Source organism: Enterobacter cloacae complex sp. P43RS (assembly GCF_014930585.1).
In the GTDB taxonomy this organism is placed as follows: Bacteria; Pseudomonadota; Gammaproteobacteria; order Enterobacterales; family Enterobacteriaceae; genus Enterobacter; species Enterobacter bugandensis.
In genome coordinates this window covers 57,672-115,342 of the sequence record NZ_JADBRJ010000008.1, presented here as the reverse complement: position 1 = coordinate 115,342, position 57,671 = coordinate 57,672, and the positions used below count along the sequence as shown (strand labels likewise).

General features: G+C 57.7%; 47 protein-coding genes (2 of these 47 cut by a window edge). 14 read left to right on the top strand and 33 right to left on the bottom strand.

Annotated elements, in window-relative coordinates; genetic code table 11:
* The 3 genes from ada to IM294_RS16870 all read right to left on the bottom strand — a co-directional run.
* Positions 1-875, bottom strand: the 5' portion of a protein-coding gene (gene ada, locus IM294_RS16880; protein ID WP_126818259.1) for a bifunctional DNA-binding transcriptional regulator/O6-methylguanine-DNA methyltransferase Ada. It extends 184 nt beyond the left edge of the window; only the first 875 of its 1,059 coding nucleotides appear in the window; the start codon lies at positions 873-875; the stop codon falls past the left edge of the window.
* Between the two features lie 72 nt (positions 876-947).
* Positions 948-2,003, bottom strand: a complete 1,056-nt coding sequence (apbE, locus tag IM294_RS16875) for an FAD:protein FMN transferase ApbE (protein WP_045629880.1) — start codon at positions 2,001-2,003, stop codon at positions 948-950.
* A 114-nt stretch (positions 2,004-2,117) separates the two neighbouring features.
* Positions 2,118-3,230, bottom strand: a complete 1,113-nt coding sequence (locus tag IM294_RS16870) for a porin OmpC (RefSeq protein ID WP_028013899.1) — start codon at positions 3,228-3,230, stop codon at positions 2,118-2,120.
* 743 nt (positions 3,231-3,973) lie between these two features.
* Between IM294_RS16870 and rcsD the strand changes: the two genes are divergently transcribed.
* A complete protein-coding gene (gene rcsD / locus IM294_RS16865) occupies positions 3,974-6,646 on the top strand; it encodes a phosphotransferase RcsD (protein WP_048960697.1) in 2,673 nt (890 codons plus the stop codon).
* A gap of 16 nt (positions 6,647-6,662) precedes the next feature.
* Positions 6,663-7,313 carry a response regulator transcription factor RcsB gene (gene rcsB, locus IM294_RS16860; protein ID WP_006176468.1) on the top strand — a complete coding sequence of 217 codons (651 nt, stop codon included), beginning with the start codon at positions 6,663-6,665 and terminating at the stop codon, positions 7,311-7,313.
* A gap of 112 nt (positions 7,314-7,425) precedes the next feature.
* Here the strand turns inward: rcsB and rcsC are convergent, their stop codons facing one another.
* Positions 7,426-10,272 carry a two-component system sensor histidine kinase RcsC gene (rcsC, locus tag IM294_RS16855; protein ID WP_047367976.1) on the bottom strand — a complete coding sequence of 949 codons (2,847 nt, stop codon included), beginning with the start codon at positions 10,270-10,272 and terminating at the stop codon, positions 7,426-7,428.
* A 134-nt stretch (positions 10,273-10,406) separates the two neighbouring features.
* Positions 10,407-13,043, bottom strand: a complete 2,637-nt coding sequence (gene gyrA, locus IM294_RS16850) for a DNA topoisomerase (ATP-hydrolyzing) subunit A (RefSeq protein ID WP_028013903.1) — start codon at positions 13,041-13,043, stop codon at positions 10,407-10,409.
* A 146-nt stretch (positions 13,044-13,189) separates the two neighbouring features.
* On the opposite strand from gyrA, the gene ubiG reads away from it, so the two are divergent.
* The 4 genes from ubiG to yfaE all read left to right on the top strand — a co-directional run bounded on the left by ubiG (position 13,190) and on the right by yfaE (position 17,985).
* Positions 13,190-13,918: a bifunctional 2-polyprenyl-6-hydroxyphenol methylase/3-demethylubiquinol 3-O-methyltransferase UbiG gene (ubiG, locus tag IM294_RS16845; RefSeq protein WP_020690665.1), complete on the top strand. Its 729-nt coding sequence runs from the start codon at positions 13,190-13,192 to the stop codon at positions 13,916-13,918.
* Positions 13,919-14,265: 347 nt separating this feature from the next.
* Positions 14,266-16,551 carry a class 1a ribonucleoside-diphosphate reductase subunit alpha gene (nrdA, locus tag IM294_RS16840; RefSeq protein WP_028013905.1) on the top strand — a complete coding sequence of 762 codons (2,286 nt, stop codon included), beginning with the start codon at positions 14,266-14,268 and terminating at the stop codon, positions 16,549-16,551.
* A gap of 49 nt (positions 16,552-16,600) precedes the next feature.
* Complete coding sequence (gene nrdB / locus IM294_RS16835) at positions 16,601-17,731, top strand: class Ia ribonucleoside-diphosphate reductase subunit beta (RefSeq protein WP_041908962.1); 1,131 nt, start codon at positions 16,601-16,603, stop codon at positions 17,729-17,731.
* A complete protein-coding gene (gene yfaE / locus IM294_RS16830) occupies positions 17,731-17,985 on the top strand; it encodes a class I ribonucleotide reductase maintenance protein YfaE (RefSeq protein ID WP_010433414.1) in 255 nt (84 codons plus the stop codon). The genes nrdB and yfaE overlap by 1 nt, the downstream gene beginning before the upstream one ends.
* Before the next feature lie 23 nt (positions 17,986-18,008).
* Here the strand turns inward: yfaE and glpQ are convergent, their stop codons facing one another.
* Both glpQ and glpT read right to left on the bottom strand, forming a co-directional pair.
* Positions 18,009-19,061, bottom strand: coding sequence for a glycerophosphodiester phosphodiesterase (gene glpQ, locus IM294_RS16825; RefSeq protein WP_041908960.1), 1,053 nt, complete (start codon positions 19,059-19,061; stop codon positions 18,009-18,011).
* 11 nt (positions 19,062-19,072) lie between these two features.
* The gene (gene glpT / locus IM294_RS16820; RefSeq protein WP_028013908.1) at positions 19,073-20,425 is read right to left on the bottom strand and encodes a glycerol-3-phosphate transporter; all 1,353 of its coding nucleotides are present in this window, start codon (positions 20,423-20,425) and stop codon (positions 19,073-19,075) included.
* 250 nt (positions 20,426-20,675) lie between these two features.
* Here glpT and glpA point away from each other — a divergent pair, with 250 nt between their 5' ends.
* From glpA to glpC, 3 genes are read left to right on the top strand one after another with little or no spacing between them, the layout of a single operon-like run.
* Entirely contained in the window at positions 20,676-22,304 is a 1,629-nt protein-coding gene (glpA, locus tag IM294_RS16815; protein ID WP_028013909.1) for an anaerobic glycerol-3-phosphate dehydrogenase subunit A, read from the top strand.
* Positions 22,294-23,511 (top strand): glycerol-3-phosphate dehydrogenase subunit GlpB, encoded by a 1,218-nt coding sequence (glpB, locus tag IM294_RS16810; RefSeq protein WP_126818195.1) that lies wholly within the window; start codon positions 22,294-22,296, stop codon positions 23,509-23,511. The genes glpA and glpB overlap by 11 nt, the downstream gene beginning before the upstream one ends.
* The gene (glpC, locus tag IM294_RS16805; RefSeq protein WP_126818194.1) at positions 23,508-24,698 is read left to right on the top strand and encodes an anaerobic glycerol-3-phosphate dehydrogenase subunit GlpC; all 1,191 of its coding nucleotides are present in this window, start codon (positions 23,508-23,510) and stop codon (positions 24,696-24,698) included. Before glpB ends, glpC begins: the two co-directional genes overlap by 4 nt.
* A gap of 33 nt (positions 24,699-24,731) precedes the next feature.
* Here the strand turns inward: glpC and IM294_RS16800 are convergent, their stop codons facing one another.
* The 4 genes from IM294_RS16800 to tctD form a co-directional block, all read right to left on the bottom strand.
* Positions 24,732-25,931 carry a nicotinamide mononucleotide deamidase-related protein YfaY gene (locus IM294_RS16800; protein WP_126818193.1) on the bottom strand — a complete coding sequence of 400 codons (1,200 nt, stop codon included), beginning with the start codon at positions 25,929-25,931 and terminating at the stop codon, positions 24,732-24,734.
* 93 nt (positions 25,932-26,024) lie between these two features.
* On the bottom strand, positions 26,025-26,564 hold the full coding sequence (locus IM294_RS16795) for a YfaZ family outer membrane protein (RefSeq protein WP_047367983.1): 540 nt from the start codon (positions 26,562-26,564) through the stop codon (positions 26,025-26,027).
* A 128-nt stretch (positions 26,565-26,692) separates the two neighbouring features.
* On the bottom strand, positions 26,693-28,102 hold the full coding sequence (locus IM294_RS16790; RefSeq protein ID WP_126818192.1) for a sensor histidine kinase: 1,410 nt from the start codon (positions 28,100-28,102) through the stop codon (positions 26,693-26,695).
* Complete coding sequence (gene tctD, locus IM294_RS16785) at positions 28,089-28,763, bottom strand: transcriptional regulator TctD (RefSeq protein ID WP_028013915.1); 675 nt, start codon at positions 28,761-28,763, stop codon at positions 28,089-28,091. The genes IM294_RS16790 and tctD overlap by 14 nt, the downstream gene beginning before the upstream one ends.
* Positions 28,764-28,900: 137 nt before the next feature.
* Here tctD and IM294_RS16780 point away from each other — a divergent pair, with 137 nt between their 5' ends.
* From IM294_RS16780 to IM294_RS16770, 3 genes are read left to right on the top strand one after another with little or no spacing between them, the layout of a single operon-like run.
* Positions 28,901-29,881 carry a tripartite tricarboxylate transporter substrate binding protein gene (locus IM294_RS16780; protein WP_126818191.1) on the top strand — a complete coding sequence of 327 codons (981 nt, stop codon included), beginning with the start codon at positions 28,901-28,903 and terminating at the stop codon, positions 29,879-29,881.
* A gap of 11 nt (positions 29,882-29,892) precedes the next feature.
* On the top strand, positions 29,893-30,324 hold the full coding sequence (locus tag IM294_RS16775) for a tripartite tricarboxylate transporter TctB family protein (protein ID WP_126818190.1): 432 nt from the start codon (positions 29,893-29,895) through the stop codon (positions 30,322-30,324).
* A gap of 11 nt (positions 30,325-30,335) precedes the next feature.
* Positions 30,336-31,850, top strand: coding sequence for a tripartite tricarboxylate transporter permease (locus IM294_RS16770; protein ID WP_193360368.1), 1,515 nt, complete (start codon positions 30,336-30,338; stop codon positions 31,848-31,850).
* On the opposite strand, the gene menE is transcribed toward IM294_RS16770, so the two are convergent.
* From menE to IM294_RS16730, 8 genes are all read right to left on the bottom strand, one after another.
* Positions 31,851-33,212, bottom strand: coding sequence for an o-succinylbenzoate--CoA ligase (menE, locus tag IM294_RS16765; RefSeq protein WP_193360367.1), 1,362 nt, complete (start codon positions 33,210-33,212; stop codon positions 31,851-31,853).
* On the bottom strand, positions 33,209-34,174 hold the full coding sequence (gene menC, locus IM294_RS16760) for an o-succinylbenzoate synthase (RefSeq protein ID WP_126818187.1): 966 nt from the start codon (positions 34,172-34,174) through the stop codon (positions 33,209-33,211). The genes menE and menC overlap by 4 nt, the downstream gene beginning before the upstream one ends.
* Positions 34,174-35,031 (bottom strand): 1,4-dihydroxy-2-naphthoyl-CoA synthase, encoded by an 858-nt coding sequence (menB, locus tag IM294_RS16755; RefSeq protein ID WP_045351809.1) that lies wholly within the window; start codon positions 35,029-35,031, stop codon positions 34,174-34,176. The genes menC and menB overlap by 1 nt, the downstream gene beginning before the upstream one ends.
* A complete protein-coding gene (menH, locus tag IM294_RS16750; protein ID WP_126818186.1) occupies positions 35,028-35,804 on the bottom strand; it encodes a 2-succinyl-6-hydroxy-2,4-cyclohexadiene-1-carboxylate synthase in 777 nt (258 codons plus the stop codon). Before menH ends, menB begins: the two co-directional genes overlap by 4 nt.
* Positions 35,801-37,471, bottom strand: a complete 1,671-nt coding sequence (menD, locus tag IM294_RS16745; protein WP_126818185.1) for a 2-succinyl-5-enolpyruvyl-6-hydroxy-3-cyclohexene-1-carboxylic-acid synthase — start codon at positions 37,469-37,471, stop codon at positions 35,801-35,803. The genes menH and menD overlap by 4 nt, the downstream gene beginning before the upstream one ends.
* An 88-nt stretch (positions 37,472-37,559) precedes the next feature.
* Entirely contained in the window at positions 37,560-38,855 is a 1,296-nt protein-coding gene (gene menF / locus IM294_RS16740) for an isochorismate synthase MenF (protein ID WP_193360366.1), read from the bottom strand.
* An 85-nt stretch (positions 38,856-38,940) separates the two neighbouring features.
* Entirely contained in the window at positions 38,941-39,246 is a 306-nt protein-coding gene (gene elaB / locus IM294_RS16735; RefSeq protein ID WP_028013924.1) for a stress response protein ElaB, read from the bottom strand.
* 53 nt (positions 39,247-39,299) lie between these two features.
* Positions 39,300-39,761 carry a GNAT family N-acetyltransferase gene (locus IM294_RS16730; protein ID WP_045259696.1) on the bottom strand — a complete coding sequence of 154 codons (462 nt, stop codon included), beginning with the start codon at positions 39,759-39,761 and terminating at the stop codon, positions 39,300-39,302.
* A 71-nt stretch (positions 39,762-39,832) separates the two neighbouring features.
* On the opposite strand from IM294_RS16730, the gene rbn reads away from it, so the two are divergent.
* Together rbn and IM294_RS16720 are read left to right on the top strand one after the other, a co-directional pair.
* Complete coding sequence (rbn, locus tag IM294_RS16725) at positions 39,833-40,750, top strand: ribonuclease BN (RefSeq protein ID WP_126818184.1); 918 nt, start codon at positions 39,833-39,835, stop codon at positions 40,748-40,750.
* A gap of 64 nt (positions 40,751-40,814) precedes the next feature.
* Positions 40,815-41,819, top strand: coding sequence for a chemotaxis protein (locus IM294_RS16720; protein ID WP_028013927.1), 1,005 nt, complete (start codon positions 40,815-40,817; stop codon positions 41,817-41,819).
* Between the two features lie 91 nt (positions 41,820-41,910).
* On the opposite strand, the gene nuoN is transcribed toward IM294_RS16720, so the two are convergent.
* From nuoN to lrhA, 14 genes are all read right to left on the bottom strand, one after another.
* On the bottom strand, positions 41,911-43,368 hold the full coding sequence (nuoN, locus tag IM294_RS16715; RefSeq protein ID WP_028013929.1) for an NADH-quinone oxidoreductase subunit NuoN: 1,458 nt from the start codon (positions 43,366-43,368) through the stop codon (positions 41,911-41,913).
* A 6-nt stretch (positions 43,369-43,374) separates the two neighbouring features.
* A complete protein-coding gene (gene nuoM / locus IM294_RS16710; protein WP_008500214.1) occupies positions 43,375-44,904 on the bottom strand; it encodes an NADH-quinone oxidoreductase subunit M in 1,530 nt (509 codons plus the stop codon).
* 76 nt (positions 44,905-44,980) lie between these two features.
* Positions 44,981-46,822 carry an NADH-quinone oxidoreductase subunit L gene (gene nuoL, locus IM294_RS16705; RefSeq protein WP_023325763.1) on the bottom strand — a complete coding sequence of 614 codons (1,842 nt, stop codon included), beginning with the start codon at positions 46,820-46,822 and terminating at the stop codon, positions 44,981-44,983.
* Positions 46,819-47,121 carry an NADH-quinone oxidoreductase subunit NuoK gene (nuoK, locus tag IM294_RS16700; protein WP_003861496.1) on the bottom strand — a complete coding sequence of 101 codons (303 nt, stop codon included), beginning with the start codon at positions 47,119-47,121 and terminating at the stop codon, positions 46,819-46,821. The genes nuoL and nuoK overlap by 4 nt, the downstream gene beginning before the upstream one ends.
* The gene (gene nuoJ / locus IM294_RS16695) at positions 47,118-47,672 is read right to left on the bottom strand and encodes an NADH-quinone oxidoreductase subunit J (RefSeq protein ID WP_008500212.1); all 555 of its coding nucleotides are present in this window, start codon (positions 47,670-47,672) and stop codon (positions 47,118-47,120) included. The genes nuoK and nuoJ overlap by 4 nt, the downstream gene beginning before the upstream one ends.
* Before the next feature lie 10 nt (positions 47,673-47,682).
* The gene (gene nuoI, locus IM294_RS16690) at positions 47,683-48,225 is read right to left on the bottom strand and encodes an NADH-quinone oxidoreductase subunit NuoI (RefSeq protein ID WP_003861491.1); all 543 of its coding nucleotides are present in this window, start codon (positions 48,223-48,225) and stop codon (positions 47,683-47,685) included.
* Positions 48,226-48,238: 13 nt separating this feature from the next.
* A complete protein-coding gene (gene nuoH / locus IM294_RS16685) occupies positions 48,239-49,216 on the bottom strand; it encodes an NADH-quinone oxidoreductase subunit NuoH (RefSeq protein ID WP_008500211.1) in 978 nt (325 codons plus the stop codon).
* Positions 49,213-51,936, bottom strand: a complete 2,724-nt coding sequence (gene nuoG / locus IM294_RS16680) for an NADH-quinone oxidoreductase subunit NuoG (RefSeq protein WP_126818183.1) — start codon at positions 51,934-51,936, stop codon at positions 49,213-49,215. Before nuoG ends, nuoH begins: the two co-directional genes overlap by 4 nt.
* A gap of 55 nt (positions 51,937-51,991) precedes the next feature.
* Entirely contained in the window at positions 51,992-53,329 is a 1,338-nt protein-coding gene (gene nuoF, locus IM294_RS16675; protein ID WP_006811381.1) for an NADH-quinone oxidoreductase subunit NuoF, read from the bottom strand.
* Complete coding sequence (gene nuoE / locus IM294_RS16670) at positions 53,326-53,826, bottom strand: NADH-quinone oxidoreductase subunit NuoE (protein ID WP_006176513.1); 501 nt, start codon at positions 53,824-53,826, stop codon at positions 53,326-53,328. The genes nuoF and nuoE overlap by 4 nt, the downstream gene beginning before the upstream one ends.
* A gap of 2 nt (positions 53,827-53,828) precedes the next feature.
* The gene (nuoC, locus tag IM294_RS16665; RefSeq protein WP_028013933.1) at positions 53,829-55,631 is read right to left on the bottom strand and encodes an NADH-quinone oxidoreductase subunit C/D; all 1,803 of its coding nucleotides are present in this window, start codon (positions 55,629-55,631) and stop codon (positions 53,829-53,831) included.
* A gap of 89 nt (positions 55,632-55,720) precedes the next feature.
* Positions 55,721-56,395 (bottom strand): NADH-quinone oxidoreductase subunit NuoB, encoded by a 675-nt coding sequence (nuoB, locus tag IM294_RS16660; protein ID WP_003861482.1) that lies wholly within the window; start codon positions 56,393-56,395, stop codon positions 55,721-55,723.
* Positions 56,396-56,410: 15 nt separating this feature from the next.
* On the bottom strand, positions 56,411-56,851 hold the full coding sequence (gene nuoA, locus IM294_RS16655) for an NADH-quinone oxidoreductase subunit NuoA (RefSeq protein WP_014171000.1): 441 nt from the start codon (positions 56,849-56,851) through the stop codon (positions 56,411-56,413).
* 630 nt (positions 56,852-57,481) lie between these two features.
* Positions 57,482-57,671 carry the 3' end of a transcriptional regulator LrhA gene (gene lrhA, locus IM294_RS16650; RefSeq protein WP_028013934.1) on the bottom strand. The gene runs 749 nt beyond the window's last position, so the window shows 190 of its 939 coding nt (coding positions 750-939); its start codon lies beyond the right edge, outside the window; its stop codon occupies positions 57,482-57,484.

Here is a 57,671-nt window from a genome sequence, read left to right as displayed (position 1 = left end):
GCCACCTGCTGATAGCTGGCCGTTTCCCCGCAGGGGATGTCACGAAGGGCCTGCCAGACCCGCTGCTGGAACGCGGTGCCGCGTATATCCAGCGGCAGCGCCAGCGGCACCGTGTGGTTATCAATACTGGCAATGACCTGGCTGATACGCTGGGCAAAGGCATCTTCCTGCGGGGCATGCTCCGCGTTTGGAAACAGCGTCGCAAATTCTTCTGCCAGTTTGGTATCGTTGTCGCCCAGCAGTATCGCGCAAATCCCCCGCTCGCTTTCCGCAACCAGGCAGCGTCCCAGCGAACAGTCGCCGATGGCGTAACGCACCGCCACCTCGCCTTTGCGGTACTGCTTCGCCGTCATGCCCAGCGCATCGTTGGCTTTGCGGTAATAGCTGCTGCTGTCGGGAAACCCTGCCGCCAGCACGGCATCGGTAATTTTGTTTCCCTGCGCAAGCGCCGCGCGCAGACGCTGCCCCCGCGCCGCCTGCTGCCAGGCTTTTGGCGTCATCCCGGTGACGGACTTAAACAGCCGGTGGAAATGGAAAGGACTCATGGCGACCTGCTGCGCCAGACCTTCAAGCGTCAGCGCGGGATCCTGCTCCAGAAGGCGACAGGCGTGCTCCACTTTCGCCAGCTTTTGCTGATTCGGATCGCGTTTGTCCGGCATGCAGCGCTTGCACGGGCGAAACCCTGCCTGAACGGCATGCTGGACATCGGGATAAAAGCAGACGTTTTTACGCAGCGCGTGACGGGCGCGGCATGACGGGCGGCAGAAAATTCCCGTCGTCTTCACGGCAAAGACAAACCGATCGTCAGCGCGCGGATCGCGAGCCAGAACGGCCTGCCAGCGATCCTCATCATTCATATAGGTTGGATTTTTCATCATCAGCTCCTCTTACAAGCATACCTTTAGCGTGCCGGAGTGCCAGTGATAAAAAACCCGCAACCTTGCTTTTTAATTTTTGTCGCTCACCAGGAAGCTGTTGAACTGCGGCGAGCTCCAGGTTTTGAACCCGTCGCCCTCTTTAGTGATCATATAAACCGCCAGTCCTTCCTGACGAACCACCTCTTTGGCTTTTTCCGGGCCGAGAACCATTAATCCGGTATCCCAGGCGTCGGCTTCCAGCGCAGTGGGGGCAATCACGGTCACCGAGACCAGGTTATGCGTGATGGGACGTCCGGTCAGCGGATCGATCACGTGCGAAATACGCTTCCCGTCGAGCTCGTAATAGTTACGGTAGCTCCCGGAAGTGCTGATGCCGTGCCCGTTAATATCCACAATGGCCTGTACGGCGTTTTGCCGATCGGTCGGTTTTTGAATCGCCACGCGCCACGGTTTACCGCTGGCGTTCATGCCCCGGCTGACTAACGCGCCCCCCACGGAGACCAGGTAGCGCGATATCCCTTCCTGCGTCATCAGCGCGGCAAGGTGATCCGCCGCGTAACCTTCACCTACCGTCGACAGATCGACAAACAGATCGGGGATGTCTTTCTGCAGATACTGCTGGCCGTACTGGTTGATCACCGTCAGATGCTTTAGCCCTGTCCGGGCGCGGGCATCATCAATGGCCGCCTGATCGGGTGTGGTATCCGGCTGTTTGTTCGGGCCAAATCCCCAGAGATTGACCAGAGGCCCGACGGTGACATCCATCGCGCCGTTGGTTTTATATCCCACGCGCATTGATTCGGTGACGATATCGGCCATCGCTTCGCTCACCGGCCACAGGGAGGTACTGGTGGAAAGATTGAAGCGCATCAGCGCCGAGTCATTTTTATAGGTTGAGAGCAGTTGGTCGTCGGCGTCCAGCTGAGACTGGATTTTACCGCGAAGTTCATCAGCGCGCGTTTTATCCAGGCCCATCACGCTGACGCGCCAGAAGGTGCCCATCGTTTTGCCTTCGAGCACCGTCGCGGCGGGTGCATCGGTTTTCGCCACGGGCGCGGAATCGTCACACGCGGTCAGGAAAAAAAGCATAGCCAGAAAGCTGGCGCGTAAAAAAGTCATGTCCATTCATTATTATCCTCATGCCAGGGCGGCAAGAGTACACCAAAACGGTTGCGTTGTGAGGCCAAAAAAAAGCACAAAAAAGGGGCCTTCAGGCCCCTTAGTCACACGATGACGCGATTAGAACTGGTAAACCAGACCCAGCGCGACGATATCATCAGTGCCGATACCGGCCTGACGGGTGAACTCATTTTCATCAACCAGGTTGATTTTGTAATCCACGTAGGTGGACATGTTTTTGTTGAAGTAGTAAGTCGCACCCACATCAACATATTTCAGCAGATCCTGATCGCCGTAACCTTCGATGTCTTTACCTTTGGACTGCAGGTAAGCCACGGATGGACGCAGGCCGAAATCGAACTGGTACTGAGCAACCACTTCGAAGTTCTGCGCTTTGTTAGCAAAACCGTAAGCGGTAGTCGGGCTGCTGCCGTTAGAGGTACCGAAGCGGGTTGCGTTGTAGGTCTGAGAGTACTGCGCAGCCAGGTAGATGTTGTTGGCATCGTATTTCAGGCCACCAGAATAGACTTCTGCGTGATCGCCGTTACCGTAAACGCCCGGTGCGTTCTGGTCAGCGGTACGTTTGGAGGAGGACATCGCACCACCCACGCTGAAGCCTTCGCCCAGGTTATAGGTTACGGATGCACCGTAGCCGTCGCCGTTCTGTTTCAGCAGGCTGCGTCCACCGACGTTTTCGCCGCTTACGCTACCGTTTTTACCCTGATACTGCAGCGCAAAGTTCAGGCCATCCACCAGACCAAAGAAGTCCTGGTTACGATAGGTCGCCACGCCGTTAGCACGAGACTGCAGGAAGTTGTCTGAGCCGTAGGTATCGCCGCCAAATTCTGGCAGAACGTCAGTCCAGGAAGTTACGTCGTAGATCACGCCGTAGTTACGACCGTAATCGAAAGAGCCCGCTTCAGCGAATTTCAGACCGGCAAACGCCACACGCGTCCAGGACTGGTTGTCGCTTTCAGTCGTGTTGCCCTGGATCTGGTATTCCCACTGGCCGTAACCGGTCAGCTGATCGTTAACCTGAGTTTCGCCTTTGAAGCCAAGACGCATGTAGGTCTGGTCGCCGTCAGCACTCTTGTCGTCAGAGAAATAGTGCAGACCATCAACTTTGCCGTACAGATCTAATTTGTTGCCATCTTTGTTATAAATTTCGGCCGCATTTGCTGCGCCTGCTACCAGCAGTGCTGGTACCAGAAGGGACAGTACTTTAACTTTCATTTTATTAACCCTCTGTTATATGCCTTATAATTGCCACTGCTTACCGGTTAACCCTCATTAACCAGTCGGCAAATTCATTCTCCGCAAAATTACAGAATAATCCAATGCGAATATGATACGAAAACTTTGAAGATGTTTCATTTATCCATCAACATGTTTCAAAATGTAAATGAAAAGGAACTTTTACAAAGCACAAAAAGCTTAGAAATTTAGCACTTATAATCAAAACGAAAAATGACCCAATACATATCAAAGAGTTAAAATAAAAAACGTTACCGCACTGAATGACAAAACAAGATCGACTCCAGTCTCTAAAATAACTCTCGCTATCATCATTAACTTTATTTATTACCGTCATTCAGCTTTGAATGTCTGTTTATCCCTAATTCAACCGGATGCATCGCATTCGGTTTTTTTTTACCCTTCTTTACGTAACTTTTCCTTTTTTGTGCTACCGCCGCGTAATTGTAACGACTATTAACTAAATTCACGTTCGCCCCTGTGCATAACGGTAAAATTCGCTCAAAACTTAATTTCTTGTTAATTCGTGCTATTTTCTGACGAAATGCATTTTTTATTTGTACATGCATTATGCTCTTGTACACATTTAAGACGTACTTCCTCTCTCGCACGGGCCATCGAAAAAGTCGCTTGTTCAAGGACAGTGGCGCTGGAAATTCAGTTATTACCCTTTATACTGCCCTATCGCCACAGAGCACGACCATCACGGGTTAAAGATATCAATGAGTCAGACTGAAACTACCGCCCAAAGCAAATTCTCCCTTCTGCCCGGGAGCATCACCCGTTTCTTTCTTCTTTTGATCGTGGTGCTGTTAGTCACAATGGGCGTGATGGTGCAGAGCGCGGTTAACGCCTGGCTGAAGGATAAGAGCTATCAGGTGGTGGATATTACCCACGCCGTACACAAGCGCATTGATACCTGGCGCTACGCCACCTGGCAGATTTATGACAACATTGCGGCAGCGCCTGCCAGCTCATCCGGAGATGGACTTCAGGAGACGCGGCTGAAGCAGGATGTCTACTATCTCGAAAAACCGCAGCGTAAGACTGAAGCGCTTATCTTTGGCTCTCACGACAGCGCGACCCTTGAGATGACGCAGCGTATTTCGACCTACCTGGATACCCTCTGGGGCGCCGAAACGGTGCCGTGGTCGATGTACTATCTGAACGGTCAGGACAACAGCATGATCCTGATCTCGACGCTGCCGTTGAAAGATCTCTCTTCCGGATTTAAAGAGACGACGGTCGGCAGCATTGTCGACTCCCGCCGGGCAGAAATGCTGCAGCAGGCCAACGCCCTTGATGAACGTGAGAGCTTCTCATCGCTGCGCCGGCTGGCCTGGCAGAATGGTCACTATTTTACCCTGCGTACCACCTTTAACCAGCCGGGTCATCTGGCGACGGTCGTGGCCTTCGATTTACCCATTAATGATTTGATCCCGCCGGATATGCCGCTCGACAGCTTCCGTCTGGAGCCGGACAGCAGCACCCAGAACATGCGTGCGGCGTCCGACAAAGAGGCCGCAGAGAGCGTCACCATCTCCTTTAACGGCTCGAAAATTGAAATTGCCTCGTCGCTGAACTCAACCGGCATGCGTCTGGTGTGGCAGGTACCGTTCGGCACGCTGCTGCTTGATACCCTGCAAAATATTCTGCTGCCGCTGCTGCTGAATATTGGTCTGCTGGCGCTGGCCCTGTTTGGCTACAGCACCTTCCGCTTCCAGCCGGGACGCCAGAGCGACGCGTCTGCGGTCTCCGCGGGCAATACCAACGAGCTGCGCGTATTGCGCGCGCTCAATGAAGAGATTGTCTCCGTGCTGCCGCTAGGGGTGTTAGTTCACGATCAGGAATCGAATCGCACGGTGATGAGCAATAAAATTGCTGACCATCTGCTGCCGCACCTTAACCTGCAGAACATCACCACTATGGCGGATCAGCACCAGGGGGTTATTCAGGCCACCATTAACAATGAACTGTACGAGATCCGTCAGTTCCGCAGCCAGGTGGCACCGCGTACGCAAATCTTCATCATTCGCGATCAGGATCGCGAAGTGCTGGTGAATAAAAAGCTCAAGCAGGCGCAAAGGCTGTATGAGAAGAACCAGCAGGGGCGCGCGGCATTCATGCAGAATATTGGCGATGCCTTCAAGCAGCCGTTAAAAACGCTGGCGACCCAGGCGGCGGCATTAAACACGTCTGAAAGCCACCAGCTCGCCTGCCAGGCCGACTCGCTGGTCCGCATGGTGGATGAGATCCAGCTGGCAAACATGCTGGAGAATGATTTCTGGAAAGGCACCCCTTCTCTCTTCTCCATTCAGGATCTGATCGATGAAGTGGTTCCCGAAGTCCTGCCCGTAATTAAGCGCAAAGGGCTGCAGCTGCTAATCAACAACCATTTACCCGCCAATGACGAACGTCACGGCGACCGCGAGGCGCTGCGTCGTATTCTGCTGATGATTATTCAGTACGCCGTGACCACCACGCAGATCGGCAAGATCACCCTTGAAGTGAGCACCGACGAGTCGGCGGAAGATCGCCTGACGTTCCGCATTCTGGACACCGGGGAAGGCGTGACGGCGAGTGAAATTGATAATCTGCACTTCCCGTTCCTGAATGACACGCAAAGCGATCATTACGGCAAGGCTAACGCCCTGACCTTCTGGCTGTGCGATCAGCTGGCGCGTAAGCTCGGCGGCCATCTGAATATCAAGGCCCGTGAATCGCTCGGCACCCGTTACTCTCTCCACGTGAAAATGGCCGCCAATCCGCAGGAAGAAGATGAAGAACGCCTGCTGGATGACGTCGTGGTGATGGTGGATGTGACCTCAAACGAGATCCGCAATATTGTGGTTCGTCAGCTCGAAAACTGGGGCGCGGCCTGCATCACGCCGGATGAAAGGCTGGCAAGTCAAGAATTTGATCTGTTTTTAACTGATAATCCGTCTAATCTTACTGCCTCGGGCTTGCTTTTAAGCGATGATGAGTCAGGCGTGCGGAAAATCGGCCCTGGCCAGCTGCGCGTCAACTTTAATATAAGCAATGCGATGCAGGAAGCTGTACTACAACTAATAGAAGAGCAGCTGGCGCAGGAAGAGATAACGGAATCCCCGTTAGGCGGTAATGAAAATGCCGAGCTTCACGCCAGCGGATACTATTCCCTCTTTGTTGATACAGTACCAGATGATGTGAAGCGGTTGTATACTGAGTCCGCTGCGAATGATTTTGCAGCGCTGGCACAGACAGCACACCGGCTTAAAGGGGTGTTTGCCATGCTTAATCTGGTTCCCGGCAAGCAGTTATGTGAAACGCTGGAACATCTAATTCGTGAGAAAGATGCCTCTGGCATTGAAAAATACATCAGCGACATTGACGCCTACGTCAAAAGCTTGCTGTAGCAAGGTAGCCTTATACATGAACAATATGAACGTAATTATTGCCGATGACCATCCGATTGTACTGTTCGGTATTCGCAAATCACTTGAACAGATCGAGTGGGTGAATGTAGTCGGTGAATTTGAAGACTCTACAGCACTGATCAATAACCTCCCAAAGCTTGATGCGCACGTGCTCATTACCGATCTCTCTATGCCTGGAGACAAATACGGTGATGGGATCACGCTCATCAAATATATTAAACGTCACTTCCCTGACATCTCGATTATTGTTCTGACCATGAACAACAACCCGGCGATCCTGAGCGCCGTGCTGGATCTGGATATCGAAGGAATTGTGCTGAAGCAAGGCGCCCCGACCGATCTGCCAAAAGCGCTGGCTGCGCTGCAGAAAGGCAAGAAGTTCACGCCTGAGAGCGTCTCTCGTCTGCTGGAAAAAATCAGCGCGGGTGGCTACGGTGACAAACGCCTGTCGCCGAAAGAGAGCGAAGTTCTGCGCCTGTTCGCCGAAGGTTTCCTGGTGACCGAGATTGCCAAGAAGCTGAACCGCAGCATTAAAACCATCAGCAGCCAGAAAAAATCAGCAATGATGAAGCTGGGCGTGGACAACGATATTGCCCTGTTGAACTATCTCTCCTCCGTTACGCTGAGCGCATCGGATAAGGATTGATCCCCCACTGTAAATGCCGGATGGCGCTCACGCTTACCCGGCCTACAGAACCCGTAGGCCCGCGCAAGCGCAGCGCCGCCGGGCAAATAAAAAAGGCCCTTACGGGCCTTTTTTATATTCTGGTTTTTCTCACGCGATCCGCATAAACAGACAGCGTTTGTTTGAGCACGTCCAGCGTCACCGGTTTCGACAGGCAGCTGTCCATGCCCGACTCCAGACAGCGCTGTTTCTCTTCCGCCAGCGCGTTCGCCGTCACGCCCACGACAGGCAGCGTCAGGCCAAGCTGTCGGATGCGCTGCGTCAGCCGGTAGCCGTCCATGTTAGGCATGTTGACGTCACTCAGCACGATATCAATATGATTTTTACTCAGCACATTCAGCGCATCCACGCCGTCATTGGCGGTTTTGCACTGATAGCCCAGCGATCCGAGCTGGTCAGCCAGCAGGCGGCGGTTAATCGGATGGTCATCCACCACCAGAATCATCATATCGTCATTCACTGACGCCAGACCTTCCGGTGACGGCAGCGCGACTGCACCGTCGTTCTCTTCCAGCTCGACTTTATAGATACGGGCCAGCAGGCTCAACAGCTCATGCGGCGTTGCGACGCTGTGCACCCATTCCCCCGGCGCACGTTCAACCGGTATGCCAATGTGGCGACGGCAGAAGAGCACCGTTCCTCTCCCCTGCCACGGCTGTTCCGGCATCTCGTCGGCGATGAGCACATCGTCCACGTCCGGCGTTTGGCCTTCATAGCGGCAGACCCTCACGCCGCTATGGGCGAGCAGCGCCGTCAGATAGTCATTCAGCGAGGCATTATTGACCGCCAGCCAGCAGCGCTTATCGTTCAGCCCGTCAACCGTGGCTTTTGCCGGATACTGCGCGGAATAGAGCGGAATGCGGATGGTGAACTGGCTGCCCATGCCGGGCTCGGTATCCACGGAAATGTCACCGTCCATCATGCTGACGAGCTTCTCGCAAATCGCCAGCCCCAGACCGGTGCCCTGGAAGTTACGCTGCACGCCGGTGCCGACCTGGAAGAACGGATCGAACAGACGTACCACCTCCTTGGCCGGTATGCCCACCCCCGTGTCGCGCACGCGGATGCTGAGGTAATCTCCCGCCCGGCAGACGTGTAGCACAATGCAGCCGATATCGGTGAATTTGATGGCATTGCTGAGCAGGTTAGAGATGACCTGCTGCAGGCGCATCGGGTCGCCGTGCAGCGTCAGCGGCACGTCCGGTTCAATGAAGCAGTAGAGCCCCAGCTGTTTACGCACCACCAGCGGCAGATAGTTGGCGCTGATGTGGTTCATGACCTCACGCGGCGAAAACTCGCGCGGCTCAATTTTCAGCTGCTCAGACTCAATTTTAGAGAAGTCGAGAATATCGCTGATGATCTTCAGCAGCAGGCTGGAGGAGTTGTTCATCGCCGTTACCAGCCGGTCGACGCCTTTCGGCAATTCCTTCGTCTGCAGCAGATCGAGGTTACCGATAATCCCGTACAGCGGCGTACGTAGCTCGTGACTGACGGTAGCCAGGAACATGGATTTCGACTGGCTGGCCTGCTCCGCGGCCTGCGCCATCTCCTGCAGCGACTCTTCCATCTTCACGCGCGCGGAGACATCCACCAGCACGCAAATCGCTACGTTTTCATTGCGATAGCGGGAATGAACAAAGCTGATCTGCAGGTTAGTGTGGGTGCTGGTGAGTACGTCGACAAAGTTCACCTGCTGGCCGCAGATGATTTGCGTCAGCCTTTGCCGGTCCTCGTGCGTCAGCATGTTCAGGTAGTTGTGCGCCAGCTCGTTACTCAGGATGTTGGTCCCGTCCTGGGTACGAAGAATGCAGATCCCCACCGGAGCCGAGGCGACAATCTTGCGGTTGAACTGCTCGTGCTCCTCCAGACGCTGGGCGTCACTTTCGGCGGGAATAAAGATTCTCCGCTCATACATGCGCGCCAGCGTAAACAGCGCCCCGCCCACCAGCAGGTTCAGCAGGATCGCATTCATAATAAGAATGCGTATCCGCTCAAGGACCATATCCACCGGCAGCGAGTAAACAATGCTCAGCGACGATGGCGGCAGGCTTTTTTTCAGCACCAGCTCGCGGAAGCCGGAGGTGTAGCCAAACCATGAGCGTTCCTGCATCCAGTGCGGATCGACGTTCAAACTTTTATCCGGCCCGGCGAGTGAGATCAGCTGATGCCCGTTTTCATCCAGAATGGTCACGCCCATCGGCAGGCTGCCCGGCGTGAAGAAGTTTTCCATGCGGATGGTCTGCTCAATCCCCAGCAGCGCCTGCAGACGATTGCCCAGGTAGACCGGCGTCAGCGCGTAGAAATAGCCCACGCCCATGCGCGGCCCCTGGCTAATCCAGAAAATGTTGTTCCCGCGCTCGTCCTGCGGCGCATTGCGATATTTCACAATACGCTCGTGCAGGCTTTTCAGCGCATCATCGCGCTCGACGGGCACATCGCGCAGGCCAAAGTCAGCCATGCAGAGGTTTTCACTGCCAATCAGGAATACGCGGTTAAGGTCGTAGGCGGCGGAGAAGTTGTCGCGCCAGTAGCGCATAAACCAGGCGAGGGATTCCAGCGACCCGCGCCAGGTGCTGCTCATGGTGGAGCAATCCGAGTCCGGGAACAGCGGCTGGAAGTCCGGCACTTCGGTTTTGTCATTGCGCCCGCGCAGGGCAAGGATACCGTTTTCTGCCGTCAGCCGATTTTCGGCAATATACTTCAGCTCCTTCATCACGTCAGACGTTCGCTGAATGTAGCGCTGGGCCTGATCGGAGCTTAAATTAAACTCCTGGCGGATCTCCGCTTCTTTCTGGTTCAGCGCATTGACGATGTAAAACACCGATAGCAAGGCTACCAGCAGCCAAAGCAGGAGCGCCAGCGCCCGGAAAAGATAGCGAGAAACTTTCAGCGTGGTACGAAAGGAGACGAGGTATTTCAAAGGGGCGAGGCTCCGCCGTCGGGGTCAAAAGAATGTGGTTAAGGTAGCGGTAAACGCGGCTTGTCGCAACGTTCACGTATCTGCATCTGCAAAAGAAAAGGGCCGGAATCCGGCCCTTTATGCGTCAGAAGAGATTACTCGTCAGCGTCATCCGCTGCGTCGTCGTCGCTCTCTGCTTCCGGTGCGATTTCATCATCACCTTCCGCGACGCTGCCGTCGATGGAATCGAGCTCTTCGTCGTCCACCGGCTCAGCAACGCGCTGCAGACCCACCACGTTTTCATCTTCCGCCGTACGGATGAGGATAACGCCCTGGGTGTTACGGCCCACCACGCTGATCTCGGATACGCGCGTACGCACCAGCGTACCGGCATCGGTGATCATCATGATCTGGTCGGCATCGTCCACCTGCACCGCGCCCACAACAGAACCGTTGCGCTCGGTAACCTTGATGGAGATAACGCCCTGCGTGCCGCGTGACTTGGTCGGGTATTCGCTTTCCGCCGTACGTTTACCGTAGCCGTTCTGGGTGACGGTCAGGATTGCGCCTTCGCCACGTGGAACAATCAGGGAAACAACGGAGTCTTCACCCGCCAGCTTGATACCGCGCACGCCGGTCGCCGTACGACCCATTGCGCGCACGGCGTTCTCTTTGAAGCGCACCACTTTACCGGCCGCAGAGAACAGCATCACTTCATCAGAACCGGAGGTCAGATCCACACCGATCAGCTCATCGCCTTCGTTCAGGTTTACCGCAATAATACCGGCAGAACGCGGACGGCTGAACTCGGTCAGCGCGGTTTTCTTCACGGTACCGCTGGCGGTCGCCATGAAGACGTTCACGCCCTCTTCGTACTCGCGTACCGGCAGGATGGCGGTGATACGTTCGTTCGCTTCCAGCGGCAGCAGGTTGACGATTGGACGACCGCGCGCGCCACGGCTCGCTTCCGGCAGCTGATAGACCTTCATCCAGTACAGACGGCCACGGCTGGAGAAGCAGAGGATCGTATCGTGGGTGTTAGCCACCAGCAGACGGTCAATGAAGTCTTCTTCTTTAATACGTGCCGCAGATTTACCTTTACCGCCACGACGCTGTGCTTCGTAGTCGGTCAGAGGCTGATACTTCACGTAGCCCTGGTGAGACAGGGTCACTACCACGTCTTCGCGGTTGATCAGATCTTCAATGTTGATATCAGAGCTGTTCGCGGTGATTTCAGTACGACGCTCGTCGCCGAACTGATCGCGGACCAGCTCAAGCTCTTCGCGGATCACTTCCATCAGGCGCTCGGCGCTACCCAGGATGTGCAGCAGCTCAGCAATTTGCTCCAGCAGCTCTTTGTACTCGTCGAGCAGTTTTTCATGCTCAAGGCCGGTCAGCTTCTGCAGGCGCAGATCCAGAATCGCCTGGGCCTGCTGTTCAGTCAGGTAGTACTGACCGTCACGCACGCCGAATTCAGGCTCGAGCCACTCAGGACGCGCGGCGTCATCGCCCGCACGTTCCAGCATCGCCGCCACGTTGCCCAGATCCCACGGACGCGCAACAAGCGAGGCTTTCGCTTCTGCCGGCGTCGGCGCACGGCGGATCAGCTCGATGATCGGGTCGATGTTCGCCAGCGCAACGGCCAGTGCTTCAAGGATATGAGCACGATCGCGCGCTTTGCGCAGTTCGAAGATGGTACGACGGGTCACCACTTCGCGGCGGTGACGCACGAACGCACTCAGGATCTCTTTCAGGTTCATGATCTTCGGCTGACCATGGTGCAGCGCAACCATGTTGATACCGAAGGAGACCTGAAGCTGAGTCTGGGAGTACAGGTTGTTCAGCACAACCTCACCCACCGCGTCGCGCTTGATTTCAATCACGATGCGCATACCGTCTTTGTCAGACTCGTCACGCAGCGCGCTGATGCCTTCAACGCGTTTTTCTTTTACCAGCTCGGCGATTTTTTCAATCAGACGCGCTTTGTTCACCTGATACGGGATCTCGTGAACAATGATAGTTTCACGGCCGGTTTTGGCGTCCGCTTCCACTTCGGCGCGGGCACGGATGTAAATCTTGCCGCGACCGGTGCGGTACGCTTCTTCAATGCCGCGACGACCGTTGATGATCGCCGCCGTCGGGAAGTCCGGGCCCGGGATGTGTTCCATCAGCCCTTCAATGCTGATGTCTTCATCGTCGATATAGGCCAGGCAGCCGTTGATCACTTCCGTGATGTTGTGCGGCGGAATGTTGGTCGCCATACCCACGGCGATACCGGACGAGCCGTTCACCAGCAGGTTAGGGATCTTCGTTGGCATAACGTCAGGAATTTTTTCCGTGCCGTCGTAGTTATCAACGAAATCAACCGTCTCTTTTTCCAGGTCGGCCATCAGCTCATGGGCAATCTTCGCCAGACGGATTTCCGTATAACGCATTGCCGCGGCGGAGTCGCCGTCGATAGAACCAAAGTTACCCTGACCATCTACCAGCATATAACGCAGCGAGAATGGCTGCGCCATACGGACAATGGTGTCGTACACCGCGGAATCACCATGGGGATGGTATTTACCGATTACGTCACCAACGACACGGGCAGATTTTTTGTAGGCTTTATTCCAGTCATTGCCCAATACGTTCATGGCGTATAGTACGCGACGGTGTACCGGCTTCAGGCCATCGCGGACGTCCGGCAGCGCACGGCCAACAATGACCGACATCGCATAGTCCAGATAGGAGCTTTTCAGCTCTTCCTCGATGTTAACCGGTGTAATTTCTCTCGCAAGGTCGCTCATCTAACCGCTATCCCTCTACTGTATCCCGGATTCAAAGGTCGCAAATTATAACACAGCCGCGGTGATACAGGTAAACCTATACGCTTTATTCACAGGGATTGCCTGATATACTCATTTGTCTTGCTAAATAAGGAGTAAAAGCGCCCATGAATGCCGAAAAATCCCCGGTGGCACACAACGTTGACCACGAAGAGATTGCCAAATTTGAAGCGGTGGCGTCCCGCTGGTGGGATCTCGAAGGTGAGTTCAAACCGCTGCATCGCATTAACCCGCTGCGTCTGGGCTATATCGCGGAGCGTTCCGGCGGTCTGTTCGGTAAGAAAGTGCTCGACGTCGGCTGCGGCGGCGGCATCCTGGCGGAGAGCATGGCGCGCGAAGGGGCCACCGTCACCGGCCTGGACATGGGCTTCGAGCCTCTACAGGTTGCCCGTCTTCATGCGCTGGAGTCCGGTATACAGGTGGAATATGTGCAGGAAACCGTAGAAGAGCACGCGGCAAAACATGCCCACCAGTACGACGTGGTGACCTGCATGGAGATGCTGGAGCACGTTCCGGATCCGCAGTCCGTGGTAAACGCCTGTGCAAAACTGGTGAAGCCGGGCGGCCAGGTCTTCTTCTCGACAATTAACCGCAACGGTAAAGCCTGGCTGATGGCCGTGGTCGGCGCAGAATATGTGCTGCGCATGGTGCCGAAAGGGACGCACGACGTGAAGAAGTTTATCAAGCCTGCCGAACTGCTGGGCTGGGTTGACCAGACGTGGCTTAAGGAGCAGCACATCACGGGCCTGCACTACAACCCGCTAACGGATAAATTCAAACTTGCCCCGGGCGTGGATGTTAACTATATGTTGCATACAACCGCCAAAAACGACTAACGTCATCCGTTATTCTTATAATGATTGCGCGACATCATGTTGCGCAATTCTGACCTCCCGTTGAAGAAATCAGCACTCGATCAAATTTTGAATTTTTTTTCTAAATTATTGACATCTCTTCCAGGCCTTACGGTACGAGGACTTACGCTTTTTTACGCTTTCACAACCTCAATTTAACCTCAAAATCAACCCTTGTGCTGAAAAGATTCGATACTAGAATACTCACCATATAGCGTTTTTCTTATCGCAAACCCCCTATATGTAGTATTTATCCACAGAGTTAGTCACAAGACGGATCTGTGGATAAGCGGGGGATATTTTTTATTTCACGGACAGGTAAAACCCACATGAATCAGAGTCTGCTGGTGACAAAGCGCGACGGTACTACCGAGCGTATCAATCTGGACAAAATCCATCGAGTTCTCGACTGGGCAGCAGAAGGACTGAATAACGTATCTATATCCCAGGTTGAACTGCGTTCTCACATTCAGTTCTACGACGGCATCAAAACGTCTGATATCCACGAAACCATTATCAAAGCAGCGGCGGATCTGATCTCCCGCGACGCACCGGATTATCAGTACCTCGCTGCGCGTCTGGCGATTTTCCACCTGCGTAAGAAAGCCTATGGCCAGTTCGAGCCGCCGAAGCTTTACGATCACGTGGTGAAAATGGTTGAGCTGGGCAAATACGACACGCATCTGCTGGAAGACTATACGGAAGAAGAGTTCGAGCAGATGAACGGGTTTATCGATCACTGGCGCGACATGAACTTCTCCTACGCGGCGGTGAAGCAGCTCGAAGGCAAATACCTGGTTCAGAACCGTGTGACCGGTGAGATCTACGAAAGCGCCCAGTTCCTCTATATTCTGGTGGCCGCCTGCCTGTTCTCAAACTACCCGCGCGACACCCGTCTGGACTACGTGAAGCGTTTCTACGATGCGGTATCGACGTTCAAAATTTCTCTGCCAACGCCGATCATGTCTGGCGTGCGCACCCCTACCCGTCAGTTCAGCTCCTGCGTACTGATCGAGTGTGGTGACAGCCTGGATTCCATCAACGCCACCTCCAGCGCCATCGTGAAATACGTCTCCCAGCGTGCCGGTATCGGCATCAACGCAGGTCGCATCCGCGCGCTGGGCAGCCCGATTCGCGGCGGTGAAGCGTTCCACACCGGCTGTATCCCGTTCTACAAGCACTTCCAGACGGCGGTAAAATCCTGCTCTCAGGGCGGCGTGCGCGGCGGCGCAGCGACCCTGTTCTACCCAATGTGGCACCTGGAAGTGGAAAGCCTGCTGGTGCTGAAAAACAACCGCGGCGTGGAAGGCAACCGCGTGCGTCACATGGACTACGGCGTGCAGATCAACAAGCTGATGTACACCCGTCTGCTGAAAGGGGAAGACATCACCCTGTTCAGCCCGTCCGACGTCCCGGGCCTGTACGACGCGTTCTTCGCCGATCAGGACGAGTTCGAGCGTCTGTACACCAAATATGAAAAAGACGACAGCATCCGTAAACAGCGCCTGAAGGCGGTAGACCTGTTCTCCCTGATGATGCAGGAGCGCGCCTCTACCGGCCGTATCTACATCCAGAACGTTGACCACTGCAACACCCATAGCCCGTTTGATCCGGCGGTTGCGCCAGTGCGCCAGTCTAACCTGTGCCTGGAGATCGCCCTGCCAACCAAACCGCTGGAAGACGTGAACGACGAAAACGGCGAAATCGCCCTGTGTACGCTCTCCGCGTTCAACCTGGGTGCGATTAAGAGCCTGGACGAGCTGGAAGAGCTGGCCGTGCTGGCGGTACGTGCGCTGGATGCCCTGCTGGACTACCAGGATTACCCAATCCCGGCCGCTAAACGCGGCGCAATGGGCCGTCGTACCCTGGGTATCGGCGTGATCAACTTCGCCTATTGGCTGGCGAAAAACGGCAAGCGTTACTCCGACGGCAGCGCTAACAACCTGACGCACCAGACGTTCGAAGCGATTCAGTACTACCTGATGAAAGCCTCTAACGAGCTGGCGAAAGAGCAAGGCGCGTGCCCGTGGTTCAACGAAACCACCTATGCAAAAGGCATTCTGCCGATCGACACCTATAAGAAAGACCTGGATGCGATCGTCAGCGAGCCGCTGCACCTGGACTGGGAAGGCCTGCGCGAGTCCATCAAAACGCACGGCCTGCGTAACTCCACGCTCTCTGCCCTGATGCCGTCCGAGACCTCTTCGCAGATCTCCAACGCCACCAACGGTATTGAGCCACCGCGCGGCCACGTCAGCATTAAAGCGTCGAAAGACGGCGTGCTGCGTCAGGTGGTGCCGGATTACGAAACGCTGGGCAACAACTACGAGCTGCTGTGGGAGATGCCAAACAACGACGGCTACCTGCAGCTGGTGGGTATCATGCAGAAGTTTATCGACCAGTCGATCTCTGCCAATACTAACTACGACCCGACGCGCTTCCCGTCCGGCAAGGTACCAATGCAGCAGTTGTTGAAAGACCTGCTGACCGCCTACAAATTTGGCGTGAAAACGCTGTACTATCACAACACCCGTGACGGTGCAGAAGACGCGCAGGACGACCTGGTACCGTCAATTCAGGACGATGGCTGCGAAAGCGGCGCATGTAAGATCTAATGAAGGGCGGGGATATCCCCGCCTTTATTTCGTAAGACAGGACACACTCATGGCATATACCACCTTTTCACAGACGAAAAACGACCAGCTCAAAGAGCCAATGTTCTTCGGCCAGCCGGTCAACGTGGCACGCTACGATCAGCAAAAATATGACATCTTCGAAAAGCTGATTGAAAAGCAACTCTCCTTCTTCTGGCGTCCGGAAGAAGTTGACGTTTCCCGCGACCGTATTGATTACCAGTCGCTGCCGGATCACGAAAAGCATATTTTCATCAGCAATCTGAAGTACCAGACGCTGCTGGACTCCATTCAGGGCCGTAGCCCGAACGTGGCGCTGTTGCCGCTGATCTCGATTCCTGAGCTGGAAACCTGGGTGGAAACCTGGGCGTTCTCCGAGACGATCCACTCCCGCTCTTATACCCACATCATCCGCAACATCGTGAACGATCCGGCGGTGGTGTTTGACGATATCGTCACTAACGAGCAGATCCAGAAGCGCGCGGAAGGCATTGCGCACTACTACGACGAGCTGATCGAGATGACCAGCTACTGGCATCTGCTGGGCGAAGGCACCCACAGCGTGAACGGCAAAACCGTTACCGTGAACCTGCGCGCGCTGAAAAAGCAGCTGTACCTCTGCCTGATGAGCGTTAACGCCCTGGAAGCGATCCGCTTCTACGTGAGCTTCGCCTGCTCCTTCGCCTTTGCCGAGCGCAAGCTGATGGAAGGCAACGCCAAAATCATCCGTCTGATCGCTCGTGACGAAGCCCTGCACCTGACCGGCACCCAGCACATGCTGAACCTGCTGCGCAGCGGTACGGACGACCCGGAGATGGCGGAAATCGCTGAAGAGTGCAAGCAGGAGTGCTACGACCTGTTCGTGCTGGCGGCTCAGCAGGAGAAAGAGTGGGCAGACTACCTGTTCCGCGACGGTTCCATGATTGGTCTGAACAAAGATATTCTGTGCCAGTACGTGGAGTACATCACCAACATCCGCATGCAGGCGGTTGGTCTGGACCTGCCGTTCCAGACGCGCTCTAACCCGATTCCGTGGATCAACACCTGGCTGGTATCCGATAACGTGCAGGTTGCGCCGCAGGAAGTGGAAGTTAGCTCTTATCTGGTCGGTCAGATTGATTCTGAAGTCAACACCGACGACCTGAGCGACTTCCAGCTCTGATGACGCGTGTAACGCTGAGCCTTTCTGGCACCGAAGTGCTGTGCCAGGAAGAGCACCCTTCCCTGCTGGTGGCGCTTGAAGCGCATCAGGTGGAGGTAGAGTACCAGTGTCGTGAAGGCTATTGCGGCTCCTGCCGCTGCCGTCTGGTCGCAGGCCAGGTGGACTGGCTGACCGAACCGCTGGCCTTTATCAGTGAAGGGGAAATTTTGCCCTGCTGCTGCCGGGCAAAAGGCGATATTGAGATCGAGATGTAAAAAAGGGCCTTACGGCCCTTTTTCTATTTTAAGAACGTCACCGCTTTATCCGGGAAATCCGTAAACAGCCCGTCCACGTCCGCCTGCTTATACAACACCTCGTAAAGCTGATTCACATCGGTGGCATATGGCGGCAGCTGGTCGGCACGCACCGTGTACGGATGCACCTGCATCTTGCTGGCGTGCGCCTCTTTCACCATCGCCGTCAGCTTCACGTGGCCAGGCGTTGAGCCTTCCGCCACCAGCATGTGATAATCCGGCCCGATGCCGTCAGCGTACTGCGCAATCTGCTTCATCGCGCCCGGCTTGAACATCCAGTCGTAGCTGTAGTTCACCCACTTCCCGTCCGGCTGTTTCTCCTGGGTTTCGTTCCAGTCGGTGTAGGCAATCAGCTGCACCAGATTGAGATCCATCCCCATCTTCGGCTCCAGCTCGGTTTTGATGCGCTTCAGCTCGGCGGCGTCAAAACACTGCAGGTAAACTTTGTCCTTCTTGCTGGTGTAGCCGTACTGTTTCAGCACCTCCAGCGTCTTCGCGGCAATGTCCTTCCCTTCCTGATGGTGGAACCACGGCGCTTTGATTTCCGGGTAGATACCGATATTTTTACCGGTCGAGTGGTTCAGCCCCTGAACAAACTCAATCTCTTCCTGGAAGGTATGGATCCGGAAGTCAGATTTGCCCATCGGGAAGCGTCCCGGGTAGACCTGCACCTTCTTGCCGTTTTCAATCTCAAAGCCTTCGGTAAACTTCAGAGAGCGAATTTCATCCAGGGTAAAGTCGATGGCGTAGTAACGACCGTCTTTGCGCGCGCGGTCCGGGAAACGCTCCGCCACGTCCGTGACGCGGTCAAGATAGTGGTCATGCAGGACGACCAGCTGGTCGTCCTTCGTCATCACCAGATCCTGCTCCAGATAATCCGCGCCCTGGGCATAGGCCATCGCTTTCGCCGGCAGCGTATGCTCCGGCAGATAGCCGCTGGCACCGCGGTGGGCGATAACGATTTTATCCGCCGCCAGGGCAGAGCCTGTCATCAGGCCTGCCAGCAGCAGGCCGGTGGTTAATGGAGTTAATTTCATCGCAATGCTCCTTACTGACGACGCGCCAGCACTTCCGCGTGGTGACGTTTCTCGCCGATCATCACAACAACCAGCAGCAGAACCGCCAGCACGCTGCCGCCGATCATCACCATAAAGCCGCCGTCCCAGCCGAAGAAGTCAACGGTGTAGCCCACGATAGCGCTCGCCGCGACGGAACCGCCGAGGTAGCCAAACAGACCGGTAAAGCCTGCCGCCGTGCCCGCCGCTTTTTTCGGCGCCAGCTCAAGCGCGTGCAGACCGATCAGCATCACCGGGCCGTAAATCAGGAAGCCGATAACGATCATACAGGCCATGTCTACTGATGGGTTACCCGGCGGGTTAAGCCAGTAAACGACAGTCGCGATGGTCACCAGGGTCATAAAGAACACGCCCGTTGCGCCGCGGTTGCCTTTAAACACTTTGTCCGACATCCAGCCGCAAATCAGCGTGCCCGGGATCCCGGCATATTCATACAGGAAGTACGCCCAGGAGGATTTATCCAGCGCGAAGTGCTTCACCTCTTTCAGGTAGGTCGGGGACCAGTCGAGGATGCCGTAGCGCAGCAGGTATACGAACACGTTCGCCACCGCGATGTACCACAGCAGCTTGTTCGGCAGCACGTACTTCATGAAGATCTGTTTCGCGGTCAGCTCTTCTTCGTGCTTCTCGCTGTAGTCATCCGGATAGTCGTTTTTGTACTCTTCGATTGGCGGCAGCCCGCAGGACTGCGGCGTGTCGCGCATCAGGGCGAAGGCAATAATCGCCACCAGAATAGCACCAAAGGCAGGCATGTAGAGCGCCGCGTGCCAGTCGTTGAACCAGGCCATCCCCAGCAGGAACAGCAGAGGTGGAAGCCCGCCCCCGACGTTATGCGCGCAGTTCCACACCGACACAATGCCGCCACGCTCCTTCTGCGACCACCAGTGCACCATGGTACGTCCGCACGGCGGCCACCCCATCCCCTGGAACCAGCCGCAGAGGAACAGCAGCACGAACATGATGGCAATGCTGGACGTCGCCCACGGCACAAAGCCCATGAACAGCATGACCGCTGCCGCGAGGATCAGACCGGCGGGCAGGAACACGCGCGGATTCGAACGGTCCGACACGGAACCCATGATGAATTTAGAAAAACCGTAGGCGATGGAGATCCCCGACAGCGCGAAGCCCAGGTCGCCGCGAGAGAAGCCCTGCTCCACCAGATACGGCATGGCGAGCGCAAAGTTTTTACGTACAAGATAGTACGCCGCATACCCGAAGAAGATCCCGAGGAAGATTTGCCAACGCAGACGGCGGTAGAGAGGATCGATCTCTGCCTCTGGCAGTCGCGCCCGATGCGGCGCAGGTTTGAAGATACTGAGCATAACAGCCTCCGTGGCCTTTCAAAAAATGACCAGGCATCTCGCGCCCGGTTACAGAGGCGGGGATGTTAAAAAAACATGCGGTTTGTTACTGTGAATCAACGCACAGATTGTTACAGAAATATGACAGAATGCGCAAAAAAGCGCATGAAATCACGTTTCAGTTTCGAATTTCGCGCGTTTATGTTCGAAATCAAACAAACCACACGTTCTATGTGGCTAAATGCTAAAAAACGAACATAGAGGAAAGGCAATGACAATTCACGATCCACGCTACAGCGATGTGATTATCATTGGCGGTGGCGCAACCGGCGCCGGCATCGCACGCGACTGCGCCCTCCGCGGCTTAAGCGTCACGCTTCTGGAGCGCCACGATATTGCCACCGGCGCGACGGGGCGTAACCACGGCCTGCTGCACAGCGGCGCGCGGTATGCGGTCACCGACGGTGAATCCGCGCGCGAATGTATCGCTGAAAACCAGATCCTCAAGCGTATCGCCCGACACTGCATAGAGCCGACCGACGGCCTCTTTATTACCCTTCCCGAAGATGACCTCGCCTTTCAATCAACCTTCATAACCGCCTGTACTGCAGCGGGCATTCAGGCTGAGGCCATGGATCCGGCGCTGGCCCGGCGGCTGGAGCCGTCGGTGAACCCGACGCTGATCGGCGCGGTGAAGGTGCCTGACGGCACCGTCGATCCGTTCCGCCTGACCGCCGCCAACATGCTGGACGCCCGCGAGCATGGCGCGCGCATTCTGACCGGACATGAAGTGACCGGGCTTATCCGCGAGGGTCATCGCATCTGCGGCGTGCGGGTGTTTGATACGCAGTACAACGAGCACAGCGAGCTGCACGCCGCCGTGGTGGTCAACGCGGCGGGGATCTGGGGCCAGCGCATCGCGGAATACGCCGATTTATCCATCCGCATGTTCCCGGCCAAAGGTTCGCTGCTGATCCTTGACCACCGCATCAATAACCACGTCATCAACCGCTGCCGCAAACCGTCTGACGCCGACATTCTGGTACCGGGCGACACCATTTCGCTCATCGGTACGACGTCAACGCACGTTGACTACAGCGACATTGACGTCAACCGGGTCACCGCCGAAGAAGTGGATATTCTGCTGCGCGAAGGGGAAAAGCTGGCGCCGGTGATGGCGCAGACGCGTATTCTGCGCGCCTACGCGGGCGTGCGTCCCCTTGTCGCCAGCGATAACGATCCGAGCGGACGTAACGTCAGCCGGGGCATCGTGCTGCTCGATCACGCCGAGCGCGACGGCATGGACGGGTTTATCACCATTACCGGCGGCAAGCTGATGACCTACCGGCTGATGGCCGAGTGGGCGACCGATGCCGTGTGCCGCAAGCTCGGAAATACCGAACCGTGCGTTACCGCAGAACAGCCGTTGCCGGGATCGCGCCAGTCTACCGAAAAAACGCTGCAAAAAATCATCTCCCTGCCCGCGCCGCTGCGCGGTTCGGCCATCTACCGCCACGGCGACAGGACGCCGCAGTGGCTCGGTGAAGGACGACTGAGCCGCAGCCTGGTGTGCGAGTGCGAAGCCGTTACCGCAGGCGAAGTGCAGTACGCGGTAGAGAACCTGACGGTCAACAGCCTGTTGGATCTCCGCCGCCGCACCCGCGTCGGAATGGGGACCTGTCAGGGCGAGCTGTGCGCCTGCCGTGCCGCCGGGCTGCTGCAGCGTTTTCATACCACCACCGCCACCCAGTCGCTCGATCAGCTCAGCGCGTTTTTGAACGAGCGCTGGAAAGGCATTCAGCCTGTCGCCTGGGGCGATGCTCTGCGCGAAAGCGAATTTACCCGCTGGGTCTATCAGGGGCTTTGCGGCCTGGAGAAGGAGCAACACGATGAAATTTGATACCGTAATCGTCGGCGGCGGGCTGGCAGGCTTGCTCTGCGGCATCAAACTCACGAAGCAGGGGCTGCGCTGCGCCATTATCACCCGTGGCCAGAGCGCCCTGCACTTCTCGTCGGGATCGCTGGATCTGGTGGACGAAGCGTACCGCGACAGGCTGCCGCCGGAGCACCCCTATAACCTGGTTGGCGCGCAGCATATTGACCGCTTTGCGCTGGAAGCCGAAGCGCTGCTGGCGGGCTGCGGCGCGCGTCTGAAGGGAAGCGCCAGGCAAAATCACCAGCGCATCACGCCGCTCGGCACCCTGCGCTCCGCGTGGCTCAGCCCGGAGGAAGTCCCCGTGGCCCCCGTCAGCGCGGGACGAGTGCGGGTGGTGGGTATTAGCGGCTTTCTGGATTTTCAACCCCATCTCGCGGCGGCCTCGCTCTGTCGCCAGGGCATCAACGCCGACACGGCAGAAATAGAGCTGCCCGAGCTGGATATCCTGCGCGATAACCCGAGCGAGTTTCGCGCGGTGAATATCGCCCGTTTTCTGGATAACGAGGACAAATGGCCGCTGCTGTATGACGCGCTCAGGCCGCTCGGTGAAACCTGCGAAGCCCTGTTAATGCCCTCCTGCTTTGGTTTAAACGACAACCGGCTCTGGCGCTGGCTCTCGGATCGTCTGCCCTGCACGCTCGGTTTACTGCCGACGCTTCCCCCTTCCGTACCCGGCATTCGTCTGCACACCCAGCTTCAGCGCCAGTTTGTTGCGCAGGGCGGCATATGGATGGCGGGTGACGAGGTGAAAAAAATCACCCTGACCGACGGCGCGGTGAACGAAATCTGGACGCGCAACCACGAGGATATTCCGCTTCGCGCCCGCTATACGGTGCTGGCGAGCGGGAGCTTCTTCAGCAACGGGCTGCTGAGCAGCCGGGAGGGCATCCGGGAAGCAATTATGGGGCTGGATGTGCGGCAAACCGCTTCCCGCGCGGACTGGTATCAGTGTGATTTCTTCACGCCGCAGCCCTGGCAGCAGTTTGGCGTAATTGTCGATAACCGGCTACATCCGCAGCTTTCCGGTATGCCCGTCGGTAATCTTTTTGCCATCGGCTCGCTGCTGGGCGGATACGATCCGATCTCCCAGGGATGCGGCGGCGGGGTTTGCGCCGTCACGGCGCTGTATGTAGCCGAGCAGATTATCCAGCGCGTGGAGGCTGAACAATGAACGACACCCGTTTCGAAAGCTGCATTAAATGCACGGTCTGTACCACCGTCTGCCCGGTCAGCGGCGTAAACCCGCGCTACCCTGGGCCAAAGCAGGCCGGGCCGGACGGCGAGCGCCTGCGCCTGAAGGACGGCAGGCTGTACGACGAGGCGCTGAAATACTGCATCAACTGCAAGCGCTGCGAGGTCGCCTGCCCGTCGGACGTGAAAATCGGCGACATCATCCAGCGCGCCCGGGCGCGCTACAGCACGCAAAAGCCGTCACTGCGCGATGCGATCCTGAGCCATACCGATCTGATGGGCAGCGTCTCCACGCCGTTTGCCCCGCTGGTGAATGCCGCAACCTCACTCAAGCCGGTGCGTCAGCTGCTGGATGCCACGCTTAAAATAGACCATCACCGCAGCCTGCCAAAATATTCTCACGGCACCTTCCGTCGCTGGTATAAAACCGTCGCGGAGCAGCAGGCGCAGTACGACGATCGGGTAGCCTTTTTCCACGGCTGCTATGTGAACTACAACCACCCGCAGCTGGGAAAAGACCTGCTGAAGGTGCTGAACGCCATGGGAACCGGCGTACAGCTGCTTAGCAAAGAGAAGTGCTGCGGCGTGCCGCTGATTGCCAACGGGTTTACCGATAAAGCGCGCAGGCAGGCCAAAAGCAACGTCACCTCCCTGCGCGAAGCGATTGTCGATAAAGGCATGCCGGTGCTGGCGACGTCGTCCACCTGCACCTTCACCCTGCGCGATGAGTATCCGCACCTGCTGGACGTGGACAACACCGGCCTGCGAGAGCACATCGAGCTGGCGACGCGCTTCCTCTGGCGCAAGCTGGACAGCGGAAAGACGTTGCCGCTGGGAACATTGCCGCTGAAGGTGGTCTATCACACCCCGTGTCATATGGAGAAAATGGGCTGGTCGCTTTATACGCTGGAGCTGCTGCGGTTAATTCCGGGGCTGGAGCTGACGGTGCTGGATTCGCGCTGCTGCGGCATCGCAGGCACCTACGGCTTTAAGCGTGAAAACTACGAAACCTCGCAGGCAATTGGCGCCCCGCTGTTCCGCCAGATTGAAGAGAGCGGCGCGGATATCGTGGTGACGGACTGCGAAACCTGTAAATGGCAGATTGAGATGTCCACCAGCAAGCGCTGCGAACATCCGATTACCCTGCTGGCGAAAGCACTGGGCTGAACGTTGCCGGGGCGAAAGGCCCCGGCACAGGCATTACTCAACGAACAGCGACTCGACAACGTTAATCCAGCCGTGCTCGCTGGCGACCTCTTTGCCGTTGAGCCAGCGGCGCAGCATATTCAGCGCCATCATGGCGCACACCTCCTGACGCACCGCCAGGCTGTGGCGGGTGATGCTCATTTTTACCCGCAGCGCCCAGGTGCCTTCCGGCGTCGCCAGCGCGAAGTTGAGGTAATCCTCATCCAGCCCGCCGACAAAAAGCGCCAGACCGGCAAAATGCTTCACCCTTCTTTCGGAAGCCCAGCGGGCGGTTTGCGCCAGGGTCTCCTGCTGAAACGGCACCACTTCGCTGGCGAGCAGCGGCGCGTTGACGCGCGACAATTGCAGCGCCAGCAGGCCACCGGTGAACTGCTCGCTTAAGGTCACGCTGAGCTGGCGAGTCTGCAGATGTTTTGCAATCTGCTCAGGCAACCCTTCCGTCCCTTCAAAAATCAGGCTTTCGCCCGCCACGCGCTGCACCTCAGGCCACAGGGCCAGCATCGCCTCTTTCTGCGTGGCCGGTCCTGTTAATTTGAGTTCAATGATCGGCATAGAGGAGCGATAGCCCATGGAGACGCCCGGCGGCAGCGGAAGGTGGTCAAGGCTCTGGGCCAGATCGCTTTCCGAGCGGCCAAAGGTGGTCAGGCGCAGGCACAGCGGAGGTTCAGGCAGAGTAAAACGCTGGCGAAGGCGCGGCAGGATCTGCTGCTCGACCATTACCTTAAATTCGGAGGGCACGCCCGGCGTGAAGAACATCAGGCAGCGGTTCAGCTGCATGGCAAACCCGCATGCGGTACCGACCGGGTTATCAACCAGCTCGGCGCTGGCGGGAATTTCAGCCTGCTTGCGGTTGCTGGGGGCCATGACGCGGCCACGTTCGGTGAAAAAGCGCTCCATCTGCGAAAGCCACGCCTCGTGCAGCACCAGTCCTTCGCCTTTTGCGGTCGCGGCGGCCAGCGCGCTGAGGTCGTCACCGGTGGGGCCGAGCCCGCCGTTCACGATCAGCACGTCGCACTGTTCACTGCGCTCGCGCAGAACAGCGACCAGTGACTCCAGATTGTCGCCCACGGTATTGCGGCGCGTTAACGGTAATCCTTGCTCAAAGAAAAGATCGGCAAGCCAGGCAGCATTGGTATCAATAATCTGTCCGTGCAGCACTTCGTCGCCGGTGGATAACATCTCCACGTTAATCATTGTGTTCTCCCGCTTATTTGGTCAAAACACTATAGCGCAAACGCGGGGTGGAGATGAGAGAAACTGGCGCGACGGAACGCCGCGCCGGAACGATTAGAAGCCTGCGCTCACGCCCACGTACGGGCCGTCAGCCAGCGCGTTATCGCGGTTGCCGTCTTTACCGGCCAGGTTCAGATAACGGTAGCCCGCTTCGATGGTAATCGGACGCATGATGGTCCAGCGCGCGCCGGCGTTAGCTTCTTCATAGCTGTCGATGCCGCTGGAGAGGGAATCCGGAGAGTAGTAGTACTCGCCAAACAGGCCGAAGCTGTCGCCAATTTTCCACTGCAGGCCGCCGCCCACTGCCGCTGCGTACCCTTCATCACCGTCATTTGGGTTGGTGTAGATACCTTTACCGCCAACGGTGGCCAGGAATGGGCCAAGAGGAATATTCAGACCGAGGCCGAGGCTTGCCGCGTCGCCGTCGTCATCGTTGTGCGTCCAGCCGCCGGTCATTGCCAGACCGGAGGTCTCAGTACCCATGCCAAAACCGAGGTGGGTATAGTCCTGACCCGCCGAACCATTAATGCTAATGGCGTTAGCCGCCGCAGATACAACCATCAGGCCGAGGCCCAGTAATGCCACTTTTTTCATTGTCGCGATCCTGCATAATTATAGAGAAGTCCCCAAAACCGCGAGATTTTAACCTGAGTCTGCGGGGGATCAAGCACTCTGCGTGCGGCGGACAGGAAGATTGTAACGATTTGAAACCCCCGGCTTTTTTACGTAAGCAGCAGAAAGCGCATTTTGACGCAAAGGCCACCCAGCGTTTCGCTGCGAGTCAGCTGTAAATGGCTGCGGTGCAGCCGGACGATATCCCCCGCCAGCGCCAGCCCAATCCCGGAACCGGCGGCGTTCCCGACGTTGTCCAGACGGTGGAAAGGCTGCATCGCCTGGTAGATCTGATCCTCTTCAATGCCGGGGCCGCTGTCCTCAACGCTCAGCTCAACGGCGCCGCCATCCACGCGCAGGAATACGGTCACGGTCCCGCCTGCAGGCGTATATTTAATCGCGTTCTCCAGCAGGTTGGCGCACAGCTCGCCCAGCAGAACGTCATCGCCTTCGATCGTGACCGGCTGCTGTACACCGTCATATCCTAAATCAATCGCCTTGCTCCGCGCCTGCGCCAGCCGGGAAAAGCAGCAGTTCTGCACCACCTGAACCAGATCCACAGGCGTAAAATGACGATCCCCCTGCTCTTTTCCCTTCACCGCTGAAAGCTGCAGCAGCCGCTCGGTGAGCACGATAGTGTCATCCAGGGTGACATTCATTGCCCGCAGGCTCTCCTGCCACAGGGCGGGATCCTGACGCGCGAGGGCGACGGAGACCTGGGTTTTAAGCACCGCCAGCGGCGTTTTGAGCTGGTGCGACGCATCCGCGTTAAAGCGTTCCTGACGCGAAAGCACGCCGCGCAGCCGGTCGATATAGCGGTTAAAGGCGACTATCAGCAGCCGGGTCTCCGACCAGGGCAGCAGCTCCGGCAGCGGTGCGAGCAGGCCCGGCTCGCGCCGCACCATCAGTGACGAAAGCTGGCGCATTGGGCGCAGCACGCGGCGCAGCAGCCATGCGGTCAGCACCAGCGTCAGCAGCACCAGCAGCCCCTGTGAAACCCAGGATGAAAAGAGCAGCTGGCTGGCGAGATAGCGGCGGGACTGGAGCGTCTCGGCGACGTAAATCTCCGCCATGCCAAAAACATTATCTTCATTGACGGGCTGCAGCAGGCGCGCCACCCGAATCGCCTGGCCGCGATATTCGGTGTGGTAAAACCAGGCCAGCGCCGGATAGAGCGTGGTGCGCGACGTCGCAGGCGGCATCTTCGGCAGATCGTCATAGCCGGAGATCACCCCTCCGTCGGGGTCGACCACCTTATAGTAGAGCCGGTCGTTCATGTTGAGCTCAAAGCTGTCGAGCACCACCCAGGGCACGTCCACCGCCAGCCTGCCGTTGCGCACCTCCAGCCGCTCGGAGATGGTGCGGGCAGAGGATAACAGCGTGCGATCGTAGGCCTGCGTGGCCGCCTGCAGAGCGCTAACGTAGCTGTTAAAGGCCGACAATCCCCACAGCAGCAGCAGCGGCAGACCCAGGAAAAGCAACAGTTGCAGATAGAGCGACTGCGGCTTAACCCACCTCATCGCCGCACTCCAGCACGTACCCAAGCCCCCGAAGGGTGGTTATCCGCACGCCGCTGCCGGTCAGCTTCTTACGCAGCCGGTGAATATAGAGATCGATGCTTTCAGGGCTGACGTCGTCGTTCAGGCTGAACACCTGGTCGAAAAGCTGCTGTCGTGAAACCGGACGGGTCCGGCGGTGCATCAGCACTTTCAGCAGAGAGAGCTCCCGCGGCGTCAGGGAAAGCGGTTCATCGCGCAGCAGGAAAAAGCCCTCGTCGTCATACTCCAGCTCCCCAAGGCGCTGGCGCTCCTGCGTTCGACCCTCGCTTCGGCGCAACAGGGCGCGCAGACGCGCGTCAAGCTCCTCCAGCTCAAAAGGTTTTGGCAGATAGTCATCTGCCCCGGCGTTCAGTCCCTTCACCCGATCCGCCACGTTGCTGCGGGCGGTAAGAAACAGCACCGGCAGCGTCTGCCCCCGTTTTCTGAGGCGGTGGACCACTTCCAGGCCGTCAAAACCGGGCATGCCGATGTCCAGAATAGCGACCGCGTAGTTTTCACCCTGCAGCAGATGGTCGGCGGCACGTCCGTCGGAGACGCAGTCCACGGCAAAGCCTTCCTGCACCAGCGCTTTCTCCAGCCAGTGAGCCAGCTCACGATTATCTTCTGCGAGTAAGAGACGCATGTCACATCCTGTAAAGTTGGTGTCCCGTTGAAAGGGAAATGAAAGGTTATTGTTTTAACAATCACGCAACGGAACCGCTACAAGGTGGTTCACATAATCAGAAAAAAAGACCCGTACCCCCGGCGTGAGGATAAACGATGAAAAAACAATTACTTTCTACCCTTGCTGCAAGCGTGTTGCTGTTGAGTACCTCTGTCGTTCAGGCCCAGGACGCTCCGTCCCGTACCGAATGTATCGCCCCGGCCAAACCGGGCGGCGGTTTCGATCTCACCTGCAAGCTTATTCAGGTCAGCCTGCTGGAGACGAAGGCCATTGAGAAACCGATGCGCGTCACCTACATGCCAGGCGGCGTGGGCGCGGTGGCCTATAACGCGATTGTCGCGCAACGTCCGGCGGAAGCGGGAACGGTGGTGGCCTTCTCCGGCGGCTCGCTGCTGAACCTGTCGCAGGGCAAGTTTGGCCGCTACGGTGTGGACGACGTGCGCTGGCTGGCGACCGTCGGCACCGACTACGGAATGATTGCCGTGCGTGCCGATTCCCCGTGGAATTCCCTGAAAGATCTGCTGACCGCTATGGAAAAAGATCCGAACAGCGTGGTGATTGGCGCAGGGGCGTCTATCGGCAGCCAGGACTGGATGAAAGCGGCCCTTCTCGCCCAGCAGGCGAAGGTTGACCCGCACAAGATGCGCTACGTGGCCTTTGAGGGTGGCGGCGAACCGGTCACTGCGCTGATGGGCAACCACGTTCAGGCCGTTTCCGGCGATCTCAGCGAGATGGTGCCGTACCTGAGCGGGGATAAAATCCGCGTGCTGGCGGTCTTCTCGGAAAACCGTCTGCCGGGCCAGCTGGCGAACGTCCCGACCGCCAAAGAGCAGGGTTATAACCTGGTCTGGCCGATCATCCGCGGCTTCTTCGTCGGGCCAAAAGTGACCGACGCCGAGTACCAGTGGTGGGTCGACGCGTTCAACAAACTCCAGCAGACGGAAGAATTTAAGAAACAGCGCGATCTGCGCGGACTGTTTGAGTTTAACCTGACCGGTAAGCCACTGGATGAGTACGTCAAAAAACAGGTGAATGACTACCGCGAACAGGCGAAAGCCTTTGGCCTGGCGAAATAACCGGAGGCGCTATGAGCGATCGTATTTTTGCCGGGATATGGCTGCTGCTCTGCGTAGGCGGGATGTTTGTCGCCTGGCAGATCCACAGCGAATACAGCTATGAACCCGTGGGACCCCGCCCTTTCCCGATGGGCATCGTCGGCCTGATGCTGCTCTGCTCGGTGGCGCTGCTGCTTCGCCACCCGGATACCGTCGAGTGGCCGCCGCGTCGCATTCTGCAGCGTCTGCTGGTGATGGTGATTGTCCTGCTGATGTATGCCTGGGGCTTTGAGTGGCTCGGCTTCCCGGTGGCGACCGCCATTCTGACGATGGTCATCGGCATGCTGTTTAACGCCACCCTCCCCGTGGCGGGGATCTCTGGCGTGGTGATGGGGATTTTACTGTGGTACGCCTTTGACCGCCTGCTGGACGTGACGTTACCGCTCGGCGCCTGGCTTAATTAACGGAGCACGCTATGGATACCTGGATTTACCTCTCGCAGGGGTTCGCCGTGGCGATGACCCCGGAAAACCTGGTGATCGCCCTGATCGGCTGTTTCGTGGGCACGATTGTCGGCCTGCTGCCGGGCCTTGGGCCGATCAACGGCGTGGCGATTTTACTCCCGCTGGCGTTTGCCCTGCATCTGCCTGCGGAATCGGCGCTGATCCTGCTGGCAACGGTCTACATCGGCTGTGAATATGGCGGACGCATTTCGTCGATCCTGCTTAACGTGCCGGGGGATGCGGCGGCGATCATGACCGCGCTGGACGGCTACCCAATGGCGCGGCAGGGACGCGGCGGCGTGGCGCTCTCCATCTCTGCGGTCAGTTCATTCTTTGGCTCACTGATTGCCATTGGCGGCATCATTCTGTTCGCTCCTGCGCTGGCCCAGTGGTCGCTGGCGTTTGGTCCGGCAGAATATTTTGCCCTGATGGTGTTCGCCATTGCCTGCCTCGGCAGCATGATGGCGCAAAATCCGCTGAAGTCGTTTTTATCCGCGCTGATTGGCTTAGGGTTAGCCACCGTCGGCGTGGATGCCAACACCGGGGTCTATCGCTTTACCTTCGACAGCGTTCACCTGTCCGATGGCGTGCAGTTCATTGTCGTCGTGATCGGCCTGTTCTCTGTCTCTGAGATCTTACTGATGCTGGAGCATACCAGCAGCGGGCAGACGCTGGTGCGCAAAACCGGCCGGATGCTCTTCAGCGCTAAAGAGGGCGCGCAGTGCATCGGCGCCACGCTGCGCTCGTCGGTGATTGGCTTCTTCGTCGGCATCCTGCCGGGCGCCGGGGCCACTATCGCCAGCGCCATCACCTACATGACCGAGAAGAAGATCAGCGGCAATAGCGACAGCTTTGGTAAAGGCGATATTCGCGGCGTCGCCGCGCCTGAGGCGGCCAATAACGCCTCGGCCTGCGGCTCGTTTATCCCGATGCTGACCCTGGGCGTGCCGGGATCCGGCACCACGGCGGTGATGATGGGCGCGCTGACGCTCTATAACATTACGCCCGGCCCGGCGATGTTTACCGAGCAGCCTGATATTGTCTGGGGGCTGATTGCCGCGCTGCTGATCGCCAACGTGATGCTGCTGGTGATGAATATCCCGCTGATTGGGCTGTTCACCCGCATGCTGACGATTCCGCTGTGGTTCCTGGTGCCCGCCATTGCCGCCGTCTCTGCGGTGGGGGTTTACGCGGTGCACAGCACCACGTTTGACCTCGTGCTGATGGTGGTCCTCGGCGTGTTCGGCTACATCTTGCGAAAAATGCACTTCCCAATGTCTCCGCTGATTTTGGGCTTTGTGCTGGGTGAGATGCTGGAGCAGAACCTGCGCCGCGCCCTGTCCATCAGCAACGGTAATGTGTCGATACTGTGGGACAGCAGCGTCGCGAAGGTTCTGTTAGCGCTCGCGGTCATGGTGATTGTGGTGCCGCCGGTGTTGCGCCTGCTGCGTCGTCGCCAGCGCAAACCGGAGCCGGATATCGGCTAACTATACCAACAGCTGGGCATTGACCCACTGCTTTAACGCCTGGCGGGAGATCTTAATCCCGCCATTTTTTAGCTCAGCCGGCAGCACCAGCCAGTGAACGGGCTGCTCAAAGCGCGCCAGCCTGCCCTGTACCCAGGTCGGGAAACGGGTGATATCCGTTCCCGGCTCGCACTCCACCACCGCCACCGGACGCTGTCCAAACTCGGCGTCATCCAGCGGGACGATAAACACCTGGTTAATCTGCGGATGCGCGGCGATAACGCGCTCCAGCGATTCCGGCTGGATCCCCTCTCCACCGCTGAAAAAGAGATTGTCCATGCGGCCTAAAATCGTCAGACGGTCGCCATGCCATTCCCCACGATCGCGAGTGGCAAACCAGCCTTGCGCGTTGGTCAGCGGTATCAGGGCGCCGTCCCGCCAGTAGCCGGAAGCCATGCTCTGCGCTTTGATCCAGACTTCACCGTTAACGACCTGCACCTCTCTGCCCGGCAGTGCACGGCCCACGTCCGGATCGCCGTCAGCCTCTTTTGCGCAGACGGTAGAGGCAAACTCGGTGAGGCCGTAGCCGCAGTACGTCCGAACGCCCTGTTCCCGGGCCTTTTGCGTCAGCGTCACGGGAATGGCCGCCCCGCCGAGCAGCACCGCTTTCAGTGCGATGTGGCTTTCGCTATTCAGGAGACGCCAGAGCTGGGTCGGCACCAGCGAGGCGTGGGTGCAGCCGCGTAGCGCCTGCTCCAGCGGCTGCTTCTCGCGCACGGTTAAGAGCGCACCGGCCTGCAGCCAGCGCCATAAAATCCCCTGGCCGGAAACGTGAAACAGCGGCAGCGAAAGCATCCAGTCGTCATTATCCCCGTAGGGCATCAGCGACAGCACGCCGAGGGCGCTGGCAAGATGGGCGGCACAGGTATGCACCGCCGCCTTCGGCAGCCCGGTGGAGCCGGAGGTGAGCGTCATGGTGGCCAGCCGCGACGGCTGCCACGCAGCGCAGTACGCATCCGCTGGCTCGCACATGCTCAGGCCGTGAAGGCCGTCGTAGCTGCCGTCCAGCACCAGCGCAAAGCGCAGCGTCATCTGCGGGATCAGCACGTCGAGCAGCGGGCGCGGCAGCTGCGGATTAACGGGAAGAATACGTGCCCCGCACTGAAGCAGCGCCAGCCATGCCAGCAGCGTTTGCGGGTGGTTATAGGCCAGCAGCAGTACGCCGTCGCCCTCCGCCACGCCCTGCTGGTGAAACCCTGCCGCAAGGCGGTCGACGCGCACGCACAACTGCTGCCAGGTGAGCGCTTCATCATTCAGCCTCAGGGCCGGTTTATCGGCAAAAAGCGCGCGCCAGTGACGCCAGGGCCAGTCGGTAAAACTCATAGCAACGGCTCCAGCGCCTCTGCGTCGAGGCACGGCAGCGTGCTGGCAGGCCACTCGCGGAGAAGCTGAGCCTGCATCAGGTTCAGCGTGTCGAGGCCGGGAACCGTGTCCGGCGTTAACCAGGCGGCAATGCGCGCCAGCTGGGTCAGCCCCAGGCTGGACTCTATCGACGAGCTGATCACCGCCGTCAGCCCCAGCGCGTGCGCCGCCGAGACCTGCTCGCGCACCTTCGCCAGGCTGCCGGTTAGCGTCGGCTTAATCACCACCGCGCTGACGCCGGGCTCGGCGACAAATTCAAAATCGTCCTCGCGCAGGCTTTCATCCCAGGCGATGGCGATCCCCGTTTCGCGGGCAAAGGCGCGCGAGTCATCGCGGGTTTTGCACGGTTCTTCGAGGAAGGCAATGCGGCTGCGGTACGCCGGGTTGACGTACTTGGCGAACTGCTGCGCCTTAAGCGGCGTCCACGCGCGGTTGGCATCCAGACGCAGGTGCAGATCGGGAATTGCTTCCAGCAGCAGGTTGGCGACCATGCCGTCACGCACCGCTTCGTAGAGACCGACTTTGATTTTCGCCACTTTCTCGCCCGGCATGGCGGCGAGCAGCGCGAACAGCTCGTCCGGGTCGCCCGTGCAGAGCGGTGCCGCGCGATAGTTAGCCTCTTCCGGCAGGCTACCGTCCAGCTCCGCCAGCGCGCAGCTGATGCCAAAGGCGGCGGAAGGTGCGTCCGGTAACGCCGGGTTTGCGCCCTCACGCCACGCCTTTACCCACGTCAGCAATGCAGACTGCGCCTCATCCAGCGACTCCAGGCTAAATCCCGGCAGAGGCGAAATCTCGCCCCAGCCTTCCTGCTCGTCCTGCTGCAAATGCACGAAGAAGCCGTCACGGGTTTTTAAACGCCGTTCACGCAGCACCACGCCCGCGTCCATCGGTATCTGCCAGCGGTAAACCTGCGCGCGACGCATTACGGGTTCCGTTTGTATTTGCTGAAGTCCGGCTGGCGTTTTTCGTTAAACGCGTTGCGTCCTTCCTGACCCTCTTCGGTCATGTAGAACAGCATGGTGGCGTTGCCCGCCAGCTCCTGCAGACCCGCCTGACCGTCACAGTCGGCGTTCAGGGCCGCCTTCAGGCAGCGCAGCGCCATCGGGCTGTTTTGCAGCATCTCTCGGCACCAGCGCACGGTCTCTTTTTCGAGATCGGCAAGCGGCACCACGGTATTCACCAGGCCCATATCCAGCGCTTCCTGTGCGTTGTACTGGCGGCACAGGAACCAGATTTCGCGGGCTTTTTTCTGCCCGACGATGCGCGCCATGTAAGAGGCACCCCAGCCGCCGTCGAAGGAGCCCACTTTCGGGCCGGTCTGGCCGAAGATGGCGTTTTCAGCAGCGATGGTCAGGTCGCACATCATGTGCAGCACGTGGCCGCCGCCGATGGAGTAGCCCGCCACCATCGCGACAACCGGTTTCGGGCAGGTGCGGATCTGGCGCTGGAAATCCAGCACGTTCAGGTGGTGCGTACCCGCATCGTCCTGGTATCCGCCGTAGTCGCCGCGCACCTTCTGATCGCCACCGGAGCAGAAGGCCTTCTCGCCTTCACCGGTCAGCACGATCACGCCGATATTGTCGTCGTAGCGCGCATCCGCCAGGGCCTGAATCATCTCTTTGACGGTCAGCGGACGGAAGGCGTTACGCACCTGCGGACGGTTGATGGTGATTTTGGCAATGCCGTCGGCGGATTTGTGGTAACGAATGTCGGTGTAGCCTTCGGAGCAGTCCTGCCATTCAACCGGCGCATAAAGCATGTGTTCATCAGGATAGATCATAGAGTGTCCTTTATTCGAAGACGCAGTATCTGAGCCAGACTCGCGGCAACCGCGTCGGGGTTTTCCCGGTGGGCGTTGTGTCCGGCGTTTGGAATCGCATGGCGAACGGCGTCCAGTTCAGCGGCCAGGGCCGCGAACTTCTGGTCACGTTCACCGTAGAGATAGTCAAAAGGGAAATTGCATACGCTAATCGCGGCACGCAAATCGGGCTGCACGGCCAGCGACGTTGCTTCGAGCATCTTCGCCAGCGTCGCGCCGTTGTTCTGGCTGCGCAGGGCAATAAGCGCCTTGCGCTGGTGGTCAGTGAGGGAAGCAAATACCGGCTGTTGATACCAGTCGGTAAAGACCTTTTCCAGCGGTTCGGTGCAAAAACGCGTCGCCCAGCGGCGGTCGGATGTCCACCGCGCGTGACGCTCATCCTCATCCTGCAGGCCCGGATGTCCACCTTCAACGATCACCCCCAGCAGCCCCTTTGGCTGCTGGCAGGCATGAAACATCGCAATGCGGCCGCCGAGGGAGTACCCCACCAGCCAGTGGTTCAGTATGTTGTAACTAAGCAGAGTTCGGGTAAGTAACGTGCTCATCTCGTCGAACCCCGTCACGGCAATATCCCCGGACGCACCGTGGCCCGGCAGGTCAAGATAGAGCCGGGAATACTCGCCGAGTGGCTTCCCGACAGACTGCCACTCGCGGCAGTCGCCGGAAAAACCGTGCAAAAAGACCAGCCAGGGATAGCCCGGTTTTCCGGCCTGCTGCACACCCGAGAGGATCACAGCTGGCTCACCTGCGCCAGCAGGCTTTGCAGTGTCTGCGCGCCATCGGCCTCGTTCACCACCAGCTCAATCAGCGTCGCGCCCGGCTGCTTCCAGGCGGTGCTTAACGCCGCTTCCAGCTGTTCCCAGCTTTCCGGGCGATGGTATTTCAGGCTGAACATCGCCGCGGCGTGTTCAAACTGCACGTTCTGCGGCATCAGGTAGAAGCGCTCGCGCTCGCTCTGGGGCGTTGGCAACAGGGAGAAAATCTGCCCGCCGTTGTTGTTGACCACAATCAGCACAAACGGCGCGGACGCCTGACGCAGTAGCGCCAGCGCGTTGAGATCGTAGAGCGCGGAAAGATCGCCCACGATCGCCAGCGTCGATTTCGCGCTGGCGCGCTGCACCCCCGCCGCCGTCGAGATCAGCCCGTCGATGCCGCTGGCACCGCGGTTGCTGTACACCGGGTAGCCCGCCGGCAGCTTCGAAAAGGCATCGATCAGCCGCACGACCAGGCTGTTACCGACAAACAGCTGCCCCTGTTCTGGCAGGTATTGGCGAATACGGTGCGCCAGCCCGGCCTCGCTGAATGTCTCACAGCGCGCTTTGGTGATTTCCCACGCCTGACGCGACAGCTCAGGGATCGCCACCGCCCAGGGCTGACGTTTTTCCGCCGGGTGCAGTTCCAGCCAGCTATCAATTTTGCTCACCAGACGACGGCCGCGATGGTGCGCCGGGTCGAGCCGCCCTTCCAGCGCGTCCACCACCCAGTACTCTTCCGGCGTGCAGGTCGCCTGCCACTGCAGCAGACGTTTTCCGGTCAGGCTTGCGCCGATCTGGACCACAATCTGCGCCTGCGAAAGCTCAGTAACCGCTTTCGCGTTACCCAGCCAGAGATCGGCGCACGGCAGCGGCTGGCCGGTCTGGGAAAGCACGTCGCCAATCAGCGGCCAGCCGAGGGTTTGCGCCCATTCGGCGACGAGCCTGCCTTCGGCGGCGCTCATGCGCCCGGCGATGACCACGCCTCGCTTCTGCCGCCAGAAGAACCAGTCGCGCTGTTTCGCGCTCTCAAGATGCGTCTGCTCGCGCAGCCACGGCTTTTCGCTCTGCCACCATTCGCCGAGCGACCGCTGCCAGTCAAGGCCGATATCGTCCAGCTCGCCGTACAGCGGCTCGGCAAACGGGCAGTTGATATGCAGCGCCCCGCTGCGCAATGTCGCCATGGCGTGATCGACGGTGGAGACCAGCCAGCTTGCAGGAATATCCTGGGTGGGACGCGGTAACGAAACCGTCTGCGAAGGGTGCGTAGAAAAAAGTCCGGGCTGGCGAATAGCCTGATTGGCGCCGCAGTCGATTAGCTCAGGCGGACGGTCGGCCGTCAGCAGGATCAGTTTTTCACCGGTTAACCCGGCTTCAATCAGGGCCGGATAGAGGTTCGCCACGGCGGTACCGGAAGTGACAATCACCGCCACGGGTTCTTTGCTGACCTTCGCCAGCCCGAGCGCGAGATGCCCCAGGCCTCGCTCATCAAAGTGGGTGTGGTGAACAAACGCCCGGTTTTCAGCCGCCGCCAGCGTCAGCGGCGTTGAGCGAGAACCCGGTGCAATACACACGTGCCTGACGCCATGGCGCGTCAGGGCTTCAAGGATCACCGCCGCCCAGCGTCGGTTAAAAGAACTTACTGACATGAGATTGTCCGGTATCAAGAATGCGACACAGTATAAATAATAGAAAAAATTGGAATTTTGATATGAATCGGGATTGCGCGAATCAGTATTAATCCCTTAGGAGCAGAGAGTGCAATCCGGCGGCTTTGTTTTCGATCTCCTGCCACTCCTGCTCCGGGTCAGAGCCGCTGACAATGCCCGCTCCGGCGTAAAGCCGCAGAGCGTCTTCCTGTACGCGCGCCGAGCGCAGCGCCACGCAGAATTCGCTTTGTTGGGGGGATAAATACCCGGCCGAACCGGCGTACCACTCGCGGTTAAAGGGTTCAACGTGCTGAATAAACTCGCGCGCTGGCTGTCGCGGAAGCCCGGCAACCGCCGCCGTCGGCTGTAGCACGTGCAGGCACAGCTCATCGTCGGCCTGCTTGAGCTCGGTCCAGATACAGCGGCGTAAGTGCTGCACTTTGCGCAGGCGGACGACCTGAGCCGGCAACACCTCCAGCGTCTGCGTATGGTGTTGAAGACGCTGGCAGATATCTTCCACCACCAGCATATTTTCGCGCTGGTTTTTATCGTCATTCAGCAGCCACTCGCCCAGACGCTGCGCCTGTTTATCGTCAGTATGGCTGGCGACGGTGCCCGCCAGCGCTTCGGTGCGCAGCAGCTTGCCGCGCCGCCGCCAGAGACGCTCGGGCGTGGAGCCGAGAAACGCGTTGCTGGCGTCGAATATCATGCAGAAATGATAGCAGTTTAAATTCAGGGCGCGGCTGGCGGCCATCAGCGCGACGGGGTTAACGCGCTGTTTACACTGCAGGTCGGTTGCTCGGGCGAGAACGACCTTTTCGAAATCACCGCGTGCAATCGTCTCTGTCGCTTTGCCGATAAGGCTAAGCCATTGCGGTTTTTCCGGGTGATGGGTTTCGCGCTCAACCTGCACGGAGAGCGGACGGATCGGTCTGGCGGGAAGCAGTTGCTGTAAGAACGCCCGCGCGGTGTCGGCATCGTCCTCAAGCGAGCTGTCGCTCCACAGCTGCAGACGCAACGTGGCGTTGCCAGCGGTACGTCGCCACAGCAGACGCGGTAAAAAGAGGCTGCCCTGCTCCGGGTTAAACGCGTTCAGGCCGCAGATTCGGGTATCTTCAGGGGCGTGTTGCGCACTTAAAAACTGCGAGGCTAACGCCAGAGAGGAAAATTGGACCACCGCTCCCAGCGCGGCCAGCTCTTCATCGCCGTTACGCTGTTGCCAGTAAAACTGGGGATAGCACTGCTGCTCGCCCAGCCAGGCGAGGGGATCGAAGGCATCGTTTAACGGGAAAGACACGTCGAAATGACGCAGGCCGGATGTGGCAGGTAACGCTTGCGAAAGATGGCTACGCAATTGTTCCAGCGCGAGGAAAATCGAATTCACGCGAACCTCTCCCTGTTAAAACCTCATATTATACGGGGTACCATAAGAAATATCAGTACCCACGTATAGGGAGTGGTTAAACGGCTTAACGACGGGCCAGCAGCAGACCCAGCACCAGCCCTACGGCTGCGCCCACCCCAATGCCCTGCCACGGTTTTTCATGGACGTAATCATCGGCACGATAAACCGCTTTTTTGGCGCGGTAGTAGTAAGTATCAGACGCATGGCTGACGCGGTTTTTAACGTCGTGGAGCGCCTGCTCGGCACGGGCTTTCAGCTCGATATACTTCTGATCGGCAGGGTCGCCCGAGGAACGTAACACCTCTTCCAGCGTTTCGCTCAGTAAGGTCAGGTCGTCGTCGATACGGGTATCCCAGGATTGAAATGACATATTTTTCTCCATGTTAGTACACCAGTCCGCTAACTATAGACAACGACGCGCCATTATGCCTGTTTCGCTTCCCGCGCCATGCCGATGTGCGGAATACCGTCTTCGTCGTACACCTCGGTGACCGGCATAAAACCGAAATGACCGTAGAAGGATTGCAGGTGCGCCTGCGCGCCCAGGTATAACGCCTTGTCCGGCCACTGTTTCTGGCATGACTCCAGCGTTTTTTCCATCAGCTGATAGCCCAGTTTCTCACCCCGAGCGTTACCGCTGATAATGACGCGGCCTATCACCACGGGCTCGACATCGTCCTCGCTTTTCAGAATCCTCGCATACGCCACCAGCTCGTTATCCTTCCAGCCGAGGATATGGCGGTTTTCGCCAACGAGGTCATCGCCGTCGATGTCCTGATACGGGCACGTCTGTTCAACCACAAACACTTCGCAGCGCAGTTTAAGCAGCGCGTAGAGCGAATGAACGGTGAGCTCACTATGATGTAAATCTTGCCACTGGATCATCTCTTTCTCCTTCCTGGGGTTCATCACGTTATACTAAACCCCTCCCCGTTCGGCAAAGGGCTGATTGCGTTATGGAACTGATTTTTCTGGGTACGTCCGCTGGCGTGCCAACCCGCTCACGAAACGTGACGGCAATTCTGCTGGATCTTAAGCACCCCACCCGCGGCGGGCTGTGGCTGTTTGACTGCGGTGAAGGGACGCAGCATCAACTGCTGCACACCGCGTATCACCCCGGCAAGCTGGATAAAATTTTTATTACTCACCTGCACGGCGACCATCTGTTTGGCCTGCCGGGCCTGCTGTGCAGCCGCTCCATGGCCGGCAACGCCAATCCGCTGACGATTTACGGTCCTGCGGGTGTGCGTGAATTTGTTGAAACCGCGCTGCGCCTGAGCGGATCATGGACGGATTATCCGCTGGAGATCGTTGAGATTAGCGAAGGCCTGGTTTTCGATGACGGTGATTATAAGGTGAGCGCTCAGCCGCTAAATCATCCCGTTGAGTGCTATGGCTATCGCATTGAAGCGCATGACAAACCCGGCGCGCTGGACGCCGCCGCGCTGATGGCCGCTGGCATAAAACCCGGACCGCTGTTCCAGCGCCTGAAGCACGGCGAGACCGTCACGCTGGAGGACGGTCGCGTCATCAACGGTCAGGATTATCTCGCCGCGCCCGAGCCGGGCAAGAAGCTGGCTATCTTTGGCGACACGGCGCCGTGCCCTGCCGCCCTTCAGCTTGCCCGGGGCGTTGACGTGATGGTGCACGAAGCCACGCTGGAAACGACGATGGAAGAGAAAGCCAACGGCCGCGGCCATAGCTCAACGCGTCAGGCGGCGCAGCTTGCCCGCGACGCGGGCGTCGGGAGGCTGATCGTCACTCACGTCAGTTCCCGCTACGACGCGCGGGGGTGTGCAAGCCTGCTGGCAGAGTGCCTGGCGGTGTTCCCGGCGTGCGAGCTGGCCGAAGATTTCGCTAAGGTCAGCGTTTAGCCCTTCATTTTTCTCTCAGAATGCCGATAACGATTAAAAGGTCAGCATTTCTCTCGAGGGTAGAATGGATAATTTCCAGAAAGATATTGATGACAGGGCGAATCTCACCCTGTCGAACCGTTTTGAACTGTTGCTGTTCCGTCTTGGCACCTCTCTGAACGAAAATAAATCCGAGCTGTTTGGCATTAACGTCTTTAAGCTGCGTGAAATTGTGCCGATGCCGGAATTCACAAAACCCGCCGGGATGAAATCACCGCTGATGGGGATGGTGAATATTCGCGATCAGGTGATCCCGGTGATCGACCTGGCCGCCGTGGCGGGCTGTAAGCCTACCACCGGGCTGAACATCCTGCTTATCACCGAATATGCCCGCAGCGTGCAGGCCTTTGCCGTGGAGTCGGTTGAAAACATCATGCGTCTGGACTGGAAGCAGGTGCACGCGGCGGAGACCGCCGTCAGCGGCCGCTATATCACCAGCATTGCCTGCCTGGATGAGAAAACGGATACCAACGATCTGGCGATGGTGCTGGACGTTGAGCAGATCCTCTATGACATCACCCCGGCCAACCACGATCTGCACGCCACCAATCTGAAAACCACCAAGTTCAACATCAAGCCGGGCGCAGTCGCGATTGTGGCGGAAGATTCCAAAGTGGCGCGTTCGATGCTGGAGAAAGGTCTGCAGGCGATGGAGATCCCAGCGCAGCTGCACATCACCGGCAAAGACGCGTGGGAAAAAATTGGCGTCCTGGCCGCACAGGCGCAGGCTGAGGGCGTGCCGATCACCGATAAGATCGCGCTGGTGCTGACCGACCTCGAAATGCCGGAGATGGACGGATTTACGCTGACGCGCAAAATCAAAACCGACCCGGTTCTGAAGGATATTCCGGTAGTGATCCACTCCTCCCTTTCCGGCAACGCCAACGAAGATCATATTCGCAAGGTGAAGGCGGACGGGTACGTGGCGAAGTTTGAGCTGAACGAGCTGTCGTCGGTGATTGAGGAAGTGCTGGATCGTTCGATGAAGAAGATTGGCGGGCCGTTGATTAGCCGGAAGCAGCTGGCTTAAGTCCTGTGCGGGCTGGTGCCCTCACCCCATCCCTCTCCCACAGGGAGAGGGCGCAAACCATAAAAAACCCGCCAAGGCGGGTTTTTTGTTTTTACATTAATGGCATCGCTCGCTGCACGATATCAATCAGCGGCTGCGGATAGATACCGAAGATCAGCACCAGCAGCGCGGAGATTAGCACCACGATACCACCGGCGCTGTACTGCCAGTTGCCTGGAGCATCGCGGTTGAGCTGTTGAGGCGCGCTCAGGTACAGGCTCACGGCCACGCGCAGGTAGTAGTAGAGGCCAATCGCGGAGCCGATAACGACACCGGCAGTCAGCCACCACAGGTGCGCCTGCACACCGACGGCCAGCACGTAGAACTTACCGATAAAGCCCAGCGTCATCGGGATACCCGCCAGAGAGAGCATCATCACGGTCATTACCGCGGACAGAATTGGACGGTGCCAGAACAGACCACGGTAGGAGAACAGTGAATCGGCATCCGGACCACGGTACGGGCTGGACATCAGGCTTACCACGCCGAAGGCGCCGAGGCTGCTGAACAGGTAACCGGCCAGATACACGCCCACGGCTTCCATCGACATCTCACCGCTCTGCAGCGCAATCAGCGCCACCAGCAGGTAGCCCAGATGAGAGATGGACGAGTAGCCCAGCAGACGCTTGATGTTGGTCTGGCTCAGCGCCATCAGGTTACCGAAGATGATGGAGACGAACGCGATGATGCCCAGCACCACGCGAACGGCTTCACTATCACCCACCGGCGCGTACAGGAACAGACGCATGACCACACCGAAGATAGCGATTTTGCTCGCCGTCGCCAGGAAGGTCGACACCGGAGCAGGCGCACCCTGGTATACGTCTGGCGTCCACAGGTGGAACGGAACCAGAGAGAGCTTGAAGCCGAGGCCAACGATCATCATGCCCAGACCCGCCAGCAGCAGCGGCTCATGGAGCATGCCGTCGCCGAGGCTCTTGCCGAGCGCCATGAAGGAGAGGTTACCGGACTGAGCGTACAGCAGCGCAATACCAAACAGCAGGAAGGATGACGCGGCAGCAGACAGAATGGTGTACTTGATGCTCGCTTCCAGAGAGCGCTTCTGACGGAAGGCGTAACCAATCAGGCCGAACAGCGGCAGAGAGATCAGCTCAATACCGAGGAACAGCGCGGCCAGATGGTTGGCATTCGCCAGCAGAATGCCGCCCAGCGCGGCAATCAGTACCAGCAGGTAAAACTCTTCTTTGTTGTCGTTGTAGCCTTCGAGCCACGGGTAAGCAAAGGTACAGGTTGCCAGGCTCGCCAGCAGCACCAGCCCGGTATACAGCATGGCGTAACCGTCAACGCGCATCAGCGGGGTGACGTCCATCGCCCCGCCCTGGCCAACAAACCAGAGTGAGACTAACGCGGCATTCAGGCCGATGACCGACAGCGTGGCATTCAGGAAGTGATTGCGTCGCCACGCAATGGAGAGCATCACAACCACCACCGTCAATCCGACGATCAGCAGCGGTAGCAGCGCGATCAGTTGTTGTGGAGTTATTGTCATGGCGAATTACGGCCTTGTAGTAGAAACAGAATTAACAAACCACTGCTGGATATTGCCCATCGCGCTGTGCGAGGTATCCAGAATCGGCTGCGGGAAGAAGCCCAACAGCACCAGCAGTACGACCAGCAGCAGGATGATGAACAGCTCACGCAGCGACATCCCCGGCAGTTCTTGTGCAGCAATTTCGCTCTTCGCTTTACCGAAGTAAGCGCGGTGCAGCATCGCCAGCGAGTAAACGGAAGCGAACACCAGACCAAAGGTGGAGATCACGGTAATCACCGGTACCACTTTGAAGCTGCCGAACAGAATCATGAATTCGCCGACGAAGTTACCGGTGCCCGGCATTCCCAGGGTAGCCACCGCGAAGAACATGGAGAGCGCTGGCAGCCATTTAATTTTGCTCCACAGACCACCCATCATACGCATGTCGCGGGTATGCAGACGTTCGTACAGCTGGCCGCACAGGATGAAGAGACCGGCTGCGGACAGACCGTGCGCAATCATCTGGATCACCGCGCCCTGGTACGCCAGCTGGCTGCCGGTGTAGATAGCAATCAGCACGAAGCCCATGTGGGAAACGGAGGTATAAGCAATCAGACGCTTGATGTCGTATTGCGTGAAGGCCATCCAGGCACCGTAGAAGATACCGATCACACCCAGCCACATGGCAATCGGTGCGAACTCCGCGGAGGCATTCGGGAACAGCGGCAGTGCGAAACGCAGCAGACCGTAGGCCGCCGTTTTCAGCAGGATGCCCGCCAGGTCAACGGAACCCGCCGTTGGTGCCTGGGAGTGCGCGTCTGGCAGCCAGCCGTGCAGAGGAACCACCGGCATTTTCACCGCGAAGGCAATGAAGAAGCCCAGCATCAGCAGGTATTCAACGCCGTGTGACATCGGGGTCTTCAGCAGGTCTTCATAGTTGAAGGTCCAGGTGCCGGTTGCGTTGTGATGAACGAACACCAGCGCCAGAATGGCAATCAGCATTACCAGACCGCTCGCCTGGGTATAGATGAAGAACTTGGTTGCCGCCGTGATACGCGTTTTACCGTCGGACGCCTTGTGGCCCCACAGCGCGATCAGGAAGTACATCGGCACCAGCATCATCTCCCAGAAGAAGAAGAACAGGAACATGTCGATGGCAAGGAACACGCCGATCACGCCGCCCAGGATCCACATCAGGTTCAGGTGGAAGAAGCCCTGGTATTTTTCGATTTCTCGCCAGGAGCAGAGTACCGCCAGAACGCCGAGCAGACCGGTCAGCACCACCATCAGCAGCGACAGACCGTCAATCGCCAGGTGGATCGTAATGCCGAAACGCGGGATCCACGGCAGGATGAACTCAGACTGCCACTGCGGAATGCCCGCAGACTGGGTCAGTGAGTAACCGCCCTGCAACCACAGTTGCAGGCCAAGCGCGAGCGTCAATCCCATGGTGATCAGCGCGATCCAGCGCGGCATCTTCACGCCAAAGCGTTCGGTCTGCCAGCACAGGAAGCCGCCGATGAAGGGAATTAATATTAGCCAGGGTAGTAACATGGCGATTTACATTCCTTTTTAAGGCCCCCAGCAGGGGCCTGATTTTCAACGAATTCGAATAAAATTCACTTAACGATCAACGCAATACCATCAGCAGCGCCAGCACGACAACCGCACCAATGCTCATGGACGCCACATACCAGCGCAGGTAACCGTTCTCGCTGTACAGCAGGCCTTTACCTGCAAAGCGGGAGAGGATCGCCGGGATGTTCATCAGGCTGTTCAGCGGGTCGCGCTTCAGCAGCCACGCAATGCCCAGGAACGGCTTAACGAAGATCATGTCGTACAGCCAGTCGAAGCCCCACGCGTTGTACCACCAGGTGCCAAGCAGGCGGCCCGGCGCACTGTTGGCCACGGCAGTGACCAGCGTACGTTTGCCCAGCCACAGCCATGCCGCAATCAGGATACCCGCGATAGCGACCACACCGGAGGTGATTTCAAGCGTCAGAACGCGACCGTGCTCAAGCTCGGTGGTGTCTGGCAGTACGCCCTGCAACGGTGGCACAATCATCGCGCCAACGAAGGTGGACAGTACCAGCAGCACAATCAGCGGCAGGTGGTGGGTAATCCCCTTCCCTGCGTGAGCGTGAATTTGTTCTTTACCGTGGAATACGATGAAAATCATACGGAAGGTATACAGGGAAGTCATGAACGCACCGACCAGACCCGCAACCATCAGATTGATATGACCATTCGCCATGGCACCCGCAAGGATTTCGTCCTTACTGAAGAAGCCCGCGGTGATCAGCGGCAGTGCCGCCAGCGCCGCGCCGCCCACCAGGAAGCAGACATAGACCAGCGGGATGGACTTACGCAGTCCGCCCATCTTGAAGATGTTCTGCTCGTGATGGCAGGCCAGAATCACCGAACCGGATGAGAGGAACAGCAGCGCTTTGAAGAACGCGTGCGTCATCAGGTGGAAAATGGCCGCGTCCCACGCCTGAACGCCCAGCGCGAGGAACATGTAGCCAATCTGGCTCATGGTGGAGTACGCGAGAACGCGCTTGATGTCGGTCTGAACCAGCGCGGCAAAGCCTGCCAGCACCAGCGTGACCGCACCGACGATACCCACCAGATGCAGAATTTCCGGAGTCATCAGGAACAGGCCATGGGTACGCGCAATCAGGTAGACACCGGCGGTAACCATGGTCGCGGCGTGGATCAGCGCGGAGACAGGGGTTGGACCCGCCATCGCGTCGGCAAGCCATGTCTGCAGCGGCAGCTGCGCGGATTTACCCACGGCACCACCCAGCAGCATCAGCGTTGCCCACCACAGCATGTTGTTGCCTGCGGCGAAGTGTGCTGGCGCCAGTTCCACCATTTCGCGGAAGTTCAGCGTGCCCAGTTCGTTGTAAAGAATGAACAGCGCGAACGCGAGGAAGACGTCACCCACGCGGGTCACGACGAACGCTTTCATGGCCGCTGCGCCATTCTTCGGATCGGTATAGTAGAAACCGATCAGCAGGTAAGAGCACAGGCCCACGCCTTCCCAGCCCAGATACATCAGCAGCAGGTTATCGGCCAGCACCAGAACGACCATGCTGGCAATAAACAGGTTGGTGTAGGCGAAGAAGCGGGAGTAACCCTCTTCACCGCGCATATACCAGGAGGCAAACATGTGGATCAGGAAGCCGACGCCGGTGACCACGGAGAGCATGGTCAGCGAGAGACCGTCCAGCACCAGGTTGAAACCGATGTTGAAATCACCGACCGACATCCAGGTCCACAGCGGCACGCTGAAAGGCTGGCGTCCGTTGTTAAAGAAGTCGATACCCGCATACGCTGTGACCAGCGCGGCCAGGCCGACAGAGCCCATGCCAACGGTCGCGGACAGATTCTCAGACCAGCGGCCGCGAGAAAACGCCAGCAGCACGAAGCCAATCAGCGGAAAAATAATGGTTAAGGCAAGCATGTTCATCCACGCAACTCACTTACTGAATCGATGTTCAGATTCTGGCGGCGACGATGGAGCTGCAGCAACAGCGCCAGGCCAATACTCGCTTCAGCAGCCGCGAGGCTGATGGCGAGAATGTACATCACCTGACCATCGGTCTGGCCCCAGTAGCTTCCGGCGACCACGAAGGCCAGCGCGGAGGCGTTAATCATGATTTCCAGGCCGATCAGCATAAACAGCAGATTGCGGCGGATAACCAGACCGGTCAGACCCAGAACGAATAAAATCGCAGCGAGGATCAGTCCATGTGTTAAGGGGATCATGCGCGCTCCTCCGTTTTTCTTTTCGCGCGGTCGTCAGTGCGGTTGCTCAGCACCTCGCCAGCACGCTCTTCGCGGCCAACGTGGAAAGCCACAACCAGGCCTGCCAGCAGCAGCATAGAGGCCAGTTCCACCGCCAGAACGTATGGGCCAAAGAGCGTGATACCCACCTCTTTCGCACCAATTGGCGTGCCGTCGATGCCCTGATCGTTGACGCCCAGAATGGCGTAAACGATCACCACCAGCATGATGGCCGACAAAATTGCCGGGCCAATCCACACCTGCGGTTTTAACCACTGACGTTCCTGCTCAATTTCAGAGCCGCCCAGGTTCAGCATCATCACGACGAACACGAACAGCACCATGATGGCCCCGGCGTAAACGATGATCTCCAGCGCACCGGCGAAGTGCGCGCCCAGCGCGAAGAACACCCCGGAAATGGCCAGCAGCGAAATGATTAAGTACAGCAGCGCATGCACCGGATTGGTGTGCGTAATCACTCGCAGCGTAGCCAGGATGGCGATAAGGCCACAGATATAAAAAGCGAATTCCATTGCCCTCTCCTTACGGTAACAGGCTCTTGACGTCGATAGGCTTAGCTTCGTTCTCTGCTTCGCCCTTATCTTTGCCGTCGATTGCCATACCCGCCATCCGGTAGAAGTTATATTCCGGGTATTTGCCCGGACCGGAAATCAGCAGATCCTCTTTCTCGTACACCAGGTCCTGACGCTTGTACTCACCCAGCTCGAAGTCTGGAGTCAGCTGAATCGCCGTGGTTGGGCACGCTTCTTCACACAGACCGCAGAAGATGCAGCGTGAGAAGTTAATGCGGAAGAACTCAGGGTACCAGCGGCCGTCTACCGTCTCGGCTTTCTGCAGAGAGATACAGCCGACCGGACACGCAACCGCACACAGGTTACAGGCAACGCAGCGCTCGGAACCGTCCGGGTCGCGCGTCAGCACGATACGGCCACGGTAGCGCGGCGGCAGATATACCGGCTCTTCCGGGTACATCCGGGTTTCGCGTTTAGCAAACGCGTGCAGGCCGATCATCCAGATACTGCGTACCTGGGTACCGAAACCTACCAGTAATTCTTTTAAGGTCATGGTCTATAGCCCCTTATGGCTGCTGCCAGAGAATGACAGCTGCCGTTACCAACAAGTTGACGAGCGTCAGCGGCAGGCACACTTTCCAGCCGAAGGACATTACCTGGTCATAACGTGGACGCGGTAACGCTGCGCGAATCAAAATGAACATCATCATGAAGAACGCGGTTTTCAGCGCGAACCAGATGAACGGCGGTAAGAACGGGCCATGCCAGCCACCAAAGAACAGCGTTACCATCAACGCAGAAATGGTGACAATACCGATGTACTCGCCCACAAAGAACAGACCGAACTTCATGCCGGAATATTCAATGTGGTAACCGTCGGCCAGTTCCTGTTCGGCTTCCGGCTGGTCAAACGGGTGACGGTGACACACGGCCACGCCCGCGATAGCAAAGGTAATAAACCCAAAGAACTGCGGGATAACGTTCCAGATGTCGGCCTGATTGTTGACGATGTCGGTCATGTTGAATGAACCGGCCTGCGCCACCACGCCCATCAGGGAGAGTCCCAGGAACACTTCGTAGCTCAGCGTCTGCGCGGAAGCACGCATCGCACCCAGCAGCGAGTATTTGTTGTTACTGGACCAGCCTGCGAACAGGACCGCGTAAACCGCGAGACCTGCCATCATCAGGAAGAACAGAATGCCGATGTTCAGGTCAGCGACCACCCAGGTCGGGCTGACCGGAACGATAGCAAACGCCAGCAGCAGCGAGGTGAAGGCGATCATCGGTGCCAGAGTAAAGATCACGCGATCCGAGAAGCGAGGGATCCAGTCCTCTTTAAAGAACATCTTGATCATGTCCGCGACCAGCTGGAGTGAACCACCCCAGCCCACGCGGTTCGGTCCGTAACGGTTCTGGAACAGACCGAGCAGACGACGTTCACCAAAGCTCATGAACGCGCCGCAGGTGACCACCACCAGCAGGATAACAATCGCTTTCAGAATGCTCAGCAGGATGTCGATAAGATCCGGCGTTAACCAACTCATGCTTTTGCCTCCTGCAGATTATCAAGACGCGCACCCGCCAGAACCGGCGCGATGCCAGGCATACCCATCGGCAGACCGACCTGCCCTGCTGTCAGATTTTCAGAAATAATCAGCGGCAGGCTGATGGTCTGGCCGTCATAGCTAAAGGCGATGTTCGCGCCCGCGTTAACGCCAAGCTTCGCGGCATCCGCCGGGTTGAGCTTGATGTAAGGCTGCGGCATACGGGTCTGGAAGACCGGTGAACGCTGGGACAGCTCGTCGCTACCGAACAGGTGGTAGTACGGGGCAATACGCCAGCTACCGTCCTGCGCCTGGAAGCTCGCCGGTACGGTGGTGAAGAAGTCCAGACCGGTTTCGGAAGCTTCAATCAGACGCACGCCCGGATCGCCGTGGCGCAGGGAGCCGCCCACTTCAGCCTGGAACTTGTTCCACGCCTGCGGGGAGTTCCAGCCCGGAGCCCATGCGAACGGGATTTGCGAACGCGGGGCAGACGGCTGGTTGTTCCCTTCCATGGAGAAGGCGAACATGGTGTCTTTATCCTGCGGCTGGCGCGGTTCGTGTACGCTGATGTTGGCACGCATCGCGGTACGGCCGCTGTAGCGGTGCGGTTCACGCGCCAGCTTCTGGCCGCGGATGCGGAAGCTTGCTTCAGGTGCGGCATCTTTAATGCCTGCCAGCTGAGGCAGTTTTTCCACCACCGCGTCGATAACGTGGTCGAGCTGCGTCCAGTCCACTTCACGGCTCTGCACGGTGCTGTGCAGGGAGTGCAGCCAGCGCCAGCTTTCCAGCATCACGATGTTGCTGTCGTAGTACGCCGGGTCATAAACCTGGAAGAAACGCTGGGCGCGGCCTTCGTTGTTGATAACGGTACCGTCGCTTTCTGCGAAGCTTGCCGCAGAGAGCACCAGGTGCGCTTTGTCCATGATCGCGGTGCGCTGATGGTCAATGACCATCACCAGCGGCGCTTTGGAGAGCGCGGCGTCAACGCGAGCGGCAGACGCATGGCGATGCAAATCGTTTTCCAGCACCACCACGGCGTCAGCGGCACCGGATTCCAGTTCGCTCAACGCTTCTTCCAGCGAGCCGCCGCCAATCATGCCCAGACCGATGCTGTTTACCGCACGGGCAATCATGGTCACGCCGACGTCTGCACCGCGGCCTTTCAGGGCTTTGGCAACGTTCGCGGCGGCCTGAATGATTTCAGCGCTACCGGCGTTGGTTCCGGAGATAATCAGCGGTTTCTTCGCACCTGCCAGGGCCTGAACAATCACGTCGACCTTGTTTTGCAGGTCGCGATCCAGCTCAACGGCCGGTGAGCTGTTGTCCAGCGCGTGGGCAATGGCAAAGCCCAGGCGCGCCTGGTCTTCAACCGGCGCGCAGTAGGTCCACGCCGCGATATCGTCCAGACGGGTGTTGTCGACGTTGGTCACAAACAGAGGATGCTTCGCGCGCTGGCCGATGTTGAGGATCGCCGCAATCTGCCAGTCAGCCACTTTCTGCGCCGCTGCCATTTCACGTGCTTTACCCTTCACCGCCTGACGAACCGCCAGAGCCGCGCGGGCGCCGGTCTGCGTCAGGTCTTCACCCAGCACCAGGACCGCATCATAGGATTCAATTTCGCGCAGCGCAGGGGTATGGATACCGCCTTCACGCAGCACCTTCAGCACCAGCTGCAGACGTTCCTGTTCGCCCTGGGCGATACCGGTATAGAAGTTTTCCGCCCCGACCAGCTCGCGCAGCGCGAAGTTGCTTTCGATACTGGCGCGCGGGGAGCCGATGCCGATCACTTTCTTCGACTGGCGCAGAATATCTGCCGCGCCCTGCATCGCCTGTTCAGCGTTCAGGGTAATAACGTCGTCGCCACGGCGCTGAACCGGCTGACGCGGACGGTCTTTCAGGTTCACATAGCCATAGCCGAAACGACCGCGGTCGCACAGGAAGTAGTGGTTAACGGTGCCGTTGTAACGGTTTTCGATACGACGCAGTTCGCCGTAGCGCTCACCCGGGCTGGTGTTACAGCCGAGGGAACACTGCTGGCAGATGCTTGGCGCAAACTGCATGTCCCATTTACGGTTGTAGCGCTCGGAGTGGGTTTTATCCGTGAATACGCCGGTCGGACAGATTTCTACCAGGTTACCGGAGAATTCGCTCTCCAGCACGCCGTCTTCCGGACGGCCGAAGTAGACGTTGTCATGCGCGCCATACACGCCCAGATCCTGACCGTCCGCGTAGTCTTTGTAGTAACGCACGCAGCGGTAGCAGGCGATGCAGCGGTTCATTTCGTGAGAGATGAACGGCCCCAGATCCTGGTTACGGTGGGTACGCTTGGTAAAGCGATAGCGACGGAAGCTGTGACCGGTCATCACGGTCATATCCTGAAGGTGGCAGTTACCGCCCTCTTCACAAACCGGACAGTCGTGCGGGTGGTTGGTCATCAACCACTCCACCACGCTTTCGCGGAACTGTTTGGCTTCTTCGTCATCAATCGAAATAAAAGTGCCTTCGGTGGCTGGCGTCATACAGGACATCACCAGGCGACCACGCGTGTCTTCCGCGTTTTGATATTGCTTCACCGCACACTGGCGGCAAGCACCGACGCTGCCCAGCGCCGGATGCCAGCAAAAGTACGGAATATCGAGGCCAAGAGACAGACAAGCTTCCAGCAGGTTGTCCGCCCCGTTGACTTCGTATTCTTTGCCGTCTACATGAATCGTAGCCATTAGCATGCTTCCAGTTGGCTCAGTCGAAACCGAGCGTTAATCAAAATTCTTGTCGTTACCAGCGCGCTTTCAGCAGGTTCGGCTGAATACCATTGATCGAATGGGTATTGCTGAACGGCTGCTTGATGCCTGCTTCGAATTCGTCGCGGAAATATTTAATCGCGCTCTGCAGCGGCTCGACGGCACCCGGTGCGTGGGCGCAGAAGGTTTTACCTGGCCCTAAGAATCGACACAGTTGCTCAAGCGTCTCGATATCGCCCGGCTGGCCTTCGCCGCGCTCGATGGCGCGCAGGATCTTCACACTCCACGGCAGACCGTCACGGCACGGTGTACACCAGCCACAGGACTCGCGAGCAAAGAACTCTTCCAGGTTACGTACCAGCGAGACCATGCCGATCTCGTGATCGACGGCCATCGCCAGCGCCGTACCCAGACGGCTGCCTGCTTTACCAATGCTTTCGAATTCCATCGGCAGGTCAAGGTGGGCTTCGGTCAGGAAGTCTGTCCCTGCCCCGCCCGGCTGCCAGGCTTTAAATTTCAGGCCATCGCGCATGCCGCCGGCGTAGTCTTCAAGAATTTCGCGTGCGGTGGTACCGAACGGCAGTTCCCAGACGCCAGGGTTCTTCACGCGCCCGGAGAAGCCCATCAGCTTGGTACCGGCATCTTTGCTTGAGGAGATGCCCTGATACCACTCCACGCCGTTGGCGAGGATAGCCGGGACGTTACAGAGGGTTTCGACGTTGTTTACGCAGGTCGGTTTACCCCACACGCCGGAGCTTGCCGGGAACGGTGGCTTGGAACGCGGGTTCGCACGGCGACCTTCCAGGGAGTTAATCAGCGCAGTTTCTTCACCGCAGATGTAACGCCCGGCACCGGTGTGCACGAACAGTTCGAAGTCAAACCCGGTACCCAGGATGTTTTTACCAAGAAGGCCGGCTTCGGTGGCTTCGGCAATCGCGCGACGCAGGTTTTCTGCCGCTTCGATGTACTCACCGCGCAGGAAGATGTAGCCACGGTACGCTTTCAGCGCAAACGCGGAGATCAGCATGCCTTCCACCAACAGGTGCGGCAGCTGCTCCATCAGCAGGCGGTCTTTATAGGTGCCTGGCTCCATTTCATCGGCGTTACATAGCAGGTAACGGATGTTCATGGATTCGTCTTTCGGCATCAGGCTCCACTTCAGACCGGTGGAGAAGCCCGCGCCGCCACGGCCTTTCAGGCCGGAATCTTTCACCGCATTAACGATGTCGTCCGGCGCCATGCCGCCGAGGGCTTTACGCGCACCGGCATAGCCGTTTTTGCTCTGGTATTCGTCGAGCCATACCGGCTGTTTGTCATCGCGCAGACGCCAGGTCAGCGGATGCGTCTCAGCAGTACGAATTACAGTTTTCATTTGTACTGCTCCAGCAGGTCAGGAATCGCTTCCGGCGTCAGATGGCTGTGAGTGTCCTCATCAATCATCATGGTCGGCCCCTTGTCGCAGTTACCCAGGCAGCAGGTTGGCAGCAGAGTAAAGCGTCCATCGAACGTGGTCTGGCCCGGCTTGATATTGAGCTTTTTCTCAATCGCAGCCTGAATGCCCTGATAGCCGGTAATGTGGCAGACGACGCTGTCACAGTAGCGGATCACATGGCGGCCTACCGGCTGACGGAAGATCTGGCTGTAGAACGTGGCTACGCCCTCTACGTCACTTGCCGGAATGCCCAGCACTTTTGCGATCTCGTAAATCGCCCCATCCGGCACCCAACCACGCTGTTTCTGTACGATTTTCAGCGCTTCAATGGACGCCGCACGCGGGTCTTCGTAGTGGTGCATCTCGTGCTCAATGGCGGCACGCTCTGCTTCACTCAGCTCAAAAGCCTCGGTTTGTGGTTGTTGATTCTCGTGCATAATTAGCGGTCCACATCTGACATAACAAAATCGATACTACCCAGATACACAATCAGGTCAGAGACCAGACTGCCGCGGATGGCGGACGGGATCTGCTGCAGGTGCGCAAAGCTCGGCGTACGCACGCGGGTACGGTAGCTCATGGTGCTGCCGTCGCTGGTCAGGTAGTAACTGTTAATACCCTTGGTCGCTTCAATCATCTGGAAGGATTCTTGCGCCGGCATGACCGGGCCCCAGGAAACCTGCAGGAAGTGGGTGATCAGGGTTTCGATATGCTGCAGCGTGCGCTCTTTCGGCGGCGGCGTGGTCAGCGGGTGATCCGCCTTGAACGGGCCTTCCGGCATGTTGTTGAGGCACTGCTCAAGGATGCGCAGACTCTGGCGCAGCTCTTCCACTTTCAGCATCACGCGGGTGTAGCAGTCGGACACACCGCCGCCAACCGGCACTTCAAAGTCGAAGTTCTCGTAGCCAGAGTAAGGACGGGCTTTACGCACGTCGAAATCAATACCGGTCGCGCGCAGGCCAGCACCTGTAGTCCCCCACTCCAGCGCTTCTTTCGCGCCATAGGCAGCAACGCCCTGGGAACGGCCTTTCAGGATGGTGTTGCGCAGCGCGGCTTTCTCGTAAGACGCCAGACGCTTCGGCATCCAGTCGAGGAATTCACGCAGCAGGCGGTCCCAGCCGCGCGGCAGATCGTGTGCCACACCGCCGATACGGAACCAGGCCGGGTGCATACGGAAGCCGGTAATCGCTTCCACCAGATCGTAGATTTTCTGACGATCGGTAAAGGCGAAGAAGACTGGGGTCATCGCGCCCACGTCCTGAATGAACGTAGAGATGTACAGCAGGTGGCTGTTGATGCGGAACAGTTCTGACAGCATAACGCGAATCACGTTAACGCGATCCGGTACGGTGATGCCTGCCAGTTTCTCAACGGCCAGCACGTATGGCATTTCGTTTACGCACCCGCCGAGGTACTCGATACGGTCGGTATACGGAATGTAGCTGTGCCAGGACTGACGCTCGCCCATCTTCTCAGCACCGCGGTGGTGGTAGCCGATGTCAGGGACGCAGTCGACAATCTCTTCGCCATCAAGCTGAAGAATAATACGGAATGCACCGTGCGCAGACGGGTGGTTCGGACCGAGGTTGAGGAACATGAAGTCCTCGTTTTCAGTACCGCGCTTCATGCCCCAGTCTTCCGGCTTGAAGGTCAGCGCTTCCATCTCCAGATCCTGCTTGGCTTTGGTCAGCTCAAACGGATCGAATTCGGTCGCACGTGCCGGGTAGTCTTTACGCAGCGGGTGGCCGGTCCAGGTCTGTGGCATCATGATGCGCGTCAGGTGCGGGTGGCCGTCGAAGGTCATGCCGAACATTTCCCAGGTTTCACGCTCATACCAGTTAGCGTTCGGGAAAAGTTTGGTGATCGTCGGCAGATGCATGTCGTTTTCAGACAATGCCACCTTAAGCATGATATCCGTGTTGCGGTCTATTGAGATCAGGTGGTAGAAAACGGAAAAATCCGCAGCAGGGAGACCCTGGCGGTGCGTTCTCAGACGTTCGTCCATGCCGTGTAAGTCAAACAGCATGACGTAAGGTTTTGGCAATTTCTTGAGGAAATCGACAACTTCCAGCAATTGTTCACGCTTCACCCAAACAACGGGTACCCCGGTGCGGGTCGCCTGAACGGTAAAGGCATCCGGCCCAAAACGGTTGCGCAGTTCGCCAATAACGGGGTCATCAAGATGATCCCGGGTCTGCCAGGCGGCTTCTTGCGCGGTTAAGTCGGTCATATTGTTCACCATTGCAAATGGTCCGTGGTGACTGTTAAGCCTGGCTTCGCGCTATTTGAGTAGTGATATGCGAAGGTTTTCTCCAGGCCTACAGGCGCAAATTAAATTTCGTCAGGCGTACGCAGGTTGGTGACGGCAATACGTTCACCGCGTTTACGCTCGCGCTCGGACTGCATGTTCGCGCGATAGACACCCTGATCGCCAACAACCCATGAGAGTGGGCGACGTTCTTTACCGATAGACTCCTGCAGCAGCATCAGCGCCTGCATATAGGCTTCTGGGCGCGGCGGGCAGCCCGGGATGTAAACATCCACCGGAATGAACTTATCAACGCCCTGTACAACGGAATAAATGTCGTACATACCGCCGGAGTTTGCACATGCGCCCATGGAAATAACCCATTTTGGCTCCAGCATCTGGTCATACAGACGCTGAATAACAGGTGCCATTTTGGTAAAGCAGGTACCGGCCACCACCATCAGGTCAGCCTGACGCGGGGAAGCACGAAGTACCTCGGCCCCAAAACGCGCAACGTCATGCACCGCAGTGAATGACGTCACCATTTCAACGTAGCAGCAAGAAAGGCCAAAGTTGTATGGCCAGATGGAGTTCTTACGACCCCAGTTGACCATATCGTGCATGGCATGTTCGAGTTTGCCCATGTACACGCTTTTGTTGACTTCTTGCTCCAGGGGGTCGGTTACGATCTCCTGTTTTTGCAGGGGGTAACGGTCATTCTCACCGTTAGGATCTATGCGGGTGAGCGTATAATCCATCTTATTGCCTCGCTGTTACTGCTGACGATTAGAGATACTGTTTTCCGGGTTGATGTGTTCACGACGTGAACGCGCAGGCGTCCAGTCAAGCGCGCCAATACGCACCAGATAAACCAGACCGGCCAGTAGCACTAAAATGAAAATTGCGGCCTCGACAAAGCCCACCCAACCACTTTCGCGAATGGAGGTCGACCATGCGAACAGGTAGAGCGCTTCCACGTCAAAGATGACGAAGAACATCGCTACCAGATAGAACTTGGCAGACAGGCGTAAGCGAGCGGAACCTACTGAATCAATACCTGATTCGAAAGGTGTGTTTTTGTGCCTTGCACGGGCGCGACCGCCCAGGAACCAGCCGCCGACTAACATCAGGCAGCACAGGCCAATGGCTACAATAAGAAAGATTGCGAATGCCCAGTGATGAGCGATGACTTCTGTGGATGTTGACATACTCATTGCTTACTCATCAAAAGTGATACCGACGACACTGCTCTTGCTGGCAGATGGGCATCACATCGATTCATGGGGAGGAACAAATAACCTTACACTAACTGTCTGAAATGAGACGTAGACAGCAAAATGATGGGGTTTTTTACTCCTTTCTATAACCTATTGTCAACTTTAACAAAGGTTTCTTCACATTAAATTACATCGAGCGATTCTCATTAACATTTGGTGCCCTTTAACCCTGGTGGTTACCTGACTTTTCGTCAAATGCATGTTGTTGAATCGTGTCCGTTTTGGAAGTAAAAAAAATAACCCTCCTATTTTGACAGGATTTGCCAACGATTCCTCCCCCCAAATAGGAGTATTTTCTTGATCTGAGACACGCTTTTGTTAATTCACCCAAAAAACCGGCAACATATTTGCTGCTTTTTTAACATCAAGGGGTTATGGATGAAGTTAGAACGGAAAGTGAACAAGATTTAAGCAGAAGCATTTATTCCCTTGATATGTAAGTTTTATTTATGAAAACCCTGTACCGAAAGAGGATAATAATGGCAAAAAAAAGCCACTGCGTGCGAAAACGGCACGAGTGGCTTTTTTTTACACTTACAATTTGTTACCAGAATTTTGAGCTTTTGATCACTCAAAGTCACCTTCAACGATCAGGGAATCATCCCCCCCTTCGGAGGTAACATGCTCGAACTGCCATGGGTTATGGTAATTTTCCATCGCCTCAAACACCACCTTCGCCAGCTCGTTATGACTGGACGCGTTATGGCAAAGCAGATACTCGGTATCCGGCAGTGCTGGGAGACCATCAGATTTACCG

Bases quoted from the DNA above. Each gene is read 5' to 3' on its own strand.
- IM294_RS16790 (WP_126818192.1), bottom strand. From the start codon at position 28,102: ATGAGGTGGGTTAAGCCGCAGTCGCTCTATCTGCAACTGTTGCTTTTC.
- nuoG (WP_126818183.1), bottom strand. From the start codon at position 51,936: ATGGCTACGATTCATGTAGACGGCAAAGAATACGAAGTCAACGGGGCG.
- apbE (WP_045629880.1), bottom strand. From the start codon at position 2,003: ATGGACATGACTTTTTTACGCGCCAGCTTTCTGGCTATGCTTTTTTTC.
- yfaE (WP_010433414.1), top strand. From the start codon at position 17,731: ATGACGCGTGTAACGCTGAGCCTTTCTGGCACCGAAGTGCTGTGCCAG.
- nuoE (WP_006176513.1), bottom strand. From the start codon at position 53,826: ATGCACGAGAATCAACAACCACAAACCGAGGCTTTTGAGCTGAGTGAA.
- rcsB (WP_006176468.1), top strand. From the start codon at position 6,663: ATGAACAATATGAACGTAATTATTGCCGATGACCATCCGATTGTACTG.
- menD (WP_126818185.1), bottom strand. From the start codon at position 37,471: ATGTCAGTAAGTTCTTTTAACCGACGCTGGGCGGCGGTGATCCTTGAA.
- rbn (WP_126818184.1), top strand. From the start codon at position 39,833: ATGGAACTGATTTTTCTGGGTACGTCCGCTGGCGTGCCAACCCGCTCA.
- glpT (WP_028013908.1), bottom strand. From the start codon at position 20,425: ATGCTCAGTATCTTCAAACCTGCGCCGCATCGGGCGCGACTGCCAGAG.
- menE (WP_193360367.1), bottom strand. From the start codon at position 33,212: ATGAGTTTTACCGACTGGCCCTGGCGTCACTGGCGCGCGCTTTTTGCC.
- gyrA (WP_028013903.1), bottom strand. From the start codon at position 13,043: ATGAGCGACCTTGCGAGAGAAATTACACCGGTTAACATCGAGGAAGAG.
- IM294_RS16730 (WP_045259696.1), bottom strand. From the start codon at position 39,761: ATGATCCAGTGGCAAGATTTACATCATAGTGAGCTCACCGTTCATTCG.
- nuoC (WP_028013933.1), bottom strand. From the start codon at position 55,631: ATGGTGAACAATATGACCGACTTAACCGCGCAAGAAGCCGCCTGGCAG.
- glpC (WP_126818194.1), top strand. From the start codon at position 23,508: ATGAACGACACCCGTTTCGAAAGCTGCATTAAATGCACGGTCTGTACC.
- IM294_RS16720 (WP_028013927.1), top strand. From the start codon at position 40,815: ATGGATAATTTCCAGAAAGATATTGATGACAGGGCGAATCTCACCCTG.
- tctD (WP_028013915.1), bottom strand. From the start codon at position 28,763: ATGCGTCTCTTACTCGCAGAAGATAATCGTGAGCTGGCTCACTGGCTG.
- nuoJ (WP_008500212.1), bottom strand. From the start codon at position 47,672: ATGGAATTCGCTTTTTATATCTGTGGCCTTATCGCCATCCTGGCTACG.
- nuoI (WP_003861491.1), bottom strand. From the start codon at position 48,225: ATGACCTTAAAAGAATTACTGGTAGGTTTCGGTACCCAGGTACGCAGT.
- nuoN (WP_028013929.1), bottom strand. From the start codon at position 43,368: ATGACAATAACTCCACAACAACTGATCGCGCTGCTACCGCTGCTGATC.
- nuoB (WP_003861482.1), bottom strand. From the start codon at position 56,395: ATGGATTATACGCTCACCCGCATAGATCCTAACGGTGAGAATGACCGT.
- nrdB (WP_041908962.1), top strand. From the start codon at position 16,601: ATGGCATATACCACCTTTTCACAGACGAAAAACGACCAGCTCAAAGAG.
- rcsD (WP_048960697.1), top strand. From the start codon at position 3,974: ATGAGTCAGACTGAAACTACCGCCCAAAGCAAATTCTCCCTTCTGCCC.
- elaB (WP_028013924.1), bottom strand. From the start codon at position 39,246: ATGTCATTTCAATCCTGGGATACCCGTATCGACGACGACCTGACCTTA.
- glpB (WP_126818195.1), top strand. From the start codon at position 22,294: ATGAAATTTGATACCGTAATCGTCGGCGGCGGGCTGGCAGGCTTGCTC.
- ubiG (WP_020690665.1), top strand. From the start codon at position 13,190: ATGAATGCCGAAAAATCCCCGGTGGCACACAACGTTGACCACGAAGAG.
- menB (WP_045351809.1), bottom strand. From the start codon at position 35,031: ATGATCTATCCTGATGAACACATGCTTTATGCGCCGGTTGAATGGCAG.
- IM294_RS16795 (WP_047367983.1), bottom strand. From the start codon at position 26,564: ATGAAAAAAGTGGCATTACTGGGCCTCGGCCTGATGGTTGTATCTGCG.
- IM294_RS16780 (WP_126818191.1), top strand. From the start codon at position 28,901: ATGAAAAAACAATTACTTTCTACCCTTGCTGCAAGCGTGTTGCTGTTG.
- IM294_RS16870 (WP_028013899.1), bottom strand. From the start codon at position 3,230: ATGAAAGTTAAAGTACTGTCCCTTCTGGTACCAGCACTGCTGGTAGCA.
- nrdA (WP_028013905.1), top strand. From the start codon at position 14,266: ATGAATCAGAGTCTGCTGGTGACAAAGCGCGACGGTACTACCGAGCGT.
- nuoA (WP_014171000.1), bottom strand. From the start codon at position 56,851: ATGAGTATGTCAACATCCACAGAAGTCATCGCTCATCACTGGGCATTC.
- menC (WP_126818187.1), bottom strand. From the start codon at position 34,174: ATGCGTCGCGCGCAGGTTTACCGCTGGCAGATACCGATGGACGCGGGC.
- nuoH (WP_008500211.1), bottom strand. From the start codon at position 49,216: ATGAGTTGGTTAACGCCGGATCTTATCGACATCCTGCTGAGCATTCTG.
- nuoM (WP_008500214.1), bottom strand. From the start codon at position 44,904: ATGTTACTACCCTGGCTAATATTAATTCCCTTCATCGGCGGCTTCCTG.
- nuoL (WP_023325763.1), bottom strand. From the start codon at position 46,822: ATGAACATGCTTGCCTTAACCATTATTTTTCCGCTGATTGGCTTCGTG.
- glpQ (WP_041908960.1), bottom strand. From the start codon at position 19,061: ATGAAATTAACTCCATTAACCACCGGCCTGCTGCTGGCAGGCCTGATG.
- glpA (WP_028013909.1), top strand. From the start codon at position 20,676: ATGACAATTCACGATCCACGCTACAGCGATGTGATTATCATTGGCGGT.
- nuoF (WP_006811381.1), bottom strand. From the start codon at position 53,329: ATGAAAACTGTAATTCGTACTGCTGAGACGCATCCGCTGACCTGGCGT.
- IM294_RS16800 (WP_126818193.1), bottom strand. From the start codon at position 25,931: ATGATTAACGTGGAGATGTTATCCACCGGCGACGAAGTGCTGCACGGA.
- IM294_RS16775 (WP_126818190.1), top strand. From the start codon at position 29,893: ATGAGCGATCGTATTTTTGCCGGGATATGGCTGCTGCTCTGCGTAGGC.
- IM294_RS16770 (WP_193360368.1), top strand. From the start codon at position 30,336: ATGGATACCTGGATTTACCTCTCGCAGGGGTTCGCCGTGGCGATGACC.
- nuoK (WP_003861496.1), bottom strand. From the start codon at position 47,121: ATGATCCCCTTAACACATGGACTGATCCTCGCTGCGATTTTATTCGTT.